A 57,671-nucleotide genomic window follows, 5' to 3' on the forward strand; every position below is an offset into this window, starting at 1 on the left:
GGACGAAGATTCAAGGTCATGACTTTCTAAGTATTGGGCAGTTATCCCTTGGGTTTGCAAGCGATCGCCATAGCTTTTCATCGAAGCTCGATGTAGGATAATCTTCTTTTGGTGAAAGGGATATTGGCGAAAAAAAAGGGGCTCTTCGATTAAGAAGGAAATACGCTCTGGTGAGACGGCAGGATGAGATTCATATAACTGATGAGGGTAAATGAGGGTTGACTCCATGAGTCTTCTCTTCTGTTTTGGCAACAGTTCCCTATCATACAAACTCTTATCAGGACTGCTTAGGAAATGAAGGGGTAGGCGATGAGTTGAGGTCACCTGGTAATTGCACAACTACTGGAAACCTTGAGCCTGAATCTTGAAAACTTTTCGGCTGGGCATACTTTAACTTGAGAGAACATCAATGTTTTGTGGTTATGCAACGGTGGTTTCAGTGGATCTCCTTTAAAAAAATCTCCACACCTGAGGAGTTTGATGCTTTAGTTTGCCGAGTTGAGAGGATGGCTCACCGAAATCCAGGTTTCTACCGGAGTCGGTTAAGACTATTAGCCTGTTTAGGTTATGTCTATATTTTGGCTGTTTTTGTCTTGCTCTTTGCTGGTTTATGGGGAATTCGACTGTACTTAACCACTATCCAAGACCTGGAAACCATTGAATCGCTTAATTATGTGACTATTCTGGTTGGATTTAGTCTGTTGCGCTTGTTTTTCGTTCGTTTTGATCGCCCCAAGGGGATTCCCTTGACTCGGCAACAAGTCCCTGAGCTGTTTGCCATGCTTGATGAATTAGCATCGGTTATGAAAGCTCCTAAGTTGAACAATGTCATCCTCAATGGGGAGCTTAATGCTGCGATTGTTCAGCGTCCTCGGTTGGGATTTATTGGTTGGCAAAGCAACTATTTGTTAATGGGACTGCCCCTGATGCAAGCACTGTCTCCCCAGCAATGTAAAGCAGTATTAGCCCATGAGCTTGCCCATCTTTGTGGAGATGATGGTCGGGTATCCGCATGGATCTATCAAATTCGTCGGACTTGGTACGATCTAGCAGAACAATTTGAGTATAGTAGTGGGGGATTTCTGTTTTACCGCTTCTTTAGCTGGTATGGACCATTCTTTCGTGCGTTTTCGTTTGTCCATGCTCGCGCTCAAGAGTATGAGGCCGATCAGCAGGTAATAGAAGTAGTGGGGGGTCACCATCTAGCCGAGGCACTCATTTGGCTTTATGTGTATGATCATCTGCTCTTAAAAGAGTATTGGTCCACCCATTACCATCGAGCACTCCACCAGCCAGAACCGGATGATGATTCTATTTCCCAAATTCTCCAGGTTCTTAGATCAGGACTATCTCCAGATCAATATTGTCGATGGTTGGCCCTATGCCTTGCGCGACAAACCACCAATGCCTCGACTCATCCCTGTTTATCAGAACGTCTGGAAAGGCTGGATTATATCCCCGCAGAATTAGCTCCTCCTGAGTTGAACGCTACAGTTTTACTGGGGGATAAATTTGCTGACTTAACTGCTCAATTAAATCAGTTTCAAAAACAGAAAGAAATCGAGGAGTGGGCTGATGATCATGACTATAGTCAACATCAGTTGGCTTGGTTACACCGTTTGAATCAGAAGCCTGAACATCTGCTCACCCCAGAAGAAAAAATGAAACGGGCTTCAACCACCTGGCAACTTCAGGATCAACAGCAGGCACTATCCATGTTCCAATCGATTATTGCTGAGAACCCGAATCAGGTTGGTGCTCGCTATTGGGTTGGATACTTACTGACAGAAGAAGGGCAGGCCGATGGAGTGACACACCTTGAGTTTGCGATGGATCATGATCCTTCACTTGTGATACCTGCTTGTCGTCAGCTCTACGGTTACTATCACCAACGATACCAACCAGATCGGGCTGGACCCTATAAACAGCGATGGCAGAACCATCAGAAAGTTTGGAAGATGGCCCTGGCGGAACGATCGAAGTTTGCGCAGGATACCCAATACAAACCTCATGGATTACCGGATGCAGAAATTCGACAGCTAACGGAGTACTTCTCCAGTTATCCAGAAATAAAATCGGTCTATTTAGCTCAAAGGGTGCTTGAACGTTTTCCTGAATGTCCCTACTTTGTATTTGGGATGACTCGACGTCCATTTCATAGAAAGAAGCATGATTTTTATAGCAACCAGAAACTGAAGGGCTTGATCAATTGTGCGATCGCATTCTCGTCTGACTATGTCTTGCATTTCCTGGATGAGCTGGTCAATTGGGAACGTTTAAAACGGCTGCCAGGAGCCAAAATATATCCCCAGAGATAGGGGAGTCTAGCTGAGTCTTATGGCGTTATACCCACATCCCGGCGATACACCGTACCGTTCTGCCCAGCAATTTGGCGGGGAAGTTTGAGGTGGTCGATCACCTGTAAGGTTTTCATATCGTAGGTGGTATAGGTCGTTGATAACGCCTCATAATCAATATCCATCACCGTTAAGGTTTTCTGAGGGGTGAGATTGCTTCCCACTAATTGGCGTGGGCCCCCTCCTAACGCTCCGGTATGTAGCAGTTGGAGCTGTCCCCGGCGACCGGGATAGTAAGCATGTTGGTGACCACTAATATAGGTATGAACGTCATAGCGTTCCATGATCACCCTTAACTGCTCGGCATTGCGCAAATACTCACCAGGTTTGTTACGGCCCACCGCAATTCCATAGAGAGGGAGATGACCAATCATGATCCGAAGTTTCGCCTTCTTGGCTGCGGGACTCTCCAGGCTTCTGACTACCCAGGCGAGTTGTTCTTGGGTGATTTTAGCAGTGGAAGCATCCCAAACGAGATAGAAGATATCATCCTGAGCAAAAGAGTAATTGAACGGGAAGTTTGCCCGATCGACAAAGGGTAAATTGGGGCGCTGTTGATTCCAATAGGAAGAGGCCACTTGCCGATCGACGGTAAAAATATGACGACCTGCCGGTGATAAGGCGCCAGAACCATCGTGATTGCCAATGGTGAATCCCAAGGGAAGTTGAGCTTTACGAAGGGGGGCTGCTACGTTGCGATCAAAGGCAGCCCACATGGCTTGCAGTTGGGCTCGGTTTAGCGAACGAGATTGTCCCGCCACCATATCTCCCCCACTTAAAACTAAATCGGGTTGCCAACCAGGGATAAGTGAGATCGCTTTAGTGACTTCGGGGGCATAGGTGGTTGACCCATACTGACTATTAAAGTCACTAATCACTACTAACCGCACGTCTCCCCTCGGCGGGGCAAATAGCCCTGGAGGTGCTGGAGCTGCCTTGGGTGAGTTTGGGGCAGGACCAGGGGAGGATGGTGTCGAAACGGAAGGGGGTGAGGAGGCCTGAACGCCTTGGGAAGAAGACCGCCACTGATAAATTCCAACGGACAACGCGAACCCGCCAGCGAGAAGACTAGTAACCCAAAGTCGGTGATTGCGAGAAGGTTTCATGGGGGTCAGGTCGTTATCCTTTGGCGCAATGGACTGGACAGTGGTTAAGCGCTTCATAGTGATGCGAGACTGTTTCGCTATCTTGAGCCTTGCCACTCCTGAAAAGTTCCAGTTTTACATCGATTTAAGGGATTTTGGCTTCTGTATTGATCTTGTAGTTATTGATAATGCGATTGAGGGGTTTTTCAAGTTCCTTGAATTGATCATTGGGAACGATGAAGCTTAGAATAGCCACTCGTTTGTCTTTGCGTTCAATAAAGCTATTGCCCAGCAGTTTTACTTCAATGTTGCCGGTTGCTTTGGCGGTATACCCCCAGATGAGCAAAACGCTGCCATCTTTTTGGGGTTTAGCGTCTCGGAGAAAGAAGCCCGGTTCCTTCTCAAACGAGTTCTTGAGGAAATCTTGGAGTAACTTGGTTAAATCATCCTGGGTGGGATCATAGTCAACATCGAAAATATCGGCGACGAGTCCACCGTTACGGGTTGGATCGGTCCATAATACAATCACTTCACCCGGCTTGCTATTGTCTTTGCTTTTCCATCCATCGGGAACCAGTAAGGAAAAGGCTTTGGTTTTATGGGTATAGGTGGATAAATTATCAATTTCGACGGACTTAAACCGCCGCCGACTGGGCGGGGATGGGCTGGGCGAGGGGCTGATCCGAGGGGAAGAGGAGCTAGATTCAACTGGCGAACTCGATTCTTCTGAGGATACGGTTGGATCGACACTATTAAAGCCAGCGTAGACAACACCACCCAGAATGATGAAGGTCAAACCACCGGCAATGGCCCATAACTTAACGTTATTATTGCTGGGCTCTTCCACTGCAGCAACTTGTTGTACAGGGGCAGAATAGTTGGCGGCGAAAGGATTAGATGACTGGGTGGCCTGGGGGGACGGCTGAGTCGGAGGTGGGGCCGCTGGCATGGTTGGCGGCATGGTTGGTGGTACCCCAGCGACGGGGGGTGGCTGCATGATTTTGGTGGGGGGTGGCTCTATCTGAGTATTGAGGGCTTGAATGATTTCTGCCGCAGACTGGTATCGATCCACCGGTCGGGGTGCCAACATCTTGTTGAGGATATCAGCCAAGTTAGGGCTTAAGCTGAGTTGTTTTTGCCAGAGCCACTCTAGAGATTGGGGATCTTGGAGCTGCTGGGGTGGATGTCCCGTCATCAGCACTAAAGCCGTCACTGCTAGGGCATATAAGTCACTATGGGGGGCCACTAAGCCGAGGCGCATCTGCTCATCGGGCGCATAGCCAATTTTCCCTAAGCGAGTCCCGCCTGTGGATGCTCCAGGAGAACTCCCTTGAGTGGCCACTTCTGTGGCAACGTCCAGAGCCACTTGCTTCACCCCACCCATGTCAATCAGGATGGGTAAACCATCTTTGTTCCGCCGGATAATGTTATCGGGGGAAATATCTCGATGAATCACTCCCTGGCCATGGAGATAACTGAGGACTGGCAGCAGATCTCGGAATAGTTGCGTGACTTCGGTTTCGCTAAAGGTTTGCCCTTGCTGTTGGCGTCCTTCTAATAATTGCTGGTATGTGGAGCCTTCGGCGAAATCTTGGACCAGGAATAGCCGTTTTTGGGCGGTAAAAAGCTCCCAGAATCTGGGGATTTGGGGATGCTCAAGGCGATGGAGGGTGGCCGCTTCTCTTTGGAAGAGTTCTTCCGCTTTCTTTAGGGCGTAGGTGCCTTGAACGGATGGCGTTAATTCCTTGAGGACAATAATTTCGTTAAAGCGTCCGGTATCCTCTGCTCGGTAGGTTCTGCCAAATCCACCTTGTCCCAACTGTTGTTGAATCACATAGCGATCGCGGAGTCGCGTTCCAGGAGGTAACGAGGTATGGATATTTTCTGTGGGGTCTATGTTTGCAGTCGCTTGGGTAGGGGAAGTAGCAGATTGATTGCTGGTTTGAGGAGCGACTGCAGGGCTGTTTGATCCTGTTGTCGGCGGTTTCAACAATGAAGTCCCACAATATTGGCAGAATCGAGAGTCTGATGAATTTTCTCGCCCACAGGAACTACACGTAATCTGAGTCATAGAATTAGCATTTCAATTAATGCAGCATTGTCCAAACCAAGTGAAACGCAGAAGTGATTGACCCCTTTCCCATACTGGCGTGTAGCCATTGATAATTTCAGTATGAGTATTAATTAAGATGTCTGAGACTTCCTGCGTTCACATCATAACCTAGCTCAGTTTAGGTCCTGTTTGAATGATAAAGATCACCTGAATTGTCCCGTTTTATTCAATCTCAATATTGATGCTGTAGGGGCTGGTTTGATTGGTCGATACTTCGAAGCGATAATCTCCAGATTGAGGTAGTTGCCCTTGCCAATTGGTTGCCTGAGAGTCGAGTTGACCGATGAGTTGGCCACTGGGACTGAAGAGAGTTAACTGAATATCCCCTTGGCTGATCTTGACTCCCATAAACTGCTGTGCTCCGGCATTGAGCAAATATCGCTGCCGTTGGCCGGGTTGAATCGTGTTGTTGAGTTGAGTCCCCGTTGTACCAGGGGCAAACTGCACCCTTGAGGTGGTGTCTTTTGGAGAGATTGGTCTGGGAGTGACCACTTCAACGTCTACGGAAAATTGTTCAGCCCCAGGCTGCTGATTTTCTACCGCGATAGTATAGTCCCCATTTGTAGGTAAGGTTGTTTTATCCACAGGGGTTTGCCGATCAGCTTGGGCAATCACACGACCTTGAGGATCGAGGACTTGAACTTCTACACTGCCCCTGGTTAAGCGCACCGTCATGGTTTGTTGGGCTTGAGCCTGGAGGAGGAACGGTTGCCGTTCATGCTGATTCAAGGTTTGAGTCAATACAGCTTCTGTTGCTCCTGGGGCAAACCGAACCCGATTCGCGCCTAACGGGCATACTTGCCGGGTTAAGTTTTTGGAAACCCAACCGTCAGGAGATTGAATTTGCAGCCATTTCCCTTGGGAACCGAGCACTGACAAGGGGGTGCCGTTGTCAGCGGTGGCAACGATATTGTTGGGGGAGACTTCTGGACTGGACCGAATATTTAGGGGAGGGTTTGGATCATTGACGGTGACCTTGCAGTTGGAGGGGAGCGGCGTAATGTTTCTGGTGGGGGGAGGACTGAATGAAGGGGTGGGGGAGGGCTCAGCAGAGGGTTCAACAGAAGCAGAAGGACTGACGGTCGGATCTGAGGATCGTCCATTGAGTCCTGAAAAATTAGGCATTAGACCGAGGGCGTAAGCGCCCCCTAGACCTGATAAACCGACAATCCCAGCAGCAATCCACCAAGAACTACGAGACGGTTGGGGAGAAACGGGTTTTGGACTCACAACATTGGTGGCAGGTAAGTCGGTTGGGGTTGGGTTGGGAATGGGGGCGGTAGGGGGGATGGATCCACTGTGAATAACGGGTTCGGTGGGAGGAATGGCGGCAGGGATAGGTTGCGAAAGGAGCTGCAAATCTTGAAGAACGTCTGCAACCGATGGGTAGCGAGTATTAAATTGAGATCGCACCATCCGTTCCAAAATTTCAGCAAACCGGGGAGACACCTGGGGAGCTAGGGAACGCCACTGAATCTCCGCCGTTTGTTCATTAAAGGGAAGCTGTATGGGTTCTACCCCCGTCATGGCTTTGATACCAATCATGCCAACGGCATAAATATCGCTGTTGAGGCGAGGGCGGCCCGATAGCTGTTCCCCTGGCATATATCCTTGGGTGCCGATGCCCACGGTATAGCCGACGGATTGGCCTGCGGGGGCAATTTGAGTGCGGATTTCTTTGACAGCCCCGAAATCAATTAAGACCAAATGACCATCGGCTCGGCGACGAATCAGGTTGTCCGGCTTGATATCCCGGTGAATGACTTGGTGATAGTGAACGAAATGCAAGACGTTGAGAATCTCTTGCACAATGCCCAACACTTGGGCTTCGGGTAGGGGTTGGCCCAGGGGCATTTCATCACTGAGGGGCTGACCTTGAATAAATTCCTGAACGAGATAAAATTCCTTTTGATCTTCAAAGTAGGCGAGTAGCTGGGGAATCTGATCATGGCGTCCTAGTTTCTCCAGCATTTCCGCTTCGGTTCGAAACAGACGTCGAGCCACATCAATAAATTGGGTATCAGAGCTGGCTGGTTTCAGATGCTTCACCACGCATTGGGGATTGCCCGGTCGGCGAGTATCTTCGGCAATATAGGTTTGGCCAAATCCACCGGCCCCTAAGACTGCCGTCACCCTATAGCGCTGATCGAGCAAAGTACCCAGCATAAAGGTCCCCTGTGCAACACTCCTGATTCTGGCACACAATGATCTCAGTTCCCGCGTGATGGGAGTGATGGTCGCGTATCATCAATGGGGCTTTGTTTATATTCTGCTGCTGAACTGAGTTTTCATGTCTCAAGTGTCGATCATCCTGCCCCTGCTCAATGAAGCAACGGTTCTCAGCCGGACCCTCAAGCATTTGATGGCCTTAGAGCCTCCCGCCCATGAAATTATCTTGGTGGATGGGGGCAGTACGGATGGAACGGTGGCCATTGCCCAACAGTATGCTGAGACCTGGGAAGGAACGAACCTTGTGGTGGTGACGGCAACGGAGCAAGGCCGGTCATCACAGATGAATTATGGCGCTGCGATCGCAACCGGGGACATTCTGTGTTTTCTCCATGCCGATACCCTTGTTCCAGATGATCTGGTAGTCTTAATGACCCAAACGCTAGCCCACCCCAATACCGTCTGCGGGGGCTTTATCGCTTTGATGTGTGGCGATCAAAGTACTTGCTGGGGCATTACATTGCAGAACTATCTAAAAACCTATCTTGCCGCTGCCATTACTCATCCCTATCTCTATCTATGCAAGGGATTTAGAGTCTTATTTGGTGATCAGGTTATCTTCTGTGGCAAACAAGCCTTTTGGGACTGTGGAGGCTTTGATCCAGACCTGCCCATTATGGAAGATGCAGACTTCTGCACCAGAATAGTTCAACACGGCAAAATTCGGCTGGTCAACCGCATTGTCCAAACATCCGATCGCAGATTGCAGCAATGGGGGGCTTGGAAAGCCACATTCATCTATCACTCGATAGGTTGGCTGTGGTTTATGGGTTTACCCGCCGAATTTTTAAAGCGCTTTTATGAAGAGATTCGTTAGGCGTTGCCAGATAGGGCAGGACTCAAGGCTTGCTTGAGCAGATCTGCTTTATCGGTGGCTTCCCAAGGCAGATCTAAATCGGTACGACCAAAATGGCCATAGGCCGCCACATCTTGGTAGAACCGACCGCCTCGCTCACCTGGGAGTTTGGTTAAGCCGAAGGTTTGAATCAACCCCGCTGGACGAAGTTCGAAATTTTCTTGAACAACCTGCAGCAGACGATCTTCATCCACCTTGCCAGTGCCAAACGTCTCGATCAAAATGCTAACGGGGCGAGCAACACCAATGGCGTAGCTGAGCTGAACTTCACACTTCTCGGCCAGCCCGGCAGCAACGATATTCTTAGCTACATATCGGCAGGCATAGGCGGCACTGCGGTCTACTTTTGTGGGATCCTTACCGGAAAAAGCACCACCGCCATGACGGGAATATCCTCCGTAGGTATCTACAATAATCTTCCGTCCCGTGAGTCCGGCATCGCCTTGGGGACCCCCTACAACAAATTGGCCAGTGGGATTGACAAGGAATCGAGTATTGTCGTCGGGCTTGATGTCAATATCAGCAAAGACAGGGAGTACAACCGCATTCCACAGATCTTCCTTAATCTTGGCCTGTACTGCGGCAGGGTCAGTAATGTCACCAATGGTGGCATCATGCTGGGTCGAAACAAGAATTGTATCAATGCCGACGGGACGCCCATCTTCGTAGGTGACTGTAACCTGAGATTTACCATCGGGTCTTAAATAGCCCAGTTGGGTTTTGCGCACGGCAGCCAAGCGGCGAGTGACTCGATGGGCGAGGCTAATCGGCAATGGCATCAGTTCAGGGGTCTCGTTGCAGGCAAACCCGAACATTAAGCCTTGGTCACCGGCCCCAATGGCATCCAGCTCTTGATCGCTTTTCTCTTCGCGGGTTTCTTGGGCGGAGTCAACCCCTTGGGCAATATCTGGAGATTGCTCATCTAGGGCAACCAGGACAGAACAGCTATTGGCGGCAAAGCCATTATCGGAATCGGTATAGCCAATTTCAGTAATTTTCTGACGAACCAAATCAACAAAGTTGACTTGGGCTTTCGTGGTGATTTCTCCAGTTAAGAGAACGAGGCCAGTGTTAACCACTACTTCAGCCGCAACCCGGCTAGCGGGGTCTTGAGAAAGTAGAGCATCAAGAATCGTGTCAGAAATTTGATCACAAACCTTATCGGGATGGCCTTCAGTCACAGATTCTGAAGTGAAGAGATAACGCTTAGGCAAGATCTTGATCCTCCTGTGGAGCAAAGCGAGAGAACAATAATGAGCAAAAATTCCTGTGAGTCCAGAGAATTATAGCATTCTCTCCTGAATAGACTTTGAGGGGATTGCTAGAATCCTACAATCGCAAACAGAGCATGATTTTATGGGCTGATGGAGAGCTGCTGCCACCTTTCTAAGGAAACATCGGCGAGATGAGTGGAGACTGGATGATGCCATCCCCATTTGACGTATATGCAACCTGCCGCATGGGCAGATTTTGCCATTTTCATATCCACAGGTGCATCCCCAATCATTAAGGTTCGGTTAGGGGCGGTCTGCATTTGAGCGCAAATATTAATGAAGAGGGAGGGATCGGGTTTCGAAATCGATCCGTCAACTCCTTGGGCGGCTTGAAATAGCTCCTGCAGGTGATAGGTATCTAGGAACGCTTGGACATTTTTGCTACTGTCTGCAGATAAAATTCCCTGCTTCACCCCTGCCTTAGATAAGGTCGTCAAGGCTTCTAAAGTGTGGGCGAGTAAAGGAGTATGCTCTGCTTTCGGTATTAAATAGGTATCGGCTTCGTCAAAAGCGGATTCAACCACTTCTAGTGCCTCTAACCAGTTGTATCCAGTTGATGCGACAGAGGCTGCAGCAGCAATTTGATTCTCATAACGACTCCCCACGGCGAGTAAGCCAGCAGGGTTGATATAGGTCTCCTTTAGGCCAAAAGCGAGTAATATCGGTGCCTGAACGGCTGGAACTTTTGCCTCTATCAAGCGAGACCGGATCTGTCCCAAGCTCATTAAATAGGATTCGACGTTGGCTAAAGTACCGTCTTTGTCAAAAACGATGGCTTCAATATTGGTAAATGAATGGTCTAGACAGTGAATAGTGGCCATGGAACAGGCAAATCCTTTGGCAATTAGACCTCAGTGTAAATGATTTTAGTCTGGTCTTTATATATCAATTGATATCTTCTAGTTTGTTTGGTAAATAACAATATCTGGCTGAGGACTTTTATGCTGCGCTGGTGCAACTAAATATCGATTTTATGATAGTAGATAAAGTTGTGATTCTGGTAATTAAATAGGATTATTGATCTTGTATTTTAGTAGGCTATTGGGGAATTTAATTGCGATCTTAATGGATTCTGTTTGCTTTGTTGATGTGGTGATAGTCTGCTTGTGTAGGATAAATATTTCTACTGATAGATCGATCTATGGCTAGTGTTTTTTCGGCGACAAACTGGGAGTTTTGGGTAATCCAATTGTTATTGATCGAACTCTTTTGCTGCTGGGAAAACTAAGGTGTATTAAACGAGACTTTATTTGCTTTTTCTACTGTTTTTAATAGGTAGGGATTGAAGTTTTCTCCATTCCGGTATCCTTGGATAGACACTGCACATGAAAGACCCTAAAGGGATTTCCCTAGATCTGGCACCAGAGAGTAATGAGCAGGTATTTGGACCGGCATTGCATAACATTTCTTCCTCCTCAAAATTGGATGATGGTCAGGATGCTGTTCATTATGCTCGACGCTTGCAAACCCTTTCGAGCAGTATCAGCCGGATTCGGAAATTACTAGACTTAACGGCTATTTTGGAGGCGACGGCTGAAGAGGCACGAACTGTTCTAAATGCAGATCGCGTAGCAGTGTTTCAGCTGGAGCGAGACAATCAATCTCGCGGGGCATTTGTGGCTCAATCTGTTGCTAGTAATTGTTCATCCATACTGGGGCAACCAGCTTGTGACCACTATTTTGGCGATCGCTTTGTGGCTGCCTATCGACAAGGAAGATACCAAGCTCTAGCGGATGTTGAGTCAGGTGAAATTAGCGAGTGTCATGCTGATATTTTAAGAAAATTGCAGATCAGGGCCAATTTAGTGGTTCCTGTCTTGCAAGAAAAATATCTTTGGGGGTTGTTATGTGTCCATCAATGTCATACCCCCCGTGAATGGCAGCAAGAGGACATTCAGTTTGTTCAGAATTTAGCAGAGCATTTTGGAGTTGCCGTTTCTCAAGCAGAGTTGATTCAAGAAGAAAAAGTTAGAACTCATCAACTTTCTGCTGCATTAGAGCGAGAGAAACGTTTAACGGAAACCTTTGGTAAGATCCATCAATCCTTGGGAATTGATGCCCTGATTCGCTCGGCAACGGTGGAATTACAGCATCTACTGGATGTGGATCGGGTGGCAGTCTTTCAATTTAAATCAAACCAATTGAGGCAAGGGGAATATATTGCTGAACAAGTCAGGGAAGGCAGGACGTCAATATTGACGGAACCCACTTGCGATCGCAACTATTGCCAGCAACTCGCAAACCTCGTTCGAGAACAGACCCCGCAGGTCATTTCAAATATCGATACCACTCTAGAAGAAGGAAGCTTTAAAGCTCACCTACAGCATTTCGACGTAAAAACTCTCTTGTTATTACCGTTATCCCAAGAGAATTCTCTTTGGGGATGTCTAGTCATTCATCAATGTGCAAATATTCGAGAATGGTTAGAGGATGATCTGAGATATTGCCAGCAAATTAGTGAACAACTGAGTGCTGCTCTTACCCAGGCTGCTTCAGTTGATCAAGTCTACCAACAGAGTATAGAACTCAAAAAAACGACGGAGCATCAAAAAGTATTAGTAGACACCATTGATAAGGTGCGGCAATCTCTAGATACGGATGTTGTTTTTCAGACGGCTACAGAAGAAGTCTTAAAACTGATCAACGTAGATCGAATTGCCATTGCCCAGTTCAATTCTAGTTGGGGTTACTCGTTTATTGCCGAATCCTTTAAGTATGGTTGTTCTCCTTTAGTTGGAAATATCCCGCCCATCGAAGATGCATATTTGCAAGCTTCCCAGGGGGGGAATTTCGTTAATCATGAAATTGATATTATTGATGATATTTATGCAGCTGACCTGGCAAAGTATCAACTCAAGTTATGGGAAACCTTAGATGTCAAAGCTTGTGCTTTGGCCCCCATCTTTTTAGGCGAACAGCTATGGGGGTTGTTTGGTGCATTTCAAAATTCTAAGTCTCGGCATTGGTCCCAGGATGAGATTAGTTTATTGACGCAGGTCGCAGCCCAACTTGGCGTGGCCTTACAACAGGGAAATTACCTCCAAGAACTCAAAGAAAAAACAGCTCAACTTAATCAAGCAGCTGAACGGCAAAAGTCTTTAGCCAAAACGATTGATAAAATCAGGCAATCTCTGAATATTGATGATATTTTTCAGACGACAACGGTTGAAGTTCGTCAATTGCTAGGAGTGGACCGGGTGGCTATTTATCGGTTCAATTCAGATTGGAGTGGCTCCTTTGTGGCGGATTCCATTGTGGATGGATGGGCGCCTAATCTGAATCCTCAAGCTCCTGTAGAAACCGTATTGGCAAAGTTAGACAAAGAAGGGACTTATCCCCGTCATGAAACCTTTGTCCCCATTGTGTTGGGAGATAAGTTTTGGGGATTATTAATTGCCTACCAAAGCGCAAGACCCCGTTACTGGCAGGAGGATGAAGCATCCTTATTGGCCCAAGTTGGAAATCAATTGGGCGTAGCCCTCCAACAAGCAGAACTCTTAAAGCAAACTCAACAACAGGCCGCCGATTTACAGCAGGCACTGCAAGAGTTAGAGACAACCCAGTCCCTGCTGATGCAGGGAGAAAAAATTGCCATTAATCAGGCCTATTTATTGAAGCAAGAACGAGAAAATAACCGACTCTTGAAAGAAGCTCGAAAAGCCGCAGAAGAGGCTGTCCAAGCCAAGAGTGAGTTCCTCGCCAATATGAGCCACGAAATTAAAACCCCTATGAATGGGGCTTTGGGGATGGCAGGGTTGTTATTAGATACAGAACTACAGTCTGAGCAACGCAACTTTGTGGAAACGATTCAGAACTGTGGGGATTCGTTGATGGTAATTATCAACGATATTCTCGATTTCTCCAAAATTGAAGCAGGAAAGCTTGATTTAGAGGAATGTTCCTTCAACTTACGAACCTGCATTGAAGAAGCCTTAGATTTATTGGCAGTGAAAGCGGCGCAAAAGCAGTTGGAACTCAATTACCTTTGGCATGCCGACATCACAGAACAGGTAGAGGGGGACCCAACTCGGTTACGTCAAATTCTGGTCAACTTGATAGGGAATGCCATTAAGTTTACAAATGTGGGAGAGGTGACGGTAGCCGTTGGTGCCCGTGAAATACAACATGTTTGTGCTTTAGATCCTCAAAAAATTGCCGAAGAGGTTCAGCACTTTGAAGTGGAAATTGCGGTGAATGATACGGGGATTGGGATACCACCGGACAATATGAGTCGTTTGTTTGACTCTTTTAGCCAAGTTGACTCATCCATTACTCGGCAGTATGGGGGGACAGGCTTGGCGCTCACGATCAGTAAACACTTATGTGAACTGATGGGGGGACGAATGTGGGTTAGAAGTGAGGTTGGGAAGGGCTCTAGCTTTGCCTTTACGGTGCAACTACAAGTCAAGCCAGAGTCAGCAGGATTGGCAGCCGAAACCCGGACTCCAGCACTCGCCAACAAACGAGTCTTAATTGTTGATGACAATGTAACTAGTCGAAGACTGCTCACCCAACAAACCATTGACTGGGGAATGAAACCAAAATCGGCAAACTCGGTGGAGGACGCCCTTAAAATGTTGCAGAATGTGCCGGAGCCTTTTGATGTTGCCATCATTGATTGGCAAATGCCTCAAAAGGATGGAGGCGTTTTGGCCCAAGAAATTCGGAATCGATCGGCCTTAGCCTCAATGCCTTTGATTGTATTGTCCACGGTGATTGATTCAAAACTGAAAGCTGAAAATAAATTGCTCTTTCAAGCTCGATGCCATAAACCAATTAAGCCAAAACTATTACGACAATCATTACTGGACGTATTTGCAGCACCAGAACTCTCTAGGAAAGTGCCTCAATCCACTGCCCCTAAGATTGATGAAGAGTTAGCTCAGCAATTCCCCTTAAAGATATTAGTGGCTGAAGATGTGGTTGTGAACCAAAAATTAGTACTGCTGCTGTTACAGAAAATGGGATACCGGGCTGATGTTGTTCAAAATGGATTGGAAGCTTTAGATGCCCTACATCGACAACCTTATGATTTAATTCTGATGGATATGCAGATGCCCGAAATGGATGGGTTGACCGCTGCTCGTCAGATTTGTGAGGAGTATTCGGAGGCTGAAAGACCCTATATTATTGCGTTGACGGCTAATGCAATGCAAGGGGACCGACAAAGATGCTTAGATGCTGGAATGAATGCTTATATTAGTAAACCCATTCAAGTCGAAGAGCTAGTCAGAGCCATTCAGGCTATTCCCCAGAAGACGTCTCAGAACCAAGCAGCTTGAAAGGAACGGAATCTACAGTGAAAGTGAAGCGCGTAGAAATGAGATCGTAACGAGTATGTTGCAGGTCAAAGGAACTGAGGGATATTCGGCAGCGACCGAGCGGTTTATGACAGCGACTCATAAAATCGCATTTCAAGACCTGCATCAATCTTTCCTTAAGTTCATCCCCACAGATTCATCCAATGTACTGGATGTTGGCTCAGGGATTGGCCGGGATGCTGCTGCGCTTGCCGATATGGGACATACCGTAGTTGCAGTAGAACCCACTAGCGAATTTCTATCGGCTGCACAAAAACTCTATGGTACAAGCATTGAGTGGATCAATGACTCGTTCCCATTCTTGCCCAGCCTTGGAGATCGAAATGAAGGGTTTGACTTTGTTCTAGCCTCAGCCGTGTGGCATCATCTCGATCAGCATGAACGCAGGATTACCTTATCGCGCATTGCTGATTTGCTGAGACCCACAGGAATTTTTGCTCTTTCTCTGCGTCATGATCCTGCTGGAGTAGGCACACATATATTTCCTACGGATGGACAGGAAACAGTGCGAGATGCAGAAAGAGTGAATTTGAAGCCGCTACAGGTATTGGGAAACCAGCCCAGCTTGGTCAAAGGCAAGAGAAATGTGACTTGGACCCGAATTGTTCTACAAAAAATCTGAGAGAGCTAACTCAGTTATCAAGTTTGAAGTTGGTATTGGTAATTTAAGCACTCTTTCTGGCGATGAACTGGACGACGGAGGCCATACCGGTGTGATATTTCCCTTCAAGGACTTCGCGTTCCAGTTCCCTCATGAGTATGGGTTCGCAGTTGGGGAATTCACGTTCAACTTTGGCACAGGTCATCAACATATCAAGGTCTTTTGGACCGCCTGTGTCGCGAGTAATTTGGTTTTCTGAGTAGGCCTCTAACAGGATGATACCGTTGGGTTTTAGGCATTGCTCCACTAATGGGTAAAGCCTGTTGCGAATTGTGCTGGGAAGATGGGCTGAGATTGAAATAACCGATCCGTAATGATGTGCTGGTGGTTCAAACAGGCCAAGATCAGCCACTTCTGTTTGGATGTCTACGCCTTTGGCTTGAGCCAACTTGAGGGCTTTGGCAAGGCCCACTTCTGAGCCATCAATGCCAAGGACTGAAAATCCTAATGAGGCTAGAAATACAGCATTCCGTCCTTCTCCTTCAGCTAAGGATAAGATTGGGTTACTGAGCATGTCTGCATGTTCAGCCAGGAAGGAATTCGGTTCCGTTCCATAAATATAGTCGTCGTTAGCGTAACGTTGATTCCACATCTCTTATTCGTCAATCTAATTTGGGCAGTTCAAAAAGCGAGTTGCAGTTGATGAAATAGCTGGGGCACTGTTGATCAAAGAGTTTTGTCATTTTCTGAAGGGTTGAACAGGGAATGAGCATGTATAGGCAGAATTCCGGGATTTAGGAAATTATTAAAAGGGATTGTTGGCATCGCTGATGTCGGTCGTTGGCGAATGCATTTTTATCGTCTAACCAAAACTGAACACCACAATATGGGCATTGGATCCACCGCTCGGAGTTTGCCTTAACCCTTAATGCGGGTCGTTGATTGGAAAAAGAGAATCTCAGGTCGATTTTCTCAAAGATAGACTTAGGCCAGAGAACCTTGGCTTTCTCGATTGCTTTTTGCTCACGTTCTGAGAAAAAAGTATGCCATTGGACGGGGGAACTGGCAGTTGAATAACCAAGCTCAAGATATTTTCTGACGGATAGTGGAAACTGTAGCACTTGTGCGATGACAGGGTCTGGAAAACTATCTTCAAACAACTTTTTCTCAAAGTAGGTCTGGCACCCAGATATCGTTAACTGCACCTCACCTGGGATGGAATTATGTTCAACAGTTTTAAAGGTATGGGTTGAGTTAAGGGACCCGTCGGGATAATGGTGCTTGATTCCCTGGATCTGTTCTTGCCACTCGTTCCAACCAATTTGAATGGCATTTAGATCGTCTAGGGTAAAACCGATGGGTGAGTGTAGGTAGAATGTTGTGGACATTTTACGAATGCCTGATCTTCATATTGCCAACATTCAGTTACGATGGGCAAGCGCTGTGTTTGGAGCTCTTGTATTTAATTTGCCACAGATCTTCTCACGGCATCAGCGGTAACACTCGTCTATTCCATAGCATCAACGCCGTTTTTTTGTATAAGTTTAAAAATCTATATCTAAAGATAAGATTGAAACCTTGTTTTTTGGCCTTAGCTTTTCGTGATATCTAGGTAGAAGATAGCTAGAAAATATACCAGTTTAAAAAACAATCCACCACCATGTTTTTACAGCTTAGGGAATGGAAGATTATTGAGTTATTTTTCCTGTTGAGTAGACCATTTAACAGTTTAAGCTACATTCTGATGACAAGATTTGGTACCTGGTTTGGAATCTCGCCCTTGCTGCTTATATCGATATAGCTCAACACCTCCCTATCTTTAAAATCTCTTGAAGAAGGCTTTTTTAGACAGCTTCACTTGAACTCAAGATTAGTAAATTTTCAATATCTATTGGGAAATTATGGGATGCTTAAGATAAGGTTCTTAGGGTTTTTTATTCAATGAGCGCTAAGGGCTAAATTGTCAAAAGAACTACAGACCCCGTATTTGTAGGGCTAAGGATAATTCAGGGGGGATAAGATGTATATTATCCAGTCAGCGAATTTAATGGCGCGGGGCATATTGACGGATCAATCTGCTTCACTCATGATTCGAGGGAGATGGTTTAGACCTGGCCCTGCATTTGCCCAATCATTGCGTCAAATAGCAATTGAGTTTTGTGAAGAGTCACTTTCTCAGGGACGACAATACATACTGATTGAATTTCCCTTGTACTTTATGGCTTGGCGTCGTTTTCGTCCCAATCAAGAGACTCAAGCCCAATCGAGCAAGTCTTTGAAATTCACGGTAAATCCACAACAAGTGAGACCTACAACCTATCAGTGGTCACCCGCTTTTACAAAGCCCACTTTCCCAAATAAACAGTTTTCTCAATCAGATCGAGATAAAGAAAGAATCAAAACTCCAAAATTAGGTGGTGCTGGAATTGATCATGTGTTGATCAAACAGTGTAAAGCAGAGCTAGCGATCCATATTGGCCCCATGGCCGACTATATTACAGAACAAACATTAAATAATTCGGCTCAACTGAGTTCTGAGCAACTTATTGCAGCCCTCGCTGCCCACATCCCGAATACGAAAGCAGGTCTCTTATTTAGGTGGACTTTAACAAAAAAAATGCAGGACCTGAATAATAAGCATGTTTAGAGTAATAGCATTTTATCCAGGGCAAGTTCATTACCTGAACTACGAGAATTGTGTGCGCTGTTTTTTGGAGTTGCGATCGCATTCCCACTACCGAGCCTAACCTAGCTTACGGATGCTTGAGTAATCTGGGTTACGCCAATTCAACCCTCAGAGATGTGAAAATCTAACAGCAAAACAATGGGCAGCCCATCATGGATCGACAAAGAGCAATCGGAGCCACGCTGATCCTTGCATTTATTTCCCTAGCAGGCTGCATATCGCTGCAATCTTCTCAGGCACAAAAGTCTCCCTCTCAAAAAAATAAGGCCAGGCAATCTATCACACTACGGAATGGTGCCATGACCCAGGGAACGACTGTCCCAAACTATTGGCATCAGCAGTGGGTGGGCAAAGGCAAGATATCTGTTACACGGGATACTCAAATCTTTAAACAGGGGCCTGCGGCCTTAAAAGTAGCCAGTACTTCTGGCCCGGCAAAAGGACAAGCCTTTCAACTGATCCAAGGTTCACCCAATCAATCTTTCACTATCAGTGGTTTTGCCAAATCAACTGGAAGGGTCAAGGTCAATGTTGCGATTCAGTCCTTCTCTAAAAAATCGCGTCCCCTCCAATTCCGGCAAGTCCAGTATCTCCACAATACCCAAGACTGGAGTTCCTTCTCTCAGGAGGTGACCTTACCGCCCAAGACCCATAAGTTTGGCATTGTGCTCCTAATAGAAGGTGAAGGAGAAGCTTGGTTAGATGAAGTCAAGTTGACTGGCACTAATGTGAAAAATATTGCCGGGAAGCTTGAACAAGCGTCTGCTCCAAACCAGCAAGATTCCACTGTTGTTAAGAAACAGCAAAATCCTACGGTTCCTACACCGGGTCACTACCCAAAGTTTCCCCAAGCCTGGCAAAAGCTTCACCAACAACATCTCCAACAAACTCAGAAACGCGAAATCAATGTTGTCTTTCTGGGAGATTCGATTACTCGGGGATGGCAAAAACATAAAAAGCTCTGGCAGAAACACTATGGCAAACTTGATGCGGTCAATTTTGGTATTGGTGGCGATCGTACCCAACAAGTTCTCTGGCGAATAAACAATGGCTTATTTGATCAGATCCAGCCCCAGTTGGTTGTTCTCAATATTGGTGTCAATAATCTCTGGCAAGATGGTTATGGTTCAGAACAGATTGCTGCAGGAATTGAGAAGATTGTTGCTGCCATCCACACTAAAAGCCCAAAAACAAAAATTCTGCTGCTTGGAATTTTACCGACAGGTAAGCAATTAAATGCTCCAAAAAGAGAAAAAATTCAGGCTATTAATAGCAAAATTAGACAGCTCGATAATGGCTCGACAATCCGATTTTTAGATATGGGTTCAAACTTCTTGGAACCTGATGGTTCAATTTCTAAAGACGTTATGCCAGACTATTTGCATTTATCCAGGCAAGGCTATCAAATTTGGGCTACATCAATGGAAAAAACATTAAGTGAGATGTTGAATGAGTAATTTTATCATCTCTTTATTAGATTTTTATCAAATGCTGACATTTCAGATATCTCTGTCAGTACGGCAATTAGGCTGGGAATCATATAAATAAGAATTAGCGATTGTTCTAAAGCTAAAACATCAGAATCTATTTGCTAAATGCAATAAATTTTTATTGGATAAAAATTGTGTTGTTTTAGTTTAAAGGGCGCAAAATATTTGCAAGTCCTCATCGGATTCTTTAGTGCTCTCTAGCAAGTTAGAAGAAGAGAGTTTTTATTAGTTGAGCATATTTGTGAGCGCGAGTCATAAATGTTGAGGGGATTCGAAATGTCAATAATCTTAGTCAGATCAGTATCCATAAAACGTAGCCGACTGGACTCATATCCGATATCGAGAGCGTTAGGTCATACAAGATAGTATCTCTACAGCAAATATCTTTGCTACTACTATCACAGAAATCAGGCTGATTAGCTATTACGAATCCAAAACTATTCAGGTTGTGGTCGTCTATGACCTGTGGTGTCACTACTCTAATTTCACTTAGTCACCACTAAATAAAAAACAAAGATAGTGAGTTCAAGTAAAAGTTCTCACTGATATCTATAGCTGTTTTCCTCTGATTATAAAAATATCCCTTTTGTAGAAAAGGGATGGAATATTTTCTGACTAAAAATAGATCAATTATTGAGGATATAAAAATAAGAGAAAATGCTAAATTTTGATGATTATTTAATTAAAACATATGGTGGCTATCAAGAACAGAACCTTAGCTTTTCCACACTGTCAAATGGCAATATATTGCAGTTGTCTGGGAATGGCTGGAAAAAAATTAGACGACCTTATCAGATTACTAGAAATACAGTTCTAGAATTTGACTTCAAAAGCAATATCCAAGGAAAGATTCACAGTATTGGTTTTGATAATGACAATGTTCTGAGTTCAAACCAGAGTTTTCAGCTCTATGGCAGTCAACCTTGGGGATTATCTCAGTTCAATGATTATCCGGCTACTGGGGACTGGCTCTCTTATCGGATTCCGGTCGGAGAATTTTTTACGGGGCAGTTTGCCTATTTAACCTTTGGCAACCATCAAGATACCCCTCAACCCAATGCTAATGGCTTTTTCCGAAATGTCAGGGTGTTTGAACAAGTTTCCGCTCCCTCATCAACGCAGACTGGTTCGGGAACTCCTGCATTTGCATCCCAGCTTTCAGCGTCGATGCCAGCCACATCGATGGCCACAATTGGTGAAGTTGGGCAAATTTCAGGACTGACCCATCTCAAACAGACAATTGAACTTCAGCACAACTATATCAATCCCGTTATCTTTGCCCAAACCCTGAGTTTTAATGGAGGACAACCAGCAACGGTTCGCATTGACAACATTCAAAGTAATCGGTTTGAACTCTATATCCAGGAGCCTAGTAATCATGATGGTCGACATGTACCCGAAAACATTAGTTTCATCGTCTTGGAGGCTGGTTCCTGGGTTCTAGAAGATGGAACCCAGTTAGAAGTTGGTACTTTGAAAACCAATCGTTTAGTCACCAGCGGATTTGAAACCGTTGACTTTAGCCAAAAATTTTCAGATTCTCCCATCGTTTTTAGCCAGGTTCAAACCGCTGACGGTTCGGATTTTGTTCGTACACGACAACAAAAGACATCGGCTATTGGCTTTCAGGTCGGCATGGAAGAGGAGGAGAAGAAAAAATACTCAGGTCATGTATCAGAGTCGGTAGGGTGGTTAGCTATTGAGCCTGGATCGGGAACTTGGGGAAGGCTAGCTTATCAAGTTGGGCAAACCAGAGATACGGTGACCCATGATTGGGCATCTATTGATCTGTCCGGTTTTACGTCCACCCCCAATTTTTTAGCGTCTCTTGCTTCTTATGATGGATCCGATTCGGCTGGGGTTCGTTATCGTAATCTTCACAATACTTCTGTAGAAGTCAAGGTAGAAGAAGACACCACTGCAGATGCGGAGACTTCCCATACGAGCGAAGTTGTTAGTTTTTTAGCCATTCAAGGCAGTGGGTTACTTCAAGGTTCTAAATCTACGAACTCTACAACTGACACTGGAGGAACTGTGGCGACACGGGATGTAACCCAGCGGCCTTTTGCTGCCAATTCGATCTGGAATACCCCCATTGGATCTGATGCTGAATATGTTGATGCCAAGATTGAATGGGCTAAAAATGCAACAGTGGATGTCGATCATTTTTATATCCTCAAGGGTGATGATCCGCTACAACCGCTTTATAAACATGGGACCTGGGGACCTGGTCGAACAACGGGCAGTGCCTATCAAGGAATTTCCCTGCCCCTTCCGAATGATTTACGGATTGCGGATTCGACCAATACCAAGACACCCAATAATTCTGCGGCTTTCTTGATGCCTGATGGTCGGACCTTGGTTCAGGTGAATGCATTGACCCGCGATCGCAACAACGATTTCGTCTATGGCCAACGATTACCCTTTACCCTGAATGTTGCTCGGTATGAGGATATTTATGGAACAGGTATAGAGGGAGCCCATGCGGGGTCTGGGTTATCCTCCATCGGCGGCACCATTCGAAAGGGCGAATTGATTGGCTCTGATCCCATCCGCCATGCCCTGAAAGTAAATCTTTGGACTAAAAACTATTTTTCCTATACCGATGGTCCAGGTGGTGGATTGGGTTATCGGTGGCCCGCGGTCAAAGCGGATACCCATGCTAGTCCAGGAACCTATGCGGGTGCAGTACCTGAACTGCTCAACGGCAGCTTGCTGGCTATCCCACCAGATATGACACCGGATAAATTAGGGATACAGACAGAAGTTGGTAAAAAACTCTTCTATGCCTTTCAGGACTATGGGGCCTATCTTGCTGATGATACTGGATGGGATGCCCATGCCATCGCGGTTGAAAAAGGGGTCACTAAAGAATTCTCTGACCACTATGGCTTTAGTTTTACGGACAACAGTGGTCCTTTTTATGAAGACTATATGCAGTTGTTTTCGGCCTTGCATGTCGTCGATAACAATGCCCTAGACAATATCGGCGGGGGAGGAACACCCCGTGCTCCTCTAGCTCCAGATTTTGACGTTGCTCCTCCGCCAGCATTTATCGGTAACGCCGACTCGAACAACCTAGAGGGAGATGACCAAGCCAACCGAATGGATGGCAAAGCAGGAAACGATCTGATCCTAGGTCGTGGTGGACATGATTTCATCACTGGTGGGTCGGGTAGAGATACCCTCGATGGGGGTAAGGGCAATGATCATCTTATTGGTGATACCAGCTCTGATCATTTGCTAGGGGGAGATGGGAATGACTATTTAGATGGAGGAGCCTATGGTGACACCCTGGAAGGAGGAGATGGAGACGATCATCTGACGGGGGGAACTGGTAAAGATCGCTTCATGGGTGGAGCTGGATTTGACACTGTGATCGAGTCTGATGATATTGACTTTGAGCTGACTAAGAACAAACTGATTGGCACCTGGACCGATACCCTTGACAGTATTGAGCACGTCATTCTCAGTGGTGGGGATAGCAATAACAAACTAGATGCATCCCAATTTCAAGGTACGGTCCATTTAAATGGTGGTGAAGGCCATGATCAGTTAATCGGTGGGCAACAGGGCGATGTCTTGGTCAGCAGTTCTGGGAATGACAGCCTGACAGGGGGGGCAGGTACCGATACGTTTGATGTAGTGGGGCGAGTTGAGTTTTTACAAAGTAATCGTAGTACCCCTTTGAAGACAGGTGAATTTGCGCTTATTAATGACTTCAACAAGGATAAAGACACCCTCATCCTTCTGGGATCTGCCCAACAGTATGTTGTCGGTATTAGCAATATAGGGGCAGAAATATACTTGGATACCAATGGTGATGGCATCACCACTCAAGCGGATGAAATCGTCGCGATTATCAAGGGTTCAAATTCATTTAACCTAGACGGTTCGTTTGTTAAATACCTTGATTGAGCTGTTAATCGTGAATGGGCGGTGCCAAGGGTGCTCTAGGGTCGCCCCCTCCGCCCACTGATTCAGGGGTATTGTTAGATACGACTGAAAGTCTAGTAAACAACTTCATCACATCCTCAAAAAAAGGACCTTCTGAGCGATTAAACCCATAGCCGTAGGTCTGTCGAAACTCTTTCAGGACACTATGCTCCAAGGGGATGGCATGGGCATTCCAGGCCGTATCATCCACCACGTAAGCGCCATAATCTTGCAACGCATGGAAGAGCTTTTTGGCGGGTTGTGTTTTGAGTCCCAGACTGGACGCAGTGATATCAGGGGGAATGGCCAATAGTGAGCCTTGAACCAGCTCGGGATTCTTACCACCATATTGCTGAGCTGCATACTTATCCGCGCGATCTGCTGGCCAACGATATCCAGGGATGCCCTTGGAATAGTAAAGATATTTTTTACCCCACAAGTTAATCTTTAAAGCATGCCGAATAGGGGCGTCTCCCACTAATTCCCCTTCCCGGATGGAGCCACCGATAGAAGACAATCCTGATCCAAAATGAGCACCTCCAATACCGGCATCGTAGATATCGACATTGGGAAAATATCGCCAGCCGTAGATGGGACCGCCTGGCTTACAGCGTGCTAAAGGTTCTAGCTGAACCAATGTCCTGCCGTCTGGCATTAGAAATGCAGAGGCATTATTGGGGGTCTTTCCTTTCCCTGCATCTGGAACGATCAGATCATCTGGAACAGGCAGGGAAATCTTCATGGACTTTTTTTTGCCTTTACAGCGCTTTCTCCAAGAACCAGGTGCATAGACCGGTTGGCGAGGATCATCGCCCTTTAATTCAAAGAAATACTCTTCATCGGATCGCAATCGGGGAGCTGGCTTAATGTGGGCGGGCTGATATTGAGCATTGGAGCCAATGGGCATATTCCAGATGGAGTCGGCGGAAAACGGCCAGAGAAATTTATCTCGAGAGGTGGGGGCGCTGTGGCTATAGTCCACTGGATAAGACGAGATGCGTCGCTCGAGCGCAGATGAAGAGCCGCTACTAACCTGTTGACAGGCTAAGAGTCCGAACATGCCAAGCAGAACGCACAATAAAATGAAATACTGTTTATAGCGATTTCTATTCAACATGGGCTATCTGTAGCTTCACGTTTTCGTTCACCCGGACTGGCACCTTTCTCAGAAACCACTAGCCAAATTTGAGTTGTGCCTTCACCCGCTCTAGCGCCGTTAAATGCTTGATAAAGGTCAACACAAGCCACAGCTGCAGTTTCTGGTGGACCGTATCTACCCGTGCCCGAGCAAAGGTCTTGAAAGGGGGGAAGACATCTCTGACAATATCCTTGATGAATTTCTTTAAGGTGTAGGTACTAGACTGGCTCAAGTCATAGGGGCCTCGGGTTGTTCTGAGGATTTTCTGGTAAAGCTGTGCAAAGGAATGCCGAGCTGGGTGATGGACAAAAGCCTCTGCTGAATAGACTTGTGGATACCCTGCCTTGAACACTCGTTGTCCCCATTCATAGTCCCCACCAGATTTCAGGGTTTGATCAAACAAACCGACTTTGTGGAAGACCGATTTAAAGGTAAAGACATTGGCCGTAGCGCCAAACTTGGCATGTTTTAAATACAAATCTTGCTGTAAATACAGCACGCTATCACAGAGTTCAATGGGGTTTGGCTGTTGTGGATTTTGATAGCTGAATTCGATTCTGCCAGCCACTAGACCACAGTTGGGAGTATCGTGTAAGCTCTGAACCCCTTTTTCAATCCAGTCAGGGGCAGGTATACAGTCTGCATCCGTGAACGCTAGGATGTTTCCTTTTGCGATCGCAATCCCAGTATTTCGGGCAGCATAGGACCCCCGCTGAGGCTCAATCACGACATTGGCGTGGGGGAAATGGGTAACAACAGCCTGCACATCATCTTCAGATGCATTATCGACGACTATGACTTCATAGGAATCTTGGTGAAAGGTCTGTTGCTCGAGGGCCAATAAGCATTGTGCCAAACGCTCCGTATCATTGAAGACTGGAACGATAACCGAAATAAAATCTGGGGAAGGGAGAGTCATGGCTATGTGTGTGCTTTTTTAGAAATACGACCCGATAGCTAGTGTTGTCCTTGCAAGGAGACTTTAGTCTGGGTGCCCAATCTTTTAAGTAGGGCATTCAGACGACCCAAGCTTTTGGCAATATTACAAATCCAAGCGATAAATATGATGGAAGTTACGTGTTGTCGAGCTTCGTCACTCTCAGAATCGAGAATAAACTGTCTATAACGCCAGGGATTGGGTGGAAGAATTTGCCGAAGAGTATGGCGGATGACCGCCCATAAGGCAACATTTTGATCCAGCTGCAGGTCCAACTGGCCTGCCCCCACCCGGTAGCCTTTCTTCACGAGAGAACGGAAGTTGCGGGTAGGATGATGAATTTCTGCCTCAGGAGAGTAGATAAGTTTGAACCCTGAGTCGGTGGCTTTCTTGGTCCATTTAAAATCTCCCCCAGATTTTATACTGGAATCAAAATAGCCTATGGCATCAAAGACCCTTCGATCGGTAAATAGGTTTGCTGTAACCGTCAACTGTCGGTTTTCAATATTCTTCTTAACTTGTAAGGACGTAATGGAGTCAAATAACTCTGCTGCTGTTCTTTGAGGTGAAAAGGAAAACGTCACTCTACCCCCTGCCAGATCGGCTTGGCCTAAATGTAGCGAATTGACCCCGCTCTCCAACCATTGTTCACAAGGGGTGCAATCGGAATCGGTGAAAGCCAGTATCTCGCCCTTGGCAATCGCTATTCCTTTATTCCTGGCTGCATAGGAGCTTTGCTTAGCTTCATAAGCATAGATAAAATGCTCAAACTCAGCTACAACAGCATCAATGGACTCATCTGAATTATTATCCACAACAATCACTTCAAATAAATCTTGAGGATAAGTCTGGCAGCTTAAAGCGGTTAAGCATTCTCTCAAACGCTGAGTATCATTAAAAACCGGGATAATAACAGAAACAAAATCCATAATTAAAAAATTCTATCGATTGCTCATTAACGTCATAGAAGGGATTGATAAATATCAACTAACTGATCATTCAGGTGATGGATGTTGTAGTCTTTCTCGACAATTCTTCGGCCTGTCAAACCCATCTCGGACCACATGTTTGGGTTGATCGCCAAACACTCTAATTTATTTGCCAGTTCATCAACGTCTCGTTCTGGCACCAAGAAACCAGACCTATTATGCTGAACCAATTCAGGAATACCGCTATGTTGGGTACTGACAATGGGCATTCCCATAGCCATCGCTTCCATTAAAGCGACCGGAATCCCTTCCTGATCACCATTGTTACTGGTGACACTCGGAGCGATGAGAATATCTGACTTCTCAAGAATTTCGATCACATCACTTTGCTCTTTCCAACCCAGAAAATGGATGTGACGCTCCATATTCAAGTTTTTTACAAGTTGTTGAAGATGATCAGACAGTGGTCCCTCACCAACAATGTTGTACTGGACAAGAATATTCTTATGGATAAGCTGGGCAACTGCCCGAATCGAATACTCAACCCCTTTTTTCTCGACTAGGCGATTGACAGTGGCCAGAACAATAGGCCGATCTGAACTCAAATGCCTGCTGACATACTTAAATTTGCTGCAATCAATCCCCATATGGTGGACATGGGTCTTGTCTTGTTGACATCCTAAGTTGACTATCTTTTTGAGAAATAGATCACTAATGGGTAAAAAAAGATCACCTTTTGTCCAAAGCTGATCGTACATATCATTGCCATAAACCTGGAGATGTTTTGTAATGTCCACGCCATGGAAGGTGGTTACCAATTTCCCTTTTAAAGCCTTGACTTCTTTAAGAAGCAAACCGCGAATCGCATTTAAACCAAAATGGCAATGGACAATGTCATAGGAGGAGGGCCGTGAGATAGCGGGTTCAGCCCGACAGAGCAACTTGAAGGAGGTTGCTTGTTGGCCATATCTAGCTGCATTGAGAGTATTGAGAACAGCGAAGGGATTCCTAAAGAAACAATGGGCAAGTAGTTTTATTTTTTCGGCCTGTCGGGCTAAGAACTCAGAAGGCAGTGGATATTCATAACAGATATTTTTATATAAGTCATAATTTCGAATATCACCATGCACAGAAGACTGATACGCAGGGACATCCGCATAGATATCCACTTCATGCCCCCTATCTACTAAACCAATAATCTGATTTAAGATAAACGTCTTGGAAGCGACGGGAAATTGTCCAACAATAAAAGCTATTCTCATAAGCTAAAGTGCAAAAAATAATCTCATGCAATAAGGCTGTATATAGCGAGGATAAATATAGGACTCTCGAACAACGGTGTTATGACGCAACCCTAGAAATAACTCTGAATAATTTAGGACTCGTTAACTCATAATCAAGCTGGTCTAATAGAGCACCCGCTACATGCTCAATTTCTGCCACTTGTATACGAGTTAACTTTTTCTTCCAGGCAAAGGCTCGGGAACCATTAATGGGTTCAGCCACCCTGGCATGTAAATGCCAATCTCGATTGATATGATCCTTAGTCTTAGTGTGATGTTGCAGCATGTCTGGTGAATATTCAATCCCCAACCAAGTACAAAGCTTTCGCAAAGACAACTCGGGTTGAGTCACTAAATCTTCGTACTTTAGTTCGTAATATCGTTCATTTCCCAATTGACTGCCGATAATAGTGCCATAGCTCACTCGTTGTTGCCATCTTGAGGCAGCACTTTTGATATTCTTTTCCCAACCAGCTTTCATCAGGCTTAAGGCGACATCTCTGCCATCTCTCAAGACATGCACAAATTTTGCTGTGGGATAAGCTTGGGCCAACCAATCCAGCTGGGTGACATGGCGGGGGGTTTTATCAGCCCAAAACGGCTTTCCTTGCTTATGAGCAGAGGCTTGAAATAAGGATGCTGCGGCACCATAAAAATCTGCTGGGGCTACCTGCTTCAGGGCTGCTTCGGCTTCCGATAAAGTCAGTTGAAAGATATCGAAGGAAAAGGTATCTTTCGTGGCGTGATTGAGCTGTAGGTCTCGAATAAAAAACCACCGTTGATGGGGTTGACTAAAATCACCATAACTATCACGATGTTTACTCAATTCTTTGAGAAACCAGGACTCTCCAGGAATATGAAGTTCAGCACTCTGGTTTAAGATAATGCGCAGCAAAGTCGTCCCAGAGCGCTCACATCCGACGATAAATATCGGTTCAAACACAATACGGACCTCTCAAGGGGTTGATAAGAAAAAAAGACATAAGTGGAGTTCAAACTGCTAACCAATGGGATAAATCTCGATTTAATAGTTCCTGGAGTTTATAAATACTCTCCCTGTAATCAGCCAGGAGGCTAGCCTTTATCTCTGGTAACATTTTGGGCCGATCATAGGTATTCATTGCCATCAGCATCTGTTTGGCTTGGGCACGACTTGTTTGGGGTAATGTTCGCCGAATGAATCGTTTGATCGTGCTGGGACGGTTGAGAAAATCTCCCAACCTTTTGGATCTCATTAGCTTGGTAACGTTATATCTTTGAACAACGTTAGGCTCAAATTCACTATCAATCTCTAGAAACTGGAAAATATCCCGAAGAACATTACTCGGATCTGAGCATAAGTCTTCATAGAGATAGACTCGTATTTGTTCTCTGCTAAACAGTTGGAAATATCGGGTAAGGTGCTCGTAATAATATCCTTCTTGTAAGTAGTACCAATCAGGAAGCCAATTTGATTGCTTACGCTGTTCTTCTGCAAAAATGGCTTTCTCAAAAGAATCTAGAGGCTCCAAGTCTTTTCTATACAAGTGCCAGTAGTGTGAGTAAGCCCTCTCGGCAGGTTCCCGAAGGATAGCAATCAGCTTCACATCAGGAATATAGTGCTTAATCCGTTCAGGGGCAGTTGGAGAACTTAAGTACCAAGTTGAAGCTTCTCCAATGGCCTGCTCATCAGCCACTTGGGAAAAGAGCCGCTGATACTCATCGAGGTTGGTGACAATGTTATACCTGGACACGCCATGGCCATTAAAGCCAGTGCAGCCCTCGAAAGCAAAGAATCTGGGTTCTTTGTGGGAGCTCATATATACTTGGGGATGTTCTTCCAAGTACTTATAGAGAGAGGTCGTTCCCGATTTAGGAGCACCAATTACAAGGAAATTAGGCAATACCATAGAAATGATGAGTGACGGAGGAACAACAACAGGTTATAAGGGGCAATCCATCCGGTTTCCTAGACGTTGACGGTGAGTTCTGCCCGTTCACATAGATATTTGAAAGACTCAATAAACCGCTCTTGGTTATGGGAAGACTTCACCCATCTTTTTCCATCTATTGCTAAACGGTTACGCAGATCTTTATCGTCGAGAAGCCGCTGTAAACTTTCTACAAATTTGGGTAGAGCCTCTCGTCCAGAGCCATCCCATCGCCCCACATACACACCGTATCGAGAAACGACATTCTCAGAATCTACACAGCTCAGGATCGGGGTCTCACACATCAGGGCTTCTAAAAAGCTAATGGCAAGCCCTTCATGAATAGAGGTATTGGCTAAAACCCATGCAGAGGAAAGAATTCGAATTTTCTCTTCTCCATCAATATGACCCATCATTTTGACATTACTGGGTAGGGAATCGGGTTCCCAAGCCCCTAGCCCTTGAAAGTGATTTTTGCCCATAAAGATAAAGTCAACTTCAGGGAAATAGGTTGCCAGCTCAGCAAATAACCAAGGACGTTTATAGGGATCGAGTCGGGCTAGAAAAACAACGCTAGGCTTTTCACTTTTGACGATTGTTTTTGGCTCGTCAATAATATGCTCGATAATATTGGGCAACAGGGTAATTTCTGACGGTTCCACGCCATAGGTGCCCACGACTTTTTCTTCGTAATAGGCCGCGGGTTGGGCAAATAGTATGGGTCGTTTCGAGAAAGGGGAATTTGACTTCTTGACGATCTCTGCTAAGGAGGTGCAGTTCACGGGTTTCAAGCCTTGAGGGACATTGTCTCCTTGACCAGGAATCCGGGTGCTCTCGATCCGCTTCATATCATAGGGCGTTCTCGGATCGTGTACCCAAATAATGACGGGAACACGTGGTAGGGCATCAATAATGGGTCGATAGTTAGACCGGTAATCCATCGTTAAGATAATGTCAAACTTCTCATTGTTAAGCAGTTGACGACGTTGATGCTTATCCTTAGGCAGTATCAATAGGCGGGTGCCATGGGCCATGACTTCTGTTTCACTCACGTCCGATAAGCTGCCAGTGATAAAAACTGGCTCAACCCCTAGCTCCGAATTTTGGTTAAATAAATCGGCGACTTGACGAATAGCAACACCAAAGCCACCCATTCTTCCTAAAGACAGATCATAGAATTCGTTGGCAATAAGCCCTAGCTTGATCTTGTTTTTGGGAATGGCAGAAGTGTCAACTGTTCTGTCTTTCGTAATACTAATCATGCTAAATTCACCACACTAAAACAGTACTTTTGATAAATCTTGAGGCAAGTATTTTGAGAACTTTATGCCTGCAGCCATGGTGAAAGATCTCTATTGACTAAACCTTGGAGGTTAAGAATGTCTTCTTTATAAACATTAATAAACTCCTTCCTTGTTTTTTTTGATATTTTTGGCTTTTCTTTTAGGTTAAGCAAAAAAATACCGGATTCAATTTTCTGAAGTAAATCATTCGCTATTTTTGGGCCGATTGAGCGGTTTACTTTAGAGCCATTCGACCAAATTTTTTGCAAAAAGTAGGTATGTAATCTTTTGCTCCTAGGGATGCCAGACGGATTATGTCGAATGGAAAAGTCAGGACTAAAACAATGATCAACACCTAAGAAACGATAAATATCTTTTACTATTTTCTGAGGATCCTTAATCAGATCTTCAAAGAAATAGATTTTTATATTTTTTTTATCAAAAAGCTCGAAATAAGGTTTCAATAAAGAGAAGTAAAATCCTTTTCGTTTGTAATGCCAATGAGGAGCCCATCGATTTTTAATCCGCTCTTCTTCTAATAACATGGCTTCTGAAAAATTATCAGTGGTTTCAATACCTCTACTGAGGGAGTCCAGAAAATTGGAATAAGCTCGTTCGATTGGGTCTCTCAATATTGCGATTATTTTAGCGTTAGGAATATGATGATGTATTCTCCGAGGTGCCTTAGGCGTTGTCAAGTAGATTGGAGAAGCCTCACCAATCGCAATTTCATTTGATACCTGATTAAATAACTTCTGATAATCATCAATTTTATTGATGAATTTAAACCTTGTATCATCCGGACCTTGAAAGTTAATCTCTTCATCTTCCACAGCAAAGAAACGAGGTTCTTTTTTAGGGCTCATAAAAATTTGTGGGTGTTCTCCTAAATATTTATAGAGTGATGTGGTTCCAGCCTTCCCAGCTCCAATAATTACGAAGTTTGGCATTGTCATTTTGAAGAATCCCTGCAGATATCATGTGTGTGCGAGCAAAAAAGTCAATAAGCAATTGAAATGATAAAAATCTAATAGTTTGTCAACAGTATAAAGATGGAAAATGAGAAAGATGTACCTAGTGTATGTTGATTAAAGTAGGCATAAATCAATCATTAAAAAATCCAACTTCATATATCAATCATTTGAAAAACGAGGATCTTTTAACATCAATCATTAATGCTGAATTGGGAATTGGTCGATTATCCTGTCGCAAATTGCATCTGATGGTATTTCCATAATTCTCCTTTCTGGTTGAGTAACTCTTGATAATTTCCCTGCTCTACTACTCGTCCTTTCTCAAGGACAACAACTTGATCGGCATTGACTATGGTAGAAAGCCTGTGGGCAATAACAATAACCGTTCTACCTTGGGATAAATTCTCTAAGGATTCTTGTATGAGTCGTTCGGTAACTGAATCTAGGGCACTTGTTGCTTCATCTAAAATGAGGATCTCTGGATTTCGGAGTAACGCTCTTGCGATCGCAATACGCTGACGTTGCCCTCCAGAAAGGCGAACACCTTTATCTCCCAATGAGGTTTTTAAGCCATCCGGAAGATCCTGAATAAACTGAAGGGCATTCGCCTGTCGAGCTGCCTCCCAAACCGCTGATTCATCGATTCCTTCTAATCCGTAGGCAATGTTGTAGAAGACAGAGGCATTAAAAATAAACGTATCTTGGCTGACGATGGCTAACTTCTGTCGAAAAGTATGGATATCAAATTGCCGTAAATCAATCCCATCTACAAGAATTTTGCCGTCGGTCGGATCATAAAGTCGAGGAATCAAGTCTGCCAGGGTGGTTTTACCTGCCCCAGAAGATCCCACTAGTGCCGTGGTCTGTCCTTTAGCAATGGCAAGGGTAATGTCATGAAGAACAGGCTCATTCGCTTCATACCCAAAATTAACCGCAACAAAATCAATGGAGCATTTAAGCTCTGAGAAGGGGAGTTCACCATTTTGGAGATACGGTTTGTCAGATTCTTTCAAGAGGTCTTTGACATTCTTAAATGCACCTTGAAAACTATTGAGTTTGGTCCAAGCCCCGTTGATGTGAGTGACCACAGGCATCGTTCGGGACAAGGTCAGCAGAAAAGTGAGTAAGGTAGTGGCGCGCATCTGCCCACTTTCCACCAAAGTGCTAAACGCGATAGCAACCATCAAAATTAAAAGAGTGCCCGACATCCCCTGGGTCAAAGGCCCCACCATGGTGGATAGCTTTGCCACTTTAGAGGTAGCCTTCACCACCTGGCTTGTTGCTTTGTAAAAGCGTTGACGCTCGTACTCATGGGTCGAAGAGGCATGTACTGTACGGATGCCGTTAATCAGTTCCAATGCAGCGGACGAAAAGCGTCCATTTGCGGTCGGCACATCAAAACTGGCTTCTCTGACCTTGGCTGTAATTTTTGATACACAGATGGACAATAACCCGAAGACCAAAAATGCTGCGATGGAAAGCTGCCAAGAGAGGAAAAACATCAAGCCCACATAGACAAGCAATGTCATTCCTTGGGTAAAAAAGACCGAAATAACATTGAAGGCCTGCTGCAGTTGGTTCGTTTCTCCCCGAATACTATTGATCAATTCCCCTGGTTGAGTCTTCGAATAAAAGCTTAAGCTCAACCCCTGTAGCTGTTCAAAAATGCTGCGACGTAAGCGCTCAGTTAAATTGATGGCCGCTAATCTTGAAAAGAGTTGACCCAAATAGTGCGATAGAGACTGTAGCCAGATTGCAAATAAAATAAAGGTTGAGAGCCTAATAATCCGTTCAGCCGGGGGAGCGGTAATGCCAAAGACCCAATGATCAATAAAATATAGCCCCGTTTGGATTGGGGATTCCTGAGGATTTGTCAGCCCTTGAAGGAAAACACCAATCAAGGCAACTGTAGAGCCTGACAAGCAAGCGGCGAATAACGAGAATGAGATGGCAGCTACAGTAACGCCAGGGAAAAATTTAAATTCTCTCAGGATCAATCGATTATCCTGCCAAAGTGCCGTTGCTTTTAAGAGATTCCGAATAGCAATACGTAAATCTGAAAACATATCAAACGATTAACTAGAATGACCAACGGGGCTAAGCGCATGATTTCGCGAGAAAATTTTCCGAACAGTATTGAACAGACTCAAACACCAAACGTAACTTTTCATACCCACCAATTGCATCAGGGTATTTGCAATAGAGAATGAAATAAACTCTCTAGAAAATCGCAAGTTTGGATAGTGGTTTATTGCCTGCTGACAGAAGAAGTCCGCTTTTTTAAAGTCTGGTTCTTTAGCCTGAATACATTTCCAAGCAATACACAAATTTACGCGTCCATAACTCCGGTTTCTAATCGGTAAATAATCATAGGGAACAGATTGAAAAGCCCGCTCAATAATCGTTCTAAAATCCTCAACCATTTCTGGATAACGTTTCGATTTGCTCGAAGGGTGAATTCTGTATTGAACCAACGGATCTTTAATCACAGAAATCCGACAGACTGCTGCAACTCGGATCCATAGATCCCAATCTTCAGCAACTATCAATGCTGAATCAAAAATACCAACAACATCTAAACAAGACCGCCTTACCATTACTGAAGAACAGGCAATCATATTGGATTCGACAATTTCCTCCCATATTGCACCTTCACTCTGAGGTTTCATGACTCTACCCGTGAGCCGACTTTCTTCATCCATCAAGGCCAGCCAGGTATGAACCAACCCCACCTCATCTTCAAGCGCTAACACTCTAACTTGCTGCTCTAACTTAGTAGGAGCCCAAAAATCATCACCATCTAAAAAAGCGATGTATTCTCCCCGTGCCAGCCTGATGCCGGTATTTCGGGCTGAGGACACACCTTGATTGGATTGGGCGTGGAACACGACCCTCGAATCTACAACAGAAGTAATCCAATCAGAAATGCCATCAGAACTACCGTCATCAACAATGATGACTTCAATATCAGAGAAAGTCTGTTTCAAAACACTTTCTAACGTTTCAGGAAAGAAACGCATCGAATTAAAAGTTGTGATAATAACTGAAACTTTAACCATTAGATAACTTCAGTACTAATGTTTTTTATGGATTCAATAAAGTGGAAGTAAACAATTTCTTGAAATTGATCATCCACTAGACCTCTTGCAATATTCGTTTCATGGTGTGTTACGCACTCAATTTATGCCGCGATCTGACTTGAATTTTTAGTTCGCTACCATGCCGTTAGCTGAATTATGCGAGAGGTCTACTAACGTAGGACAAGCCGGAGTGAAAATGATTTAAGCGAATAACTTTGGCAGGGTTACCAGCGACTACAGCATGGGCAGGAACATTGGATACCACTACAGCTCCAGCTCCAATAACAGCATTATCTCCAATTTCGATGGGGCCAAGAATAACAACATTACAACCAATTTCAACATGGTCTCCAATGGTGGGAGATGAAGAAACTGACCCATCCGATAGAATCTTATTTCCAATCGTAGTGGAGTGACGAATGATACAATCCCTACCGATAGTTGCATGGCGATTGATAACTAGTGAAAATCCATGCTGAAGTTGAAGATTCTTGCCTATTGTAGTGTCAGTAGGCAATTCTATTGCAAATAGTATCTCCGTAAAAATCTGATATAGATAAGTTAGTAATCTAAGTGGATAGGGAAGGTTTGATAGTAATTGAGAAGTCCTAAAAAAAGAAAGCACAAGTCGCGACTTTAAACTGGTCAGCTTATTAACCTCCCAGTCTTGAAAAATATATTCGAGCAGCTGGTTTTTTATCATCAATCTCACCTGAATAACCCGGATCAAACTCGTTGATTAGCAACTCTAAGTGCAGGCCTAGCCTGACCAGCAGTCATTTGTTTATCGAATGCTTGATCAAGCCTACTGAGTAAGCCATCACAGAGTTCTTGGATATCCGCTGAAAGATCTAAAGATCTCCCTTTGTCTACAGAATATGAATTAATCTCCCACGTATTTCTAGCTCTAAATCTTTTTCCCAAAAAAGAATAGATATCGTTTATAAATTGATTCGGATAGCACACCATATGCTCATATTTACACATCATTACTCTTGAGTTCTGATTAAGCTCTAACTCAAAAAAGAATGAATTTCTGACATACCAAAACAAAGCAACTGCATCAGCGGGTTGGATATCATCCCTATAAAATTCAACTAAGGTTGATCGGACAGAAGATGGGATGGATTCCGAATACCAAAAATCCGTATTTCCCTCAATAATGGCTTTGATATTTCGTATTCCTACATTTAGACTGAATTTATTTAGAAATGAATTTATAACGTCTTTATACCCCCTATACATCCATAAAGCTTTAGATTGAGGAAAATGATCGAGTAAATGCAAAATATTTTGCGTTTCTACCAATGGCTTCAAAACGATCGTAGGAGACTTATCTTTTAATAAATCTGATTCCAAATCCTGAAATGAGTTGAGCCGAAGCTTATAATATCCTGTCTGAGTTGAATCATTCGATGACAAGCAGCTAGATTCTCTATATACACTGATATTGAAATCCCTAGCAAAAATTCGGTTAATCAAGCTTGTGCCTGAACGTTGACAACCAACTATCATCAGAATTTGTTGTTGAGGACAAGTTAGATAAAATAATTTTTGATATAGAAACTTTAAGGCATAAATAAGATATAAGTCAAAGGTGACATGCTCAATATTTAATCGTTTTTTTATTCCATTCATAAGTATTTCCCCGAGATAATCTAGGAACTGTAATTAGATATCTAGTTAGTAAGACTCACTATTTCTGGAGAATTCCAATCCCAGCTTGATATTGCAAATAAAATAGAAAAATAGAAGAAGAATACCGTATGACTCCATATGTTTTCTGTGAGCATTCCCACTAAAACTGCAATAATTAAAGCAGTAATAATCAGGCTTAAATCCTTGTGAGAGTCTAAAGTGGAAGTTCGTACTAATTTAATCGATTGAGTGAGATATATCCCCCACAATACTAAATAAGAGAAGAGCCCTAATATTCCGCCCTCAATCAATGCCCTTAAATAGTCATTATGAGGTAAATATTTACTATCAATGGATTGCTTGCTTAGCCCCAAACCATAACCAAGGAAGGAATGTTTTTCCCATGCCTTTAAAACAGTATGCCAATGAGATAAGCGCCAATTAAAACTATTATGATCAGACTCAGACAAAAGTATCCCTCGATTAATACTAATCTCTGGGTTTAATAAAGGCGTATTAATCGTTGACTCAAGTCTCGACCGACCATAGTCCGTACTAGCAAATAAACTAATTACCAGGGAAAACTTAATATTCCAAAAATCAAGGTCTTCAAATTTAATTTAGGAAGAATGACTACCAGTAAAGATACTAACAACATCACTAGAACAAACAATGCTTTAGTACTAATCAACAAAAAGGATAGTCCACCTAACAGCGTTATCCAAAGCCCCTTGAATTTAGATGAATTCTTATATTGCCACCACACTATTCCCATAAATAATAGGAGAAATGAAGCAAATGCATTTGAATGAGCAAAAGTCGAGTTAATTCGTTCTATTCCATTTTGGAGCTGAAATAAGGCCATCAAAATTGGGATAGGTAAAGCCAGCAATAGGACAGAGAGAATCTTTTGAGGTGAGACCTTCCCTTTTAACTGCAGAACTAAAAAATATGCGGTTGGCCATATCAGTATTCTTAGCCACTCTCTAACACTTTCAGCTAAATAAGAAGCATCAGAGCCTAATGCATCGAGAGGCATTAACAACAGCCATAATCCTTGGGAGATTGTCCAGCCGAATAATAGCCACCAAAATGAGTCTGTTTGAATTGATTTATTACTAATAAAACAAAACACCATATAGATTACGGCTAACATCTCAATTCCGACTCCATAAGCAGCAGGAATCTTAGCTTGAGAAAAGAAATCAAGTGAGCTTCTAAGCACAAGTAAAAAAAGGATGCTGACTTCAAACTCCTTTAGAAAAAAAGACAATAAAATAGCTATTATTACTAATAGTATGCTTGCTTTAAGGGTGACTTCTCCCAACATGGCAGTACCCAAAGCAATTGACAAAGAGAGCAATCCAAAACTAATACTTTTCTTATTGAGTTCAAATATAGTCATATATGCTTAAGAAAAAGATTTATCCATCCGAGTTCATGCAGCCAAGGCATAATCTTCTTTTAAGTAGCGATAATATTTATCCGTTGAGGCCGTTACTCCATTTATTGCCAGACCGACAACATTGACATTATTAGAATTTAAGATGTCTATGGACCTATTTAGAACTTGCTTAGGAGTAACGTCAAGCCTTGCAACCACAACCGTTTGACGCCCTTCTTGGCTTAATACTAAAGCGTCAGAACAAGCCATTACGGGTGGAGTATCAATCACAATCACATCGTAATGTTGTTGCACCTCAGTAAATAGTTCCTTTGCTCTTTGGGTTTCAAAAGAGAAGACATTATCATATGAAAACTTCCCTGAAGTCATCACCGATAAGTTTTTTACTGAAGTTCTGTGGATAGCAGCGGGTAAACCTTCTTTTACTGAACCTCTGAGGTAATCTTGCAATCCTGGATCCTGAGGCAACTGAAAAATCTTATGGATAGAAGGACGCCGCATATCAGCATCAATCAGTAAAGTTCTTTTTGACAACATTGCCGATAAAACAGCCAAATTCGTGGCGACAAATGATTTACCCTCACCAGAAATTGCACTGGTTATGACTAAAACTTTGCTTTCAGTTGAATTTTTATATTCAATATTTTTAGATAATGCTCTTACTGATTCTAATAATGGCAAGTTATTATAAAGTTCAGCAAATGGTAATGAAGGGAACAAACGGCTATTCTTTTGTTTGGGAATTACGCCTAACACAGGAACGTTTGTGTTTTCTGCTATGCTCTCTAAGTCTCTGAGTCGTCCATCCATCCCTTCAGCGCTTAAAGTGACCCCTGCCGACAGTGCAACTGCAGCCATCATTCCTAGCACAAGAAAACTAGGAATATTCGGATATGAGGGTAAAGTTGGTTTATTCGCTTCCTCAATGATTCTGAGATTACTAACCAGTTGAGCTTCTGCAATACGGGCCTCATCAAGCTTCTGACGGAGAAGATTGACTGATTCTGTTGCCCCTTCCTTTTTTCTTTGTAAGGAGGCTAAAGTTTTTTCCAAGACAGGGTATTGCTTACGCCTAGCATCTAACTTAGATATGTAGGCTCTTGTGTTCGCCAATTTGTCCCTTAGTTCATTCCGTTCAACCACACTAAGGACTAATTTTTCTGATAGTTCTTGGGTCACTTTTTCATTTGCAACCTGAACTGTGCCATCCGAGTTTAAGCGGCTCCTTGGAGATATCGTTGCAAGCTTCTGTTGATACAGAGCTTGGGCAGCATCCTTCTCAGTGATTAGTTTTTGAATATCTGGATGATCATCCGTTAAACTCTCTCGCCTGATTTTTAGCTGCGACTCAAGATTAGACAGTTGATCTCTCAAGCTAATTAGCTCAGGATTCTGCCCAGCCTTCGCTGATAAGTATGATTCTTTACCAGAACTTTGGTCTATGACTTTACTGAGTGCCAAGCCTCGTGCTTGTACTTGTCTCAAATTAGCCGATATCTCCTCAGCCACTTTCTCGGCTTCAGCAATACTTTGAGTTAGTCGCTTATTGTCTGTTTCCTCTAGTGAAACAATGTTGTATTGCTGCTTAAACTGACTGATGGAAGATTCAACTTTAACGAGTTCCTGTTGCCTGCGAGGGATTTGATTCTCTAGAAATTGTCGTGTTGCCCTTGCTTCAGAGCGAATAGTCTCAGCATTCTCTTGAATGACGCTTGAGGCGATCAAATTCAATAGCGATGAAGTTACTCCTGGGTCAGTATGGCGAAATGTAATTTCAATGATCTGAGTACCGGGAATAACCTCTGTGGCAACTTCTGGCTTAACCTCGCCTAGGGTAACTTTCTCAATGGCACTATCCTGATTGCTTTGGTTAAACAGCACAATAGCTTTTGTGAGAACACTTTTTGAACGAACAAGCTCTTCTTGGGTTGCTAGCCCCTTGTTGTTATCCCCTGGCGTTTGAGCAATATCACGACCCAGGGGGGAAATACTTGTGGCTGGCCTTTGATCCAAAATTAACCGGACTTTTGCGGAATATAGACGAGGAGTAATTAGCAAATACACGACTATTCCAGTAAAAACAGACAGAAAAGTTCCTACGGTAGTCCAACGATTCCTATAAATTATTTTGATTACTTTTGAAACAGATTCGTTCATAACAGGATAAAAAAGCTAATGACTTACTTTGCTTATTTAGAATGCTTAGCTAAACTAAGTAGCTTTTCTACTTAATTAGTCCAAGCCAATACCCATACCATTCAATTCCACCCATCAAAAAAAGATGAAGTCAAAAAAGTGTGGTAAATTCGAAGACACTAGCCTCCCAATTACTTCACATCTAACGGTTCACTTTTCTCAGGATTAAGAGGAAAATCCGAACTCAAAAGCGCTGAATAAAGGTCCAAATTATCGGCAGTTATTTTTTGCCAAGTATAGTTCTCAGAAACGTGCTTTTTAGCCCTCATAGCCATTTGGGATAGCTTTTCTAAATCCCTCAAAGCAACATCAATGCTATCAATACAAGATTGTAGATTTCCTGCTTGGAACATAATGCCTCGATCAGTACCTAGCAATTGACGATGTGCCAAGATGTCACTAGCCAAAATGGGAATACCTTCACGCATAGCCTCCAACATGGCCAATGGCAAACCCTCTAAATCTGAAGGTAGGGTAAATAACCCTGCACCTCTAACCAGCTCTGCCAATCGTGCACCTTTCAGCTCACCTGCAAACACTACATCATCTCTATCCTCAGCTCTATTCAAGAGTTCTCTTTGATAGACTGTTGTATCGCTAACGCCACCCACGAGTACTAATTTCCAGCCACAGGCTTCTATCCTCTTAAAAGCTTCAATTAATAGCTCAGGTCTTTTTTCAGGTACAAGCCTGCCCAGAAAAATAAAATATTTACCAGGTTCTAAACCGAGAGATTTTCCGAATTTAAAGTCTGGATCTGAATTTTTATATGTGGCAGGTGCATTGGGAATATACACCGTCTTTCGCTGATAGGTATGCCAAAAATAGGCTTCAAGCTCTCTTGAAACAACGGTTATTTCATCAGCGAATAGCGCAGCTGCTCGTTCACCTAACCGGATGATAGTGCTAGAGAAGGTTCCCCATTTTGCTCTTTGCCAGTCTAAACCTTGGCAAGTGACTACAATCTTAGGAGGCTTCTGGAAAGGATTTAACTTAGGTAACCAACAGAATAAAGAAGGTCCTAATGCATGAAAGTGGACAATATTATATTTTCCTAAAGAGGCTGATATAGCTGCAATCAAAGAAGATAGAAAAGCATCAATCCCACGTAGCCAAATACTGGGAAGATTGACAACCTCTACCCCCTCATAGGAGGTTCTTTTAAACCACGATAAATTAGTATAAGAGGAACGGGCAAACAAGACCACAGAATTTCCTTGGGCAACCATTCGAGGATAAACCTCTGAACAGTGATGCTCGATTCCACCTTGTTTTGCTGGTAGACCCTTTGGTCCAATAACGGCAACTTTCATTTGGCAACCTTATTCATGACATCAAGTACTTGGGGTTAGCGGTCTCAGATTGGCGTCGGGAACCGCAGATTAAAATAGTTAGTTTGATAACGTTAAACAACGTGTAAGTTTAAGCAACATTGCAAACTTAGGAAAATCATTTTTCATGGGATTTATCTCGAATTCAACATAGCTTTTAACTCAGATACCCTAACGGGTTAGATCTGTTTGATTAATATCTCTAAAAATTGCTGCTAGCATGGGATTAGGCTCCTACATCAGTACTTGGGAGTTAAGAGAGCAGTCTCAGATTGGCGTCGGGGGCTGCTCTTGCAGCTTCGAAGTAATGATGTCCCATAGACTCATCTGGGACAAATTCGTCGTCAATTACGCTGTCGAGAAAGTTTTCTCTGACAATTGCTGTCTGTCTTTCCATCGTTCTCGCATATCGTTATAAACTTCTGAAACAACCAACCTCGCCCAATAGGGACTGGATAATTGAGCGCAGGCTTGACTGGGATAACTTTGAGGGTTTTCCAATACAGTCCTGAGAGAATCAGCGGTGGATTTAGGGGTTCTCGTAGGAATGATGACTCCTGTTTTTTTCGTAAGCAATTTAGAGGTTTCACCCGAATCAGTCGAAACGATTGGAATCCCGCAAGTTAGGGCCTCCAATACAACCATCGGGAGCCCTTCATAAACGCTTGTTAAGGCTAAAAGGTCACTCACTCTGAGAATATCTGCAATCTCTCGCGAATTCATGGAGCCCAGCAAAGTTACCTGTCTATTTAATCCTAAATTCTTGATTTCCAATTGAATATCTTCTTTTAGTTCGCCTACTCCAATCATAAGTAGATGGATATTGGCGTCATCGAGTTCTGCTATTGATCTAACCAATAACAAAGGATCTTTTTGAGGGTGCAATCGCCCCACGTAGGCAATGAAGTGTGTCTTCAAAGACAGCTCCATTTCTGTGATCAGTTGAAGACGCTTTTGGTCCTTTAGTTGAGTAGATAGTGGGAAAAAGATTTCATCATCCACGGTATTTCGGATCAGCTGATAACAGCCCTTAGTGGAGAAGTAAGTTTTCTGTAAATACTTCAGGGATTCGGAATTGCAGGACAACACATAGGAGAATTGCTTAATCAGCATATTTTCAAGCAGGAAATATGCAGAAGGTAAATATCTCCATAAAAAGGTTTTATTATCACCTTGACTATTGACTTGCTTTTTTATATCTGCATGAATAAATAACGTTTTTTCGCCATGCCAACTAAATGATGCTAAAGAAGGCTCAATTCTATGAAAATGGAGAAAGTCAGAATTTAAATCCTTTCCAAACAATGCTAGAAGGAATTTTAAGGTAGTGGGTATTAGTCCTCTGATGTTGTCATCTTCAATATAAAGTATAGGGAGATACTGTATCTGCTTGTTAAAAACTAAAATAGTTTGCCAGCTACCAATACTGCACTCCTTTCTAGATGTGATCCCTACCAGTCGAATATCAAAATCCTGAGGTGCATATTTAATAAAGTTCAGAATGGTTGTCTGAATGCCACCAATACTGACATCCAGTGGATCAATTTGATAAAAAATAGTCAAAGATGGATTTAACATTCAGCAGATTGCTAACGACTTTGCACAGCCTTAGATAGAAACAAGAACGTCTGAGATAAGCAATTATTCTATCTATGGAATTCCGAGCAATCCTCAACCAACATGGTTTTTAGTAGATTACTAAGAAGCATCTGAATTTACATCAGCAAACTAATCCAATAGTTCAATAAAAACTGTGTAATGACATACCAATAAATCTAGTTTCCTAGAGAAAATCCGTTTTTGTAAAACACACTACACACTTACACTTTATAGCTTTCTTAGTAATATTTTGTCCTGACGTTGTCATATTACACATAGTCTTTCATCTTTCGAGTAACCTAGGTTACATTATAAAAATAAAAAATAACGTTCCTAAATTAGGATGTGTATTCAGAACCGATATTTAGTGACAGCAAAATAATCTTTTTTTTGCTGTCATCATAGGATTAAAATAAGATCAAGTCATGATATTTGCTCTTCTAATAGGTCATTTACCTTATAAATCCTTAATCTAGCTATGCTTTACTACCTTGGATTTTGATATCCTCCTAGTATTGGTAAATCACGATGTTGAAATTTGAGTCGCATTTGACGTCCATTTCCTGACGCCAATGCCCCTCCAAAAAGCTAGAGTGAGAGGCAGCGCCAAATTATTCTGACACCATGAGAACGGGAATTATTGCAGCAGTGGTCTTTGTTGGACTATTAACTTGGCTAGGTAATAGCTCTAAACCATCTCCACAAAGCCTTTCACCCACAACAGTTTCTCCTCCCCTGCCTGAGTCTTCTACGAATATACCGACTGTTCCTGTGGACGAATCAGCGGGCCTATCGATTATTGCGCCCAATTCTGATGAAATTATTGAACGAATTCGATGGACAGGGAGTTGTGCTAACTGCAATTTACGGGGCATTAATTTGGAAGGGGCCGAGCTCGTCTTATTTCTACAGCCTCAAAAAGAGGAGCTATTCCAAGCGGAACAAGCTTCTGCGATCGGCGTAAACTTGGAAAAAGTTAATTTCAGTAATGCTCAACTTAGTAAAGCCAACCTTTCTAGAGCTTTTTTGCATAGTGCTGTCTTAGAAGAAGCTGTATTGAAAGAGGCCATATTGACTCAAGCTATCCTGAGACAAGCCAATCTTCGGTCGGCAAATCTTGAATCAGCGCTGCTAGAAAATGCCCGTTTCCAAGATGCGGATTTAAGGCGGGTGAATTTACAGCAGGCCTTTGTCAAATCAGCAAACTTTGCCCGGGCAAATTTGGTAGGGGCAGATCTAACAAAAGCAGATTTAAGAGAAACTGATTTTACCAGAGCTAATCTAACTCAAGCGGCGTTAACACAAGCTAAACTGCGGGATGCGAACTTCAGTCAAGCCAAACTCATCAATGCAAACTTATCTGACACTCGCATTGATGGTGCGAACTTCAGCGGTGCAGACCTAAGAGGGGCGCAATTACCCAAGGCAGGACTCAATAATGTAAATTTCTGCCAAGCAACCATGCCTAATGGGAAAAAAAATACGAATTGCCCTAAACCTTCATCCTAGAGGTCAAATCGGAGACTGATGTGGTGGGTTACCAAGAACGCTAGAGTAAAGTTGGGCGTTTAGGCAATAGATGAATTGATGAGATCTCCTAAAATCGGCTTCGGAGCGGGTTTGGCCCTCTCACTCTTCTTACCCATCGCAGGTTGTAGCGGAGATGCGGTTCAACAAGCTTTTTCTGCAGATCCACAGGCCAGTCAGTGGAGTAATTTGTCAACGTTGCCCAAGGGGTTTCCTGCGGACTTAAGCTATCCCAATGCCAACTTACAAGGGGTGCAACAAAGCCAGACCAACTTGCCTTCCAGCCCAAATAGCCAACGCCCGCCCCAACAAACGCGATGGGCGACACCAGATAATAGCCAGAAGGTGCAGCAATACTATAGTCAGTTATTACAAAAAAAGGGCTGGCAGCTTTCAGGGCGAAGATTAAGTCAGCAGCAGCTTATTTTGCTGGCTAAGCGAGATCAGCTTCAGGTTAGAGTGACTATCCCTGCTACCGGGACCTTGGTTCCAGTACAAACGGGAAATAATAGTGGACGTCGAATCCCTATGACGGTCTTCTTCATCGATTTTTCCCAGGAGAAGGCGTTATCGAAGGTTGAATCACCGACCCAGACTTTGCCTAAACCCGGGGATTTAGACTTTATTGGGCCAGTCGCAAATCAGACCCCTGAGTCATCGAATACCGACGCTAGCCTAAATTCAGCGGAGATACCAGCAGCACTGAAAGCCTATGTCAGCGATATCCAAAGGCTAGAAGTGATTGATCTAGGCAATCCCAATCAATCTATCCAGCGGGGGACTTTTGCCCGCTGGTTAGTCAAAACCAATAATCGGCTATACCAAGATCGCCCTACCCAACAAATTCGCTTGGCCGCTACCAGTCAACCCCCGGTATTTAAGGATGTTCCTAGTTCAAATCCAAATTTTCCTTATATTCAGGGTTTAGCGGAAGCAGGTTTTATTCCGAGTCCTCTCTCTGGGGATGCTGACCAAGCTACGTTTCAGCCCAATCAACCCCTCACCCGCGAGGTGCTTTTGAGCTGGAAAGTTCCGATTGATTTCCGCAAAATCTTACCTTCGGCTACAACTGCAAAAGTGCAGGAGGTGTGGGGATTTAAAGATACTAAGCAGATTTCTACCCCCACTCTCTCAGCCATTTTTGCCGATCATAATAACGGTGAGCTTGCCAATATTCGTCGACTGTTGGGGTCAGCCCTACTGCTGCAACCGAAAAAATCTGTGACGCGAGCTGAAGCTGCCGCTACACTATGGTTTATCGGAGTTGCTGGCGAAGGCTATTCTGCCAAAGACGTTTTGCGAGCTGAACAACAAGCTGAAGCGGCTAGCTCTTCCTAAAGGGGGGCATTGAAGCCCTTGGAAACAGTAGACCGACTTAGCTTATCCAGGCTGTTGTTTGAGCTTCAATTTGATGGCTGGGATGAATCACTGATGCAGGCATTGTATTAGCGTTATTGAGCCATTGGATCGAATAGCCAAAGAAGGGCAACGCCAAAGTAATTGCTGCCGCATGGGAAATCAAAATGAATTGTTTTTGTACGGTATTCATAGCGATTACTGACCTCATCACCCATCACACTTCCGAGTATGCCCGGTTTATTCAATTGTCGCGGTGATGATGACGGAAGTTCCCAGTGATCTTGATCACAGAAAGCATTACACAGAGGTGGATTGAGAGATCGCGACTTCCAATCCCTTGAGCAAGGCTTGATTCTCAGCCGGTGTCCCCACGGCTGTGCGGAAATAATGATCTCCTAATCCAGGCTTAGAGCCAAAATCTGCAACCCAGATATTTTGTTCTTGGAGCGCTTTAACTAAAACTTTTGACTGCAGGTTTAATGGCTGGGTATCCACTAAGAGGAAATTGGTTTCGCTGGGATGGACCTTCAATCCTAGATCCGTTAATGCCTGCTGTAATCGAGGTTTCTCTGCCAGAATTTTCTGGATATTAGCCTCAACATACGCCTGATCTTTGAGGGCAGCAATACCAGCTGAGATCGCAACTTTATTCACCGGAAACAACTGGGCGGCCCGGTAGAGGTAATCCACCACTTGGGTATTGGCAATCCCATAGCCAATGCGCAAACCAGCTAGTCCAAAACTCTTGGAAAGGCTACGCAGCACAATTAGATGGGGATAGGTATCCACGAGATCCGCGATTGTGGTTTGGCATAGCTCAAAGTAACATTCATCCACCACGACCATGCAGTTGACTCGATTCAGCACCTCCACCAAGGTTTCACGGGCCACTAAATTCGCGGTGGGATTATTGGGATTGGCAATGTACAACACTTTGGTGTCGGGGGCGACTTTGGCTACCAAGGCATCTACATCCAGGCCAAAATCAGGGGTCCGTTGGACAAAGACCGGTACACCTCCCATCACCTGGGTTGCATGCCAATAGACAAAAAAGCTGGGCACGGGCAAAAGCACTTGCTGCCCAGGTTGAACAAAGACCTTGATAATCAGCTCAATCAGATCATCAGATCCATTGCTGATAATGAGCTGCTCAGGAGAGGCCCCGGTGTAGGTAGCGAGTCTCTCTCGTAAAACCCCTCCTAGGACAGCGGGATACCGATTACAAGTGGTGGCAACTTGGGTAATGGCCTCCACCACTTTGGGGGAAGGGGGATAGGGTAACTCGCCTTTGTCCAGACGAATCGCTTGGTCATCTTTATGGGGACCTACCGTTTTGGAGGCGAGGCTGCGAATAGAGGGGCTTACCCACTGTTCGAGGGTATCTAGATTTAGGGTCATGTCGGCTCAATTCCTAACACTTGAGGCAAAGCTTGGATACTCTCAATCACTCGGTCACAGCCAAGATTCGAGAACATTTGCACCTGTTCGGCCTTGGCCCGACTTGCCGTAAATCCCGTGAGGACGCCAACGGAAATACAGCCAGATCGCTGTGCTGCCACCACATCGCTAGCAGCATCGCCAATATAGACCGCATAGGTGCGCTCTTGTTTCTGAAAGGCTTCGGTACAAAAGCGTTGAGGGTCTTCGTCTACATGGAGCGCTTTGAGGACGACAAAAGGATGGGGTTTGCCTAACTTGATGGGGCATGAGGTGGCTTTCAACTGTTCTTCGGCAGCCAAGACTTCATCGTAGGTAACGATACGCTTTGGATCGAAGAAGGATAGTAATCCTAGGGCTGTCAAGGGTTCGATCACTTCGTTGCGGGGGCGACCGGTTGCGATCGCAAGGGTAAATCGATCGGCGTCCATGAGGATTTGCAGAATGGTCCTAATCTGGTACACATCCAGAACGGTTTCATCATCGGGCAACGTAAAACCTTTGCGACCTTCATACCAAGCTTGGAAGTTTTGATAACACAGGTTCCACAGGTCGCTGTGGGTTTCAGGCAAGGAAATACCCAAATGTTTTTGGTAAAACGGTCGAACATACTCAGTCACAGATGAACCTTTTAGGTCAGTGGTCTCCTGCCAGAATTGAGCAATGGTAGATTCACTCACATTTGGATCGAACTCCAAATCCTGCAAGCTTCGTCTTAAAAGCTGCCACTGTTCGGAATTAGCAAGATCAATTTTATGGTTGAGACTGGACCATTCTTCAAGGTCTTGGTGCTGGAGTTGCTGCAGGATGCCAGCTAAATGAAGGCAAAACACAAAGTAGGTCAAATCCCAATTGGAATTGATGGCCCGTCGTTTGAGTTCATAGATAAAGTCATTGTTAATGGTCTGTTGACCGTTGGTGAGAACTTGATGGGGTTGGGTAGGGCCAAAATAATCGGTTAAGCCTAAGTATTCGGGCTGGGTGATCAATTCCCAGACAGTCAATCGAGCAGTATTCCAATATTTCTGTTCGCTGGTAATCACCCCATCTAAATCAAAGACGAGAAATTTAATGCGATCGGCTTGGTCAAGAATGGTTTGAGTTTGCAGAGATGGGTTGGTTTGATTCACGCTGGTATACCCACTCAACTAGGGGTATTGAAGTCTCAAAGTCTGACGATAGCATCCAGGCTGAACCAAACCCAAGTATCGACACTGCAACCTCCCTTGAGAACAAAGATGTGATGCATTGAAAGTGGGCATCGATTCCACTATTGCCCAAGTACAACTAGAAGTGCGAGTAATACCAGTAGAGACATTAACGTAAATAAGCCCAACGGACTAAATTGCCAAAACTCAACGGTATTAGCAGAAAGAAGAACCAAAGAATTCAGAGAGCTATACACCATAAGAAATCTCCTAGACAGCGCTTAAGTTCAAAGATGCTTGAGTTTTACCTCATTTGAAATTAATAAATATCTAATTGGCTTCTGAGTCGTCTATACCCTCATAGAGCTTGGACGAAGGGAAGATACTGCTTTGTGCATCACCCTGGGTCGGCAAAATGATTTATGTCTCCTTCTCAGTATCAGCCTTCGGTATGACTACGGTGTTTTCCAAAACCTCTCCCCGCTTGGTTTTGAGTAATTGAGTCCCAGGACCATCCTGCCCCCACATGGGCAAAGTCTCAATATTTAACCGAGCGGCTCGCTCCTGATTACTGAGGACAATCACATCTTGATTGGGATTGGCTGGCAACAACGCGATCAATCCATCCGATTTGATCATAAACTGCATTGCTTGAGTGCCTAGATCCCCCACTTTCCCTAACCGCAACAAATCAATGGGTAATCGTTTGCAATAGCCCTTACTAGATATCAGCAGCAAATCTGCATCGTCTCGAACTGCTGCTAATCCGACAATCGATTCTTGCTTTCTTAACCGAAACACTTGATTGCCCTGGGCAGTGCGGCCCATTTCAGGAATCTCGGTTATGGGAATATTTAACAGGCGTCCTGAAGAGGTTGCGATCGCAACATTGGTTTCCTGCTCAGCTTTAACCACCCAGCCCAACTGATCCCCCGATTTAATCTTGGCAGCCCCCAATCCCCGACTCGTCATCTCGGCAAACTCGCTCATGGGCAGGCGCTTAATTTTGCCCTGTTGAGACAAAAGGATAAGCTGACTCGTATCGGAAATTTCAGTGCTGAGAAAGCGGGCAATAATTTCGTCATCGCGTCCCGAATCGGGCAGCAGGGTGACTAAGGGTTTCCCCTTGCCTTTGCTTGAGGTAAATGGGATGGACTGTAACCCGACGCCATAGGCCTTGCCACTGCCCGTAAACAACAGTAGGTCTGTTGTCAGTTCTGTCGTATGCCGAAAAATGGTCAAATCTGTTGAAACGTCTGCTAGCTCCCCAGACAAATCAGGTGCATTATTTTTACGCTTAGATACGCGCATGCAGCGAGCATACCCCCGCTGGTTCAGCTCCACAATCACAGATTCATCACTAACCGGTGCGGCGAATATCTCGGTTTTAGCTGCGGCTCCATGGATAACAGTCCGCCGCGGATCGCTATATTGCTTTTTCAGGGCTCGTAGATCTTTCTTTAAGGCTTTTAAGAGTTCATGGCGATTCCCCAATAATCGTTCTAAATCGCCAATTTCCTGGGCCAAATCATCAAATTCTTGCCGGAGATTTTGTTGCTCTAACCCCGTCAATCGCCGCATCGGCATCGCTAAGATGGCATCGGCCTGACTGCCACTCAATTGGAATTGAGATTTGAGCTGAACTTTTGCCGTCGTCCCATCGGGGGCATGGCGAAGAATCTCGATTAGGTCATCTAAATGGTCGAGGGCTTTAATGAGTCCTTCGACTAAATGTTGGCGGCTTTGAGCTTGCTCTAACTGATTTTGATATCGGCGGGTTAAGGTCTGTTCTCGGAAATCAAGGAATTTCTGCAATACCTCCTTCAATGACAGCTGCAAGGGCACGCCATTGACCAGGGCCAACATAATCACCCCAAAATTTGATTGCAGAGGAGTAAGCCGATAAAGTTGCTCTAGCACAGCCGGGGGTTGCGCTTCCCGCTTCAACTCAATCACAATTCGCATCCCTTCGCGATCGCTTTCATCGCGCAGGTCTGCAATGCCTTCAATCCGACCCTGGTTAATTAAGCTAGCGATTTTTTCAATACAGCCTGCCTTATTTACCTGATAGGGCAGTTCCGTCACAATAATCACGGGACGGCGATGTCGGCCTCGGCCCGGCTGGATTTCCTCAATGGAGGTCACAGCTCGCACCGTGATGCTTCCCCGACCATTGGTGTAGGCGTCGATAATTCCCTGCTTGCCGACAATCTCCCCCCCTGTGGGAAAGTCCGGCCCAGGTACCAAGGCCATTAATTTTTCTAAGGTCATGTCTGGAGAATCAATCAGCGCCACCAGAGCATCAACAATCTCTCCCAAATTATGGGGAGGGATATTGGTCGCCATGCCCACTGCAATCCCCGAACAGCCGTTGAGGAGAAGGGTGGGGAGTTGGGCCGGTAAGACGGTGGGTTCTTGCTGGGAGTTATCAAAGTTGGCGGCAAATTCAACGGTGGATTCGCCAATTTCTTCTAAAAGGGACTGATTGCCAATGGGAGACAAGCGTGTTTCCGTGTATCGCATGGCAGCCGGTGGATCGTTATCCACAGAGCCAAAGTTGCCATGCCCCGCCAATAGAGGATACCGACTCGAAAAATCCTGAACCAGCCTGACTAAGGCATCATAAACCGCCTGATCGCCGTGGGGATGATATTTACCCAGCACATCCCCCACGACTCTGGCACATTTACGGTAGGGACGGTCTGGCGTTAGTCCTAGTTCGTGCATGGCGTAGAGAATGCGCCGATGCACGGGCTTTAATCCATCCCGGACATCGGGTAATGCGCGCCCGACGATCACGCTCATGGCATATTCCAAGTAGGACTGCTCCATCTCGGTATGCAAAGCCGTGGCGATGACTTTACCGGATGAGAGAAGATTGAGTTGCTTGGACATGAGTGAGGTTCCTTCAGATCTGGCGAAATCAACGGGGTACAGGAAGGGGACAATCCAATTCTGCCCAACCCTCGCGAAAAGGCATCAGGCTACAATGCACTTGTACTATGGAAACCCCATTTTTCTCAACTCTGTCCATAAAACGCAATTTCTTAATCTGTTTGGGTTATCCCATCCTCTGAACACATTAGCCCTTTCTAATCTCACCATCATGCATCTGCTGTTGTCCCTGCTCTTTAGTCTAGGTATCGCTATTGCAGCAATTTTGTCTGTCCAAAATGCTACAGCGGTTTCGGTCAATTTTTTAGCTTGGCGCTCTGTTCCCATTCCCGTGGGGATTGTGTTGGGGTTCGCAACGGGGTTGGGCCTATTGGGCGGTGCGATCGCAATCCCAATCTGGACCAAACGACTATCTCGCCGTCGGCGATATACCGAGTTTGAAGAGTCTGAATTTACTGAAGATAATTCCTATTGACGTTCCATAACGCCAAGAGATGTTATCGAAACCCGACAGGCCCAAGCCTGAGTTTGCAGCCCTAATTCGAAGAGGTATGGGTTAATCGAAGGTAAATAGATCGTAAATGCCCGGTACTATCAACGGGCGTCCGAGGCTGGGGCAGTTCATTATTAGGCCAGTTCGATAAGTCATGGCAAGGACATTCAGGGGAGGCGATACCTGCCACTGGCAAACTCACCGGCATCTGACAGCGAGAACAATCCGTAATTTCCCATTGATCTGTCAATAGCTCTTCTATCGTGGGGACGACACCCTCCAAACAGCATTCTCCAGATTCCGAACTTTGGATATATTGCCACAAAAATTCGAACTCAGGACTATAGTGCTCGCCCTGGATAACGCGCGGAACAGAGTAGGGTTTTTGTTGCAGACCTACCTGGATTGATTTACCCAACTGTAACCAAGAGGCTAGATAATCTTTAACTTGCTGTTGGGAAGCCATAATGCTTAAACCCCTTTTGGATCACACACGGTTAGGGTGACTCTAACTCAAATTTTAGGATAATGACATCAGTCTCCAGATGGCGCTAAAAACACTTCAACACCTTATAGTCAGTCTCTTTTGGGACCGTCAAGGGGGACCATCGGAGTAACATAAATCCCTAAAGCTTTAAGATTTAGGGCATAACCCGCCGACACTAAATAAACTTGATCCGAGATCGCCCCAATCTGACGCAGCAATTCCCCCATGCGATCGCGAAATCGTCTCCCTAAGGGATACCCTGGCACCACCCCCCAGCCCGTCTCCTCACCCACAACAATAATTTGGCACTCCGCTTGTGTCATGGCTTTCAACAACGTCTCTAAAGTAACTGCCCACAATTCAGCCTCCTGGTCCAAAATATTGGCCAGCCAAGTTCCTAAGGAGTCAATCAGCAAACAAATCGATTTAGGCTGGGCTTGAATTGTCTTGGCTAAATCCATCGGGGCATGTATGGTTTGCCAATTTGTAGGACGGCGCTGCTGATGGGCTTGGATCCGCGTTTGCCATTCCTCATCTTCAGGATAGTCTGCTGCCGTGGCCACATATATCACCGACCTATTAGACTGACCTGCCAAGTTTTCAGCCCATTCGCTCTTACCGGAGCGGGCTGGTCCTGTCACTAAAACTAAATGCCGATTATCCATAGCCTTTCCAGCATTTGTTTGCATAACACATCAACACATTCTCAAAAATCTACGCAAAATCTTTAGAGTCGGCCTTTCTGCTCCGAAACTTCGTACTTTGAGATAAGCTGCATTACGGGCACTATCCCTGATAATAACTAGAGAGTTCAACCCCTTCCCGTGCAAAAAAAGTCTAACCGCTGGTTCATTTGGGTTTTTGTTGTTGTTGCCGTTGTCGCCTTAGTTGGATTTTCCTTCGGCTCGATCTTCGATAGCCTCCTTAGCTCCCGCCCTTCTCCTTCTCCCACTGTTCCAACCCCAGGTACAACTCCAACTCCACCGGTCGTATCAGATATTGAGAAGAAAAACTTGAAAGACCTTGAAAACGGTTACTTGCAAATCTTAGAGAAAGAACCAGACAATCCAGATGCTTTGCGCGGTTTGGCCGAAGCCCGGAGTCAAATGATTAAAATCGGTCTAAAAACCGAAAAAGATCTGCTGGACCCTTTAGAAAAACTGGTTGAGCTGAATCCAGAACAGACTCAATACCAAGTACTTCTCGCCCAAACCCTGCAAAAAACGGGTAAACGGGAAAGCGCGGCTCAAACCTATCGGAGTATTCTAGCCACTGAACCTGGCAATATGGATGCCCTCCAAGGATTTGTCAATCTATTGGTCGAACAGCAAAGACCCTCCGCTGCCACCGAACTCCTACAGACAACCCTTAAAAATGCTCCTCAAGCCAATCAGGTAAAGCCCAACAGTATTAATGAAAGTGCAGTCCAACTCCTACTCGGGCAAGTCTATGCCACCCAAAGGCAATTCGATCAAGCCGTTGGCGTCTACGACAAACTTATTGCTAAAGATCCTAACGATTTTCGCCCAGTTTTTGCCAAAGCAATCCTTTTAAGGGAACAAGGGAAAACCAAAGAAGCTGATATCCTCTTTAACTCAGCCGAAAAATTAGCCCCTGGCCAATATAAAGATCAAATAAAAGCTGCGGCCCAAAAGCCGAATGAAACACCTGAAGCTTCTCCCAGTTCCCAGTCTCCTAGCGCCAGTCCCCAACCCTCTCCCAGTTCAACACCAGGGACCCCTGAATAGACCTAAAAATTTCCCTAGCAACAGAGCGTTACTAGGGAAAATGCAATATTCAGTTGTATTTACCCCGCAATAGCAAAGGAATGTCCGCAGCTACAGGTCTCAATCGCATTTGGGTTGTAGAAGCGGAATCCTCCCCCCATCAGATCTTCGGTATAGTCCAGGGTTAAACCAGAGAGGTATTTCATGCTTGCTTTTTCGACAACCACCTGAATGTCCTCACAATCAAAAACTTGATCGTCGGGTTGGGGCGATTCAGCAAATTGCATTTGATAGGCTAACCCTTTGCAGCCGCTGGCATCAACCACAATACGGAGCTGGCCACCTGGTAAATGCTTCCTTTGAAGGCGTTTTAATTCACCTATGGCAGTAGGGCTGAGTTGAATCATATTGAGTTGAGTATTCCAATCGCAAATGACTATCGTGCGTAATCGTCATCAAAGCGCACAATATCATCTTCGCCTAAATACTCACCGTTTTGAACCTCAATCAAAACCAAAGGCACCATACCAGGATTCTCCAGCCGATGTTGGGTAAACCGAGGCACATAGGTAGACTCATTCGCACTCAGCATCAAGTCTTCCTCGCCTCGCACAACTTTAGCGATACCGGCAATCACAATCCAATGCTCACTCCGATGATGATGCATTTGCAAGCTCAAACGGTGTCCAGGCTTCACCTCAATCCGCTTGATCTTATAGCCTTGGCCTTCTTCCAAAATCGTAAAGGATCCCCAAGGACGCAGTTCAGTTGCAGCGACACCTTGGTGGGTAGGCACAGGTGCTGCTAAAAGGTTAGATGGTTGAGTTTGGACCACGGTTCCGACTTACCTCAATAGGGTTTTTCATTGGCATGAGTAGACAATTGCTTAATCAGGATAGGACGGGCCAAAATCCCCAATCGTCTAGGAATAATTTGATCGAATGCACTTGAGCGTTCAATGCATAACATTATGATTTAAGCAACCAGAGGATTTTTTTTAGGTGATCTTTGTCACTAGCAAAGGTCAATTTATAAAAGCAAATATTTATTTACAGTGAATGCAAAAAAGATTAAGCGATAAATAAATTTGCTTAAGATTTTGTCTTTAATGCAATCTAGATTAAAAACAACTTAGTTGACAATTTGTCAACCTTGAACAATTTAACCTAAGAAATTGGGTTCAGCAAAATTTCTACAGTGAAAAATTATCTAGCATTAGGCCGCCAAAACACCCCAATACCATTTTGAACCCGAGCTGCCGTCACTGGATGTCGATCCAGCAGTTGGCCCCCCAGATACAAACTTGTCGAACTTCCTCCATCTAGATTTAAGGCATTGACGGATCCCAACCGCTGCATAATAAGTGCCCATTCTTTCAATGTTGGGCCAGGACCACTCACCTGGTTGTGAACTGCTGCCAACAAAATCGTGCCATCTGCCGTTTGCCCAATCCCACTCCGAGGAGCAGATTGAGTATCAAACGGTGGGCGAAATTTTTCAGCCTTAGCATTCAGCACCACTTGACCATTACTCACCAATAAGGGGCCAGCCCCCACAATATTGGGAAACCCATTGAAGCTGGCAGGTGTTGTCGCAGTTTGGATTTGGAGTTGAGTGCCAGAAGCCAAGGCCCCACCGACATCAAAGGATCTAAGCACCAGCAAATAGCCATTCTTAGGAATCGCAAAAGACTTAGTACTCGTACTGACCTTCTCAGAAACGACCTGATTATTAATGACAGTAATAATTTTTTCGGTTTTCAAAATAGGGGTATAGGTGGGTCCCCAAGTCGGTGTATATCGAGCAATGCCTTTTTGGGGATAGCCACTATCCAGGGACACAATGGATAACCGCTTGCCCCCCGATGTACTCAGAACTTGCTGAAGGTTGAGTCGTCCCATTTGGAACTGACCTTGGGGATTCCAAGCCACCACGCCCCGATTTAGAATAGGGCTGGAAATCCACTGACCATTTTGACGAATGGCTCCCAGGGGCGTTTTATTATTGCGATTAAAGTAGCCAGCGTTAATCGCTGCTGCCACTTGATTTCCTTGAGCCATTGATAGGAGGGGATGAATACCCAGAAGAGCATTCCGATTCCCCCAGATGGGCTGAAGCTTTAGCCCTGGTGTTTGAGGGTTCAAGGCTAACCAGGTGACGGGATATTGTTTGTTGCCTAAGCTGATGACTCGCTCTTGCCGAAGAATGCCCGGAGCCCACAAGATGCTGCGTTGTTCAGGGATGCCGCCTTTAATATCTATAACCAGCCGATTAGGATTGGTCAGCATCCACACCCGAGGACGTTTCGTTCCTGCAATCACACCGCTGAGCAGAGTCCTTCCCTGTTTACGGGTAATTTTCAGGGACTTTAAGGCAGATTTCCCAGGGAACTTCCAAGATTTACCTAATCCAGCGGCAGCTGTCGCATCTATTGATAAAACAAACTCACGATCTTTCTTCCCAGTGCGACTATTCGTCAACCGCTCCATTTGCCAGGGAGTCGGCTGATCCAGATCTATCACTAAACGATGTCCCCATTGCTGTCGGCCAGACCTGATCTTGCCAATCTTTGCAGCTGGGGACTGAATCTTAAGCACATTACCCTGGGGTTGGATCTGCCAGTTAGCGGAGCGAGCTAAAGCGGAAACGTCAAGATACCGAGACGCCCCGTTTTCACTAAACCGAGTCGCTAAGGCCAGGGGTTTAGGGGTGAACCACTGTACAGGCTGCTGCCGAAAATCATTCGAGCTGGTTAAATCCACGCCAAACCGGCGATTTAAACCACTATCGCTAATCCCTACGGACGGTGCTGTCTGGCCTGGATCTTGCCATTGTGTCCAAGCCACTGGGTAGGTACGGCCATTAAGTTGAATCTGATTGCCCTGATGAGTACTGGCACTGGCGACCTGAACAATCGGTTGATTAACCGCAACTTGGGCGGCAGGGT

Annotated in this window: 45 protein-coding genes (2 of these 45 only partly in view); 11 read left to right on the plus strand and 34 right to left on the minus strand. The window is 44.8% G+C overall.

Going from position 1 to position 57,671, the window contains the following annotated elements:
• Positions 1-228, minus strand: the 5' portion of a protein-coding gene (locus AM1_RS25760) for a cryptochrome/photolyase family protein (protein WP_012165858.1). The gene continues 1,233 nt to the left of window position 1, outside the view; the window shows 228 of its 1,461 coding nt (coding positions 1-228); its start codon is at positions 226-228; the stop codon falls past the left edge of the window.
• A gap of 194 nt (positions 229-422) precedes the next feature.
• Here AM1_RS25760 and AM1_RS37790 point away from each other — a divergent pair, with 194 nt between their 5' ends.
• Positions 423-2,318 (plus strand): M48 family metallopeptidase, encoded by a 1,896-nt coding sequence (locus tag AM1_RS37790; protein ID WP_012165859.1) that lies wholly within the window; start codon positions 423-425, stop codon positions 2,316-2,318.
• 17 nt (positions 2,319-2,335) lie between these two features.
• Here the strand turns inward: AM1_RS37790 and AM1_RS25770 are convergent, their stop codons facing one another.
• The 3 genes from AM1_RS25770 to AM1_RS25780 all read right to left on the minus strand — a co-directional run bounded on the left by AM1_RS25770 (position 2,336) and on the right by AM1_RS25780 (position 7,721).
• Positions 2,336-3,463, minus strand: coding sequence for a metallophosphoesterase family protein (locus AM1_RS25770; protein WP_012165860.1), 1,128 nt, complete (start codon positions 3,461-3,463; stop codon positions 2,336-2,338).
• A gap of 124 nt (positions 3,464-3,587) precedes the next feature.
• The gene (locus tag AM1_RS37795; RefSeq protein ID WP_012165861.1) at positions 3,588-5,513 is read right to left on the minus strand and encodes a protein kinase domain-containing protein; all 1,926 of its coding nucleotides are present in this window, start codon (positions 5,511-5,513) and stop codon (positions 3,588-3,590) included.
• A gap of 204 nt (positions 5,514-5,717) precedes the next feature.
• Complete coding sequence (locus tag AM1_RS25780; RefSeq protein ID WP_012165862.1) at positions 5,718-7,721, minus strand: serine/threonine protein kinase; 2,004 nt, start codon at positions 7,719-7,721, stop codon at positions 5,718-5,720.
• Positions 7,722-7,845: 124 nt separating this feature from the next.
• On the opposite strand from AM1_RS25780, the gene AM1_RS25785 reads away from it, so the two are divergent.
• A complete protein-coding gene (locus AM1_RS25785; protein ID WP_012165863.1) occupies positions 7,846-8,601 on the plus strand; it encodes a TIGR04283 family arsenosugar biosynthesis glycosyltransferase in 756 nt (251 codons plus the stop codon).
• On the opposite strand, the gene metK is transcribed toward AM1_RS25785, so the two are convergent.
• Both metK and AM1_RS25795 read right to left on the minus strand, forming a co-directional pair.
• Entirely contained in the window at positions 8,598-9,854 is a 1,257-nt protein-coding gene (metK, locus tag AM1_RS25790; protein ID WP_012165864.1) for a methionine adenosyltransferase, read from the minus strand. The genes AM1_RS25785 and metK overlap by 4 nt on opposite strands.
• A gap of 140 nt (positions 9,855-9,994) precedes the next feature.
• Positions 9,995-10,735 carry an HAD family hydrolase gene (locus tag AM1_RS25795; RefSeq protein WP_012165865.1) on the minus strand — a complete coding sequence of 247 codons (741 nt, stop codon included), beginning with the start codon at positions 10,733-10,735 and terminating at the stop codon, positions 9,995-9,997.
• 504 nt (positions 10,736-11,239) lie between these two features.
• Between AM1_RS25795 and AM1_RS25800 the strand changes: the two genes are divergently transcribed.
• Both AM1_RS25800 and AM1_RS25805 read left to right on the plus strand, forming a co-directional pair.
• Complete coding sequence (locus AM1_RS25800) at positions 11,240-15,196, plus strand: GAF domain-containing protein (RefSeq protein WP_012165866.1); 3,957 nt, start codon at positions 11,240-11,242, stop codon at positions 15,194-15,196.
• 55 nt (positions 15,197-15,251) lie between these two features.
• Positions 15,252-15,857, plus strand: a complete 606-nt coding sequence (locus tag AM1_RS25805; RefSeq protein WP_012165867.1) for a class I SAM-dependent methyltransferase — start codon at positions 15,252-15,254, stop codon at positions 15,855-15,857.
• Positions 15,858-15,900: 43 nt separating this feature from the next.
• Here AM1_RS25805 and AM1_RS25810 read toward each other — a convergent pair whose 3' ends face one another.
• Positions 15,901-16,488 (minus strand): class I SAM-dependent methyltransferase, encoded by a 588-nt coding sequence (locus AM1_RS25810; protein WP_012165868.1) that lies wholly within the window; start codon positions 16,486-16,488, stop codon positions 15,901-15,903.
• A 142-nt stretch (positions 16,489-16,630) separates the two neighbouring features.
• Positions 16,631-17,224, minus strand: a complete 594-nt coding sequence (locus AM1_RS25815) for a hypothetical protein (protein ID WP_012165869.1) — start codon at positions 17,222-17,224, stop codon at positions 16,631-16,633.
• A 632-nt stretch (positions 17,225-17,856) separates the two neighbouring features.
• On the opposite strand from AM1_RS25815, the gene AM1_RS25820 reads away from it, so the two are divergent.
• The 3 genes from AM1_RS25820 to AM1_RS25830 all read left to right on the plus strand — a co-directional run bounded on the left by AM1_RS25820 (position 17,857) and on the right by AM1_RS25830 (position 23,930).
• Positions 17,857-18,483, plus strand: a complete 627-nt coding sequence (locus AM1_RS25820) for a hypothetical protein (RefSeq protein ID WP_012165870.1) — start codon at positions 17,857-17,859, stop codon at positions 18,481-18,483.
• A gap of 191 nt (positions 18,484-18,674) precedes the next feature.
• Complete coding sequence (locus tag AM1_RS25825) at positions 18,675-19,979, plus strand: GDSL-type esterase/lipase family protein (protein WP_012165872.1); 1,305 nt, start codon at positions 18,675-18,677, stop codon at positions 19,977-19,979.
• 690 nt (positions 19,980-20,669) lie between these two features.
• The gene (locus tag AM1_RS25830) at positions 20,670-23,930 is read left to right on the plus strand and encodes a calcium-binding protein (protein ID WP_063710539.1); all 3,261 of its coding nucleotides are present in this window, start codon (positions 20,670-20,672) and stop codon (positions 23,928-23,930) included.
• Between the two features lie 4 nt (positions 23,931-23,934).
• Here AM1_RS25830 and AM1_RS25835 read toward each other — a convergent pair whose 3' ends face one another.
• The 17 genes from AM1_RS25835 to AM1_RS25910 all read right to left on the minus strand — a co-directional run bounded on the left by AM1_RS25835 (position 23,935) and on the right by AM1_RS25910 (position 43,630).
• A complete protein-coding gene (locus tag AM1_RS25835) occupies positions 23,935-25,008 on the minus strand; it encodes a hypothetical protein (RefSeq protein ID WP_238549083.1) in 1,074 nt (357 codons plus the stop codon).
• A gap of 115 nt (positions 25,009-25,123) precedes the next feature.
• Positions 25,124-26,005, minus strand: a complete 882-nt coding sequence (locus AM1_RS25840; protein WP_012165875.1) for a glycosyltransferase — start codon at positions 26,003-26,005, stop codon at positions 25,124-25,126.
• Between the two features lie 38 nt (positions 26,006-26,043).
• Positions 26,044-26,952 carry a glycosyltransferase gene (locus AM1_RS25845; protein WP_012165876.1) on the minus strand — a complete coding sequence of 303 codons (909 nt, stop codon included), beginning with the start codon at positions 26,950-26,952 and terminating at the stop codon, positions 26,044-26,046.
• Positions 26,953-26,984: 32 nt separating this feature from the next.
• Positions 26,985-28,214 (minus strand): glycosyltransferase, encoded by a 1,230-nt coding sequence (locus tag AM1_RS25850; RefSeq protein ID WP_012165877.1) that lies wholly within the window; start codon positions 28,212-28,214, stop codon positions 26,985-26,987.
• A gap of 79 nt (positions 28,215-28,293) precedes the next feature.
• Complete coding sequence (locus AM1_RS25855) at positions 28,294-29,178, minus strand: sulfotransferase family protein (RefSeq protein WP_012165878.1); 885 nt, start codon at positions 29,176-29,178, stop codon at positions 28,294-28,296.
• A 49-nt stretch (positions 29,179-29,227) separates the two neighbouring features.
• Positions 29,228-30,124, minus strand: coding sequence for a sulfotransferase family protein (locus AM1_RS25860; protein WP_012165879.1), 897 nt, complete (start codon positions 30,122-30,124; stop codon positions 29,228-29,230).
• Between the two features lie 59 nt (positions 30,125-30,183).
• Positions 30,184-31,407, minus strand: a complete 1,224-nt coding sequence (locus tag AM1_RS25865) for a glycosyltransferase family 4 protein (protein WP_148215831.1) — start codon at positions 31,405-31,407, stop codon at positions 30,184-30,186.
• Between the two features lie 62 nt (positions 31,408-31,469).
• The gene (locus AM1_RS25870; RefSeq protein ID WP_083776766.1) at positions 31,470-32,378 is read right to left on the minus strand and encodes a sulfotransferase family protein; all 909 of its coding nucleotides are present in this window, start codon (positions 32,376-32,378) and stop codon (positions 31,470-31,472) included.
• Positions 32,379-32,626: 248 nt separating this feature from the next.
• Complete coding sequence (gene hepA / locus AM1_RS25875) at positions 32,627-34,468, minus strand: heterocyst formation ABC transporter subunit HepA (protein WP_012165882.1); 1,842 nt, start codon at positions 34,466-34,468, stop codon at positions 32,627-32,629.
• Between the two features lie 9 nt (positions 34,469-34,477).
• Positions 34,478-35,461 (minus strand): glycosyltransferase family 2 protein, encoded by a 984-nt coding sequence (locus AM1_RS25880; RefSeq protein ID WP_012165883.1) that lies wholly within the window; start codon positions 35,459-35,461, stop codon positions 34,478-34,480.
• A gap of 175 nt (positions 35,462-35,636) precedes the next feature.
• Complete coding sequence (locus tag AM1_RS25885) at positions 35,637-36,185, minus strand: serine acetyltransferase (RefSeq protein WP_012165884.1); 549 nt, start codon at positions 36,183-36,185, stop codon at positions 35,637-35,639.
• Between the two features lie 23 nt (positions 36,186-36,208).
• Positions 36,209-37,120 carry a sulfotransferase domain-containing protein gene (locus tag AM1_RS25890; RefSeq protein ID WP_012165885.1) on the minus strand — a complete coding sequence of 304 codons (912 nt, stop codon included), beginning with the start codon at positions 37,118-37,120 and terminating at the stop codon, positions 36,209-36,211.
• A gap of 41 nt (positions 37,121-37,161) precedes the next feature.
• Positions 37,162-37,740, minus strand: coding sequence for an O-antigen ligase family protein (locus tag AM1_RS39990; RefSeq protein WP_083776743.1), 579 nt, complete (start codon positions 37,738-37,740; stop codon positions 37,162-37,164).
• Positions 37,692-38,525, minus strand: a complete 834-nt coding sequence (locus AM1_RS39995; RefSeq protein ID WP_049783786.1) for a hypothetical protein — start codon at positions 38,523-38,525, stop codon at positions 37,692-37,694. The genes AM1_RS39990 and AM1_RS39995 overlap by 49 nt, the downstream gene beginning before the upstream one ends.
• A 33-nt stretch (positions 38,526-38,558) precedes the next feature.
• Complete coding sequence (locus AM1_RS25900; protein ID WP_012165886.1) at positions 38,559-40,682, minus strand: GumC family protein; 2,124 nt, start codon at positions 40,680-40,682, stop codon at positions 38,559-38,561.
• A 170-nt stretch (positions 40,683-40,852) separates the two neighbouring features.
• On the minus strand, positions 40,853-42,034 hold the full coding sequence (locus tag AM1_RS25905) for a glycosyltransferase family 4 protein (RefSeq protein ID WP_012165887.1): 1,182 nt from the start codon (positions 42,032-42,034) through the stop codon (positions 40,853-40,855).
• Positions 42,035-42,400: 366 nt separating this feature from the next.
• Positions 42,401-43,630, minus strand: a complete 1,230-nt coding sequence (locus tag AM1_RS25910) for a glycosyltransferase family 4 protein (protein ID WP_012165889.1) — start codon at positions 43,628-43,630, stop codon at positions 42,401-42,403.
• Between the two features lie 645 nt (positions 43,631-44,275).
• On the opposite strand from AM1_RS25910, the gene AM1_RS25915 reads away from it, so the two are divergent.
• Together AM1_RS25915 and AM1_RS25920 are read left to right on the plus strand one after the other, a co-directional pair.
• Positions 44,276-45,160, plus strand: a complete 885-nt coding sequence (locus tag AM1_RS25915; protein WP_012165890.1) for a pentapeptide repeat-containing protein — start codon at positions 44,276-44,278, stop codon at positions 45,158-45,160.
• A 78-nt stretch (positions 45,161-45,238) separates the two neighbouring features.
• On the plus strand, positions 45,239-46,516 hold the full coding sequence (locus AM1_RS25920; RefSeq protein ID WP_041660533.1) for an S-layer homology domain-containing protein: 1,278 nt from the start codon (positions 45,239-45,241) through the stop codon (positions 46,514-46,516).
• Between the two features lie 37 nt (positions 46,517-46,553).
• Here AM1_RS25920 and AM1_RS42350 read toward each other — a convergent pair whose 3' ends face one another.
• The 4 genes from AM1_RS42350 to gyrA all read right to left on the minus strand — a co-directional run bounded on the left by AM1_RS42350 (position 46,554) and on the right by gyrA (position 52,017).
• Positions 46,554-46,727: a hypothetical protein gene (locus AM1_RS42350; RefSeq protein ID WP_010475219.1), complete on the minus strand. Its 174-nt coding sequence runs from the start codon at positions 46,725-46,727 to the stop codon at positions 46,554-46,556.
• Positions 46,728-46,834: 107 nt separating this feature from the next.
• Positions 46,835-47,935 carry a histidinol-phosphate transaminase gene (hisC, locus tag AM1_RS25925; RefSeq protein ID WP_012165892.1) on the minus strand — a complete coding sequence of 367 codons (1,101 nt, stop codon included), beginning with the start codon at positions 47,933-47,935 and terminating at the stop codon, positions 46,835-46,837.
• Positions 47,932-49,104 (minus strand): HAD family hydrolase, encoded by a 1,173-nt coding sequence (locus AM1_RS25930; protein ID WP_012165893.1) that lies wholly within the window; start codon positions 49,102-49,104, stop codon positions 47,932-47,934. The genes hisC and AM1_RS25930 overlap by 4 nt, the downstream gene beginning before the upstream one ends.
• Positions 49,105-49,542: 438 nt before the next feature.
• Positions 49,543-52,017 carry a DNA gyrase subunit A gene (gene gyrA, locus AM1_RS25935; protein WP_012165896.1) on the minus strand — a complete coding sequence of 825 codons (2,475 nt, stop codon included), beginning with the start codon at positions 52,015-52,017 and terminating at the stop codon, positions 49,543-49,545.
• 94 nt (positions 52,018-52,111) lie between these two features.
• Here gyrA and AM1_RS37805 point away from each other — a divergent pair, with 94 nt between their 5' ends.
• Positions 52,112-52,492, plus strand: coding sequence for a lipopolysaccharide assembly protein LapA domain-containing protein (locus tag AM1_RS37805; protein ID WP_012165897.1), 381 nt, complete (start codon positions 52,112-52,114; stop codon positions 52,490-52,492).
• Between the two features lie 61 nt (positions 52,493-52,553).
• On the opposite strand, the gene AM1_RS25945 is transcribed toward AM1_RS37805, so the two are convergent.
• Both AM1_RS25945 and cobU read right to left on the minus strand, forming a co-directional pair.
• Positions 52,554-52,976 (minus strand): hypothetical protein, encoded by a 423-nt coding sequence (locus tag AM1_RS25945; RefSeq protein ID WP_012165898.1) that lies wholly within the window; start codon positions 52,974-52,976, stop codon positions 52,554-52,556.
• A gap of 110 nt (positions 52,977-53,086) precedes the next feature.
• On the minus strand, positions 53,087-53,662 hold the full coding sequence (cobU, locus tag AM1_RS25950) for a bifunctional adenosylcobinamide kinase/adenosylcobinamide-phosphate guanylyltransferase (protein ID WP_012165899.1): 576 nt from the start codon (positions 53,660-53,662) through the stop codon (positions 53,087-53,089).
• 159 nt (positions 53,663-53,821) lie between these two features.
• On the opposite strand from cobU, the gene AM1_RS25955 reads away from it, so the two are divergent.
• Positions 53,822-54,745, plus strand: a complete 924-nt coding sequence (locus tag AM1_RS25955; RefSeq protein WP_012165900.1) for a tetratricopeptide repeat protein — start codon at positions 53,822-53,824, stop codon at positions 54,743-54,745.
• Positions 54,746-54,804: 59 nt separating this feature from the next.
• On the opposite strand, the gene AM1_RS25960 is transcribed toward AM1_RS25955, so the two are convergent.
• The 3 genes from AM1_RS25960 to AM1_RS25970 all read right to left on the minus strand — a co-directional run.
• Entirely contained in the window at positions 54,805-55,131 is a 327-nt protein-coding gene (locus AM1_RS25960; RefSeq protein WP_012165901.1) for a HesB/IscA family protein, read from the minus strand.
• Positions 55,132-55,160: 29 nt separating this feature from the next.
• Positions 55,161-55,559 carry a cupin domain-containing protein gene (locus tag AM1_RS25965; protein ID WP_012165902.1) on the minus strand — a complete coding sequence of 133 codons (399 nt, stop codon included), beginning with the start codon at positions 55,557-55,559 and terminating at the stop codon, positions 55,161-55,163.
• A gap of 370 nt (positions 55,560-55,929) precedes the next feature.
• Positions 55,930-57,671, minus strand: partial view of a phosphodiester glycosidase family protein gene (locus tag AM1_RS25970; protein ID WP_041660536.1) — the 3' portion only. The gene runs 28 nt beyond the window's last position; 1,742 of the gene's 1,770 nt are visible here — the last part of the coding sequence; the start codon falls outside the window, past its right edge; its stop codon occupies positions 55,930-55,932.

The organism is Acaryochloris marina MBIC11017, from assembly GCF_000018105.1.
Taxonomy (GTDB): domain Bacteria; phylum Cyanobacteriota; class Cyanobacteriia; order Thermosynechococcales; family Thermosynechococcaceae; genus Acaryochloris; species Acaryochloris marina.

Excerpts from the sequence above, each read along its gene's own strand:
- AM1_RS37790 (WP_012165859.1), top strand. The coding sequence starts at position 423 with ATGCAACGGTGGTTTCAGTGGATCTCCTTTAAAAAAATCTCCACACCT.
- AM1_RS25770 (WP_012165860.1), bottom strand. The coding sequence starts at position 3,463 with ATGAAACCTTCTCGCAATCACCGACTTTGGGTTACTAGTCTTCTCGCT.
- AM1_RS37795 (WP_012165861.1), bottom strand. The coding sequence starts at position 5,513 with ATGACTCAGATTACGTGTAGTTCCTGTGGGCGAGAAAATTCATCAGAC.
- AM1_RS25780 (WP_012165862.1), bottom strand. The coding sequence starts at position 7,721 with ATGCTGGGTACTTTGCTCGATCAGCGCTATAGGGTGACGGCAGTCTTA.
- AM1_RS25785 (WP_012165863.1), top strand. The coding sequence starts at position 7,846 with ATGTCTCAAGTGTCGATCATCCTGCCCCTGCTCAATGAAGCAACGGTT.
- AM1_RS25795 (WP_012165865.1), bottom strand. The coding sequence starts at position 10,735 with ATGGCCACTATTCACTGTCTAGACCATTCATTTACCAATATTGAAGCC.
- AM1_RS25800 (WP_012165866.1), top strand. The coding sequence starts at position 11,240 with ATGAAAGACCCTAAAGGGATTTCCCTAGATCTGGCACCAGAGAGTAAT.
- AM1_RS25805 (WP_012165867.1), top strand. The coding sequence starts at position 15,252 with ATGTTGCAGGTCAAAGGAACTGAGGGATATTCGGCAGCGACCGAGCGG.
- AM1_RS25810 (WP_012165868.1), bottom strand. The coding sequence starts at position 16,488 with ATGTGGAATCAACGTTACGCTAACGACGACTATATTTATGGAACGGAA.
- AM1_RS25815 (WP_012165869.1), bottom strand. The coding sequence starts at position 17,224 with ATGTCCACAACATTCTACCTACACTCACCCATCGGTTTTACCCTAGAC.
- AM1_RS25820 (WP_012165870.1), top strand. The coding sequence starts at position 17,857 with ATGTATATTATCCAGTCAGCGAATTTAATGGCGCGGGGCATATTGACG.
- AM1_RS25825 (WP_012165872.1), top strand. The coding sequence starts at position 18,675 with ATGGATCGACAAAGAGCAATCGGAGCCACGCTGATCCTTGCATTTATT.
- AM1_RS25830 (WP_063710539.1), top strand. The coding sequence starts at position 20,670 with ATGCTAAATTTTGATGATTATTTAATTAAAACATATGGTGGCTATCAA.
- AM1_RS25835 (WP_238549083.1), bottom strand. The coding sequence starts at position 25,008 with ATGTTCGGACTCTTAGCCTGTCAACAGGTTAGTAGCGGCTCTTCATCT.
- AM1_RS25840 (WP_012165875.1), bottom strand. The coding sequence starts at position 26,005 with ATGACTCTCCCTTCCCCAGATTTTATTTCGGTTATCGTTCCAGTCTTC.
- AM1_RS25845 (WP_012165876.1), bottom strand. The coding sequence starts at position 26,952 with ATGGATTTTGTTTCTGTTATTATCCCGGTTTTTAATGATACTCAGCGT.
- AM1_RS25850 (WP_012165877.1), bottom strand. The coding sequence starts at position 28,214 with ATGAGAATAGCTTTTATTGTTGGACAATTTCCCGTCGCTTCCAAGACG.
- AM1_RS25860 (WP_012165879.1), bottom strand. The coding sequence starts at position 30,124 with ATGGTATTGCCTAATTTCCTTGTAATTGGTGCTCCTAAATCGGGAACG.
- AM1_RS25865 (WP_148215831.1), bottom strand. The coding sequence starts at position 31,407 with ATGATTAGTATTACGAAAGACAGAACAGTTGACACTTCTGCCATTCCC.
- AM1_RS25870 (WP_083776766.1), bottom strand. The coding sequence starts at position 32,378 with ATGCCAAACTTCGTAATTATTGGAGCTGGGAAGGCTGGAACCACATCA.
- hepA (WP_012165882.1), bottom strand. The coding sequence starts at position 34,468 with ATGTTTTCAGATTTACGTATTGCTATTCGGAATCTCTTAAAAGCAACG.
- AM1_RS25880 (WP_012165883.1), bottom strand. The coding sequence starts at position 35,461 with ATGGTTAAAGTTTCAGTTATTATCACAACTTTTAATTCGATGCGTTTC.
- AM1_RS25885 (WP_012165884.1), bottom strand. The coding sequence starts at position 36,185 with ATGATAAAAAACCAGCTGCTCGAATATATTTTTCAAGACTGGGAGGTT.
- AM1_RS25890 (WP_012165885.1), bottom strand. The coding sequence starts at position 37,120 with ATGAATGGAATAAAAAAACGATTAAATATTGAGCATGTCACCTTTGAC.
- AM1_RS39995 (WP_049783786.1), bottom strand. The coding sequence starts at position 38,525 with ATGACTATATTTGAACTCAATAAGAAAAGTATTAGTTTTGGATTGCTC.
- AM1_RS25900 (WP_012165886.1), bottom strand. The coding sequence starts at position 40,682 with ATGAACGAATCTGTTTCAAAAGTAATCAAAATAATTTATAGGAATCGT.
- AM1_RS25905 (WP_012165887.1), bottom strand. The coding sequence starts at position 42,034 with ATGAAAGTTGCCGTTATTGGACCAAAGGGTCTACCAGCAAAACAAGGT.
- AM1_RS25910 (WP_012165889.1), bottom strand. The coding sequence starts at position 43,630 with ATGTTAAATCCATCTTTGACTATTTTTTATCAAATTGATCCACTGGAT.
- AM1_RS25915 (WP_012165890.1), top strand. The coding sequence starts at position 44,276 with ATGAGAACGGGAATTATTGCAGCAGTGGTCTTTGTTGGACTATTAACT.
- AM1_RS25920 (WP_041660533.1), top strand. The coding sequence starts at position 45,239 with ATGAGATCTCCTAAAATCGGCTTCGGAGCGGGTTTGGCCCTCTCACTC.
- AM1_RS42350 (WP_010475219.1), bottom strand. The coding sequence starts at position 46,727 with ATGAATACCGTACAAAAACAATTCATTTTGATTTCCCATGCGGCAGCA.
- hisC (WP_012165892.1), bottom strand. The coding sequence starts at position 47,935 with ATGACCCTAAATCTAGATACCCTCGAACAGTGGGTAAGCCCCTCTATT.
- gyrA (WP_012165896.1), bottom strand. The coding sequence starts at position 52,017 with ATGTCCAAGCAACTCAATCTTCTCTCATCCGGTAAAGTCATCGCCACG.
- AM1_RS37805 (WP_012165897.1), top strand. The coding sequence starts at position 52,112 with ATGCACTTGTACTATGGAAACCCCATTTTTCTCAACTCTGTCCATAAA.
- AM1_RS25945 (WP_012165898.1), bottom strand. The coding sequence starts at position 52,976 with ATGGCTTCCCAACAGCAAGTTAAAGATTATCTAGCCTCTTGGTTACAG.
- cobU (WP_012165899.1), bottom strand. The coding sequence starts at position 53,662 with ATGGATAATCGGCATTTAGTTTTAGTGACAGGACCAGCCCGCTCCGGT.
- AM1_RS25960 (WP_012165901.1), bottom strand. The coding sequence starts at position 55,131 with ATGATTCAACTCAGCCCTACTGCCATAGGTGAATTAAAACGCCTTCAA.